Origin of the sequence: Sphingomonas sp. Leaf33 (genome assembly GCF_001421785.1) — a bacterium.
Lineage (GTDB): Bacteria > Pseudomonadota > Alphaproteobacteria > Sphingomonadales > Sphingomonadaceae > Sphingomonas.
Genome location: NZ_LMLB01000001.1, coordinates 1375025 through 1430710, shown reverse-complemented (window position 1 = coordinate 1430710; position 55686 = coordinate 1375025). Strand labels below are relative to the sequence as shown.

Sequence of the window (55686 nt, the reverse complement as noted above, 5' to 3'; positions counted from 1 at the left end):
CGCCGCCCGCCAACATGTTCGACTTCACCTTCCTGGCGCCCTGCCCGTCGAGCGGCATCATCATCCAGGGCGAAGCGGACGAGGTCGTGACCCCGATCGCGGTGCAGAAGCTGGTCGACAAGCTGCGCACGCAGAAGCACATCACCATCCACCACGACACGATCCCCGGCGCGAACCATTTCTTCGAGCATGAGATGGATCAGCTGATGGGCAGCGTGGATCGGTACCTCGACATGCGCCTCGATCCCAATTCGCCCATAAAATGAGCTTGGCGCAGCGGGTTAGCGCCAAGCTAATCCGCGTCGCGGCGCCAAGCACGGCCGGCGGTGCAGCGCACCGACCGACGGCATCGGCTTTGCCGATGCCCGCCCCAAGCCTGGCGGAAGAAGAGCGGCCCTTCGACACGCTCAGGGCGAGCGGGGTGGGGTCAACAAGCTCACCTTGCTCCGCATGAACCCATTCTGCCTTCGCAATCGGCGCCTACCGGACGTAGCGCCTCACAGCGTCCAGATGAGCACGTTCCCGACCAGCACCGCCGCACAGACGAGCATCAGCACGCCCTTCGTCCGGCTGTCGTCTCCGGCACGCACCAGGCGGATTCCGCCGAAGACCAGCGCGAAGACGGCGAGCATCGTGATGGTGGGGGCGAGTTTGGCGAGTGTCTCCATGGCGCCGTCCATCGCATCCTTGCGATTCACTCGCAACACTCGACCGCGGGGCGGCTTGTCTGCTATGGGCGCCCGCGCATTCCGACAGACCGATGATTTCGCGCGCGGGCACGCCCGCCGCCCCACATGAAGGACATGGATTCCAATGAGCGATTCGATCGCTGCCCCGACCGTGCTTGAACCGACCGCCGCCCTGACCGTCGAGACGGTGACCAAGGTCCATCACTGGAACGAGCATCTGTTCAGCTTCGCGATCACGCGGCCCGCAAGCTTCCGCTTCCGGTCGGGCGAATTCGTGATGATCGGCCTGCAGGGCGACAACCGCCCTTTGCTGCGCGCCTATTCGGTGGCGTCGCCGTCTTGGGACGAGGAACTGGACTTCCTATCGATCAAGGTCGCCGACGGCCCGCTTACGTCGCGCCTGCAACAGGTGCAGGTCGGTGATCAGATCTACCTCGGCCGCAAGCCGACCGGCACGCTGGTCACCGACGCGCTGACGCCGGGCAAGCGATTGTTCCTGCTGGCGACCGGCACGGGCCTCGCCCCGTTCCTCAGCCTGATCCGCGATCCGGACGTGTACGAGATGTTCGAACAGATCGTCGTCGTCCATTCGGTGCGGCGCGTGAGCGACCTTGCCTACCGCGACGTGCTCGAGTCGAAGCTGACAGGCGATCCGCTGGTCGAGGAGCAGGCCCAGGCGCAGCTCTATTATGTGCCGACCGTGACGCGCGAGGACTTTTCCGTCCAGAAGCGCATCGGCACGATGATCGAGGACGGGTCGCTGTTCGACGGTATCCCGGGCGAGGCGAAGCTCGATCCGGCGACCGACCGCGTGATGCTGTGCGGGAGCATGGCGATGATCCGCGACACCGCCGCGATGCTCGACGGGTTGGGCTTCACCGAGGGGTCGAATGCGAACCCGGGGGACTATGTGATCGAGCGGGCGTTCGTGGGGTGACGTGGGCGGCCGGTTTTTAGCCCTAACCACCGTCATCCCCGCGAAGGTAGGGATCAATAGTCGCTGGTCAATCGGCTCTATCGACAGGTCAGCCAGAATGTATCCCCGCCTTCGCGGGGATGACGACTGATAGCGATCGTGAGCCTTCCGTGCGCCCGCGCAGGCGGGAGCCTAGAGCCGCAAAGGATGTCGCTCGAAAACCCTGGGCTCCCGCCTCCGCGGGAGCACCGGCCAGCCTAGTCCGTCCCGCTCAGCACCGCCGCATAGGCCGCCGGGTCGGCATTCCCGCCCGACACCAGCACCAGCATGTTCTCCCGCGGCTCGACCCTGCCCGCCAGCAGCGCGGCAATGGCCACCGCGCCGCCCGGTTCGACGACCAGCCGCAGCTTCGCCGCCGCCCAGCGCTGCGCTGTGCGGATTTCGGCTTCGGTAACCGCCACGCCGGTCGCGCCGCGGCGGGACAGCACGTCGAAGGTCAGCGGCGACACCCGCCTCGTCTGAAGCGAATCGCACGACGTGAACGGCGCGTCGGCGGGCACTTCCTCGATCCAGCCCGCCTCCAGGCTGCGGCGCATGTCGTCCCAGCCCTCGGGTTCGACGACGGTGATCGTCGCTTCGGGCAGGGCAAGCGCGAGGCCCGCCGACAGGCCGCCACCGCCGCATGGGCTGACGACATGCTCGACCGGGCCCCAGTCGATCTCGTCGAACTGATCCTCCGCCTCGATTCCGGCGCTGCCCTGCCCCTCGATCACCCAGGCGTCATCGAAACTGGGCACCAGCACCGCGCCGCGCGCGTGGGCCAGATGCGCGGCGATCTTTTCGCGGCTGTCGGTAAAACGGTTGCAGCCGACGACCTCGGCGCCGAGCGCCAGCGTCGAGTCGCGCTTCACCTTCGGCGCGTCGTCAGGCATCACGATGACCGCGGGCATGCCCAATTCGCGCGCAGCCCAGGCGACGCCCTGCGCATGATTGCCGGACGAAAAGGCGACGACGCCCCGTCGCCGCGACTCCTCGTCCACCGCGGTCAGCCGGTGCCAAGCGCCGCGAATCTTGAACGCCCCGATCGGTTGCAGCGACTCGGCCTTGAAGGCCAGTTCCACGCCCCGGATGTCGGCGCGCAGCAGCGGTGTCGGGGGCAGCAGCTCGGCCATCTTGGCCGCGGCATCGCGCACGCCGGCGCGGGTGGGTTGTCGCACGATCGTCACGCTTCATCCCTGCCGGAAAATGCCACGCAACGAAACACTTTACACAGCCGTTAGACGACCCTATTTGCCCGCCTCCGCTGCCCCATGGGACTTCCACCGCAAGGCAGTGTTTTCGTCACTGAAAGTCCGGGACCAGAAGTCCTGGCATTGGAGGTCCCTTGAGTTGCACCAGGAAAATCGCGCGCTGGGGCTAGCCGCCCCGACCCTCGTTCCGAACGCCAACGAGATTGCAAAGGGCAAGCCGGTCCAACCGGTCACGCTCGTGCGTCCGCATGCCGCTGCCCGTGCCGCCCGCTTCTTCGTCGAGAAGTTCCCGGGCCGGTCGATGTATGCGGTAAAGGCGAACCCTTCCCCCGACCTGCTCCAGATCCTGTGGGACAGCGGCATCACCCATTACGACGTCGCGTCGCTGGGTGAGGTGCGGCTGGTCGCCCGGACGCTGCCGGACGCGACCCTGTGCTTCATGCACCCGGTCAAGGCCGAGGAAGCGATCCATCAGGCCTATTTCGAGCACGGCGTCCGCGTCTTCTCGCTCGATTCGATGGAAGAGCTCGACAAGATCGTCGAGGCCACCTCGCGGGACGGCGTGGCTGCGGCCGATCTTACCCTGTGCGTCCGCATCCGCGTGTCGTCGGACCTGTCGAAGCTCAGCCTCGCGTCGAAGTTCGGTGTCATGCCGGACGAGGCGAAGGCGCTGCTGTTCGCTGCCCGCCAGGCGGCCGACGCGCTCGGCATCTGCTTCCACGTGGGCTCGCAGGCGATGTCGCCGGACGCCTATGCCCAGGCGATGGAGCGCGTCCGCGCGGCCATCGTCGAAGCGGCGGTGACGGTCGACGTGATCGACGTGGGCGGCGGCTTCCCCAGCGTCTACCCGGGCATGGAGCCGGTCGCGCTGGAGCGGTATTTCGAGACCATCCATCGCGCGTTCGAATCGCTGCCGATCAGCTATTCGGCCGAACTGTGGGCTGAACCCGGCCGTGCGCTGTGTGCCGAATACAGCTCGATCATCGTGCGCGTCGAAAAGCGCCGCGGCGACGAACTGTACATCAACGACGGCGCATATGGCGCGCTGTTCGACGCCGCGCACATCGGCTGGCGCTTCCCGGTCCGCCTGCTGCGCGAACCGGACAGCAACGCCCGAGACATGCCGTTCAGCTTCTATGGCCCGACCTGCGACGATCTGGACCACATGACCGGCCCGTTCCTGCTGCCGGCGGACATCCGCGCGGGCGACTATATCGAGGTCGGCATGCTCGGCGCGTACGGCTCGGCCATGCGCACCGCGTTCAACGGCTTCGGGTCGGACCAGACGGTGGCCGTGGCGGACGAGCCGATGGCGTCGCTGTATGTCGAGGTGGAGCGCACGGTCGCGTCGAACGTCGTCACGCTGTAACGCGCAATCGTCAGAACAATTCGGCGGCGAGGCTTGGAAACAAGCCTCGCCAGCCAAACGGGTTTCCGCGTCCCCTCATAACGACGCCGGCCAAGACTATGGGAGTTCCCATGACCGACACCCTGACCAAGACCGCGGCGGCCAACGCGCCGATCAACGACACCCGCAAGGCCGAACTGCTGTCGAAACAGGTCAAGCACATCGACATCACCAGCTTCGACGCGCGCCCGATCGTCGATGCGATGGCGGACATGAGCTTCACCAGCCGCGACTTGGGCCGCGCGACCAAGATCTACAACGACATGTTGGCCGACAAGGACTGCACGGTCTGTCTGGTCATCGCCGGATCGACCAGCGCGGGCGGCTGCATGGACCTCTATGCCGAACTCGTCCGCAACAACATGGTCGACCTGATCGTCGCCACCGGCGCGACCATCGTCGACATGGATTTCTTCGAAGGCCTTGGCCACAAGCACTACCAGGCGCTTGAAATTCCTGACGACGACACGCTGCGCTCGCTCTACATCGACCGTATCTACGACACGTATATCGACGAGGAAGCGCTCCAGAACGTCGACCACACGATCTTCGAGATCGCCGAGACGCTGGAAGCCAAGCCCTATTCGAGCCGCGCGTTCATCCGCGAGATGGGCAAGTACCTCGTCGAGCACGGCAAGAAGGACAACAGCCTCGTCAAGCTCGCCTACGAGCATGACGTGCCGATCTTCTGCCCGGCGTTCGTGGACTCGTCCGCGGGCTTCGGCCTGGTCAAGCATCAGGTCGATCGCGCCAAGGCGGGCCAGCCGTACATGGTGCTCGACGCGATCGCCGACTTCCGCGAGCTGACGGAAATCAAGATCCAGGCGGGCACCACCGGCCTGCTGATGATCGGCGGCGGTGTGCCGAAGAACTTCATCCAGGACACCGTCGTCTGCGCCGAGATCCTGGGCCACGAGGACGTCGAGGTGCACAAGTATGCGGTGCAGATCACCGTCGCCGACGTACGTGACGGGGCGTGTTCGTCCTCGACGCTGCAGGAAGCGGCGTCGTGGGGCAAGGTGAACACGGGCATCGAGCAGATGGTGTTCGCCGAAGCCGGCTCGGTCATGCCGCTGCTGGCGTCGGACGCCTACCACCGCGGGCACTGGAAGGACCGGGCGAAGCGGGGTTGGGCGAAGCTGTTCGCCTGAGCGGCACACGACTAGCGCAAGCTAGTCGTGAGACCGCGATAGGCCGGCCGGTGCGGGCCACGGCCCGCGTTCGACCCCGGCCTTCGCCGGGGCAGGCTCACGGAATTTACTCCCGTGACTGCCTCCGGTTGCACACGGCAACCAATTGATGCAGCCTCCCCCCGAACCATCCGGGGGGAGGCTTTTTGATGCATCAGGATATTCTGAAACCCGTCGTCGTCCTTATCGCCTGGACGCTGGTCATGTGGGCCTGGATGCTCGCCATCCGCCTGCCCGCGCTGAAGGCCGCGGGAATCGACATCGGCAAGCTGACCGGCAGCAAGACCGGGGACGCCGATCGCGTGCTGCCGCCAAAGGCGAACTGGCCGGCGCACAATTACAACCACCTGATGGAGCAACCGACGATCTTCTACGCGGTGGCGATCGTCATCGCGCTGACGGGCACCGGCAACGGTTTCAATGCGTGGCTCGCGTGGGGCTATGTGGCCTTGCGGATCGTCCATTCGCTCTTCCAGGCGACGGTCAACAAGGTCGGCGTACGCTTTTACCTGTTCGTCGCCTCGACGCTGTGCCTGATGGCGCTGACGCTCCATGCCGCTATGGCTGTCTTCCATGGCTAAGGACGTATTCGAGCGGCACAAGCAGCCGTGGACCGCAGCGGAGCTTCAAAAGCTCCACACGCTGGCGAAAAAAGGCATGGCGCTGAAAGCGATCGCCAAGGCGCTCACTCGCAGCGAGGAATCGGTGAAGGATCGCGCGAAGGCGGACGGGTTGTCGATCGCCAAGCTGCGCTGAGAAATCCTCCCCGGGACGGGGAGGTGGCACGCGCAGCGTGACGGAGGGGGCTCACCGCAAGCGAGACGATTTAGGCCCACCCCCTCCACCACCGCCTGCGGCGGCGGCCCCCTCCCCGTGCCGGGGAGGATTTAGGTGAACATCCGCCGCACGCTGCGGTCGAGCATCACCAGTTGCCACAAGGTCCGGCCATGCTCGGCGCGCCCGGCGCGGTGATCGTCGGCCAGCCGGTCGAGCGCCGTGCGGTCGAACCAAGCGCCCAGCACCGGCGACTTGCTCAATGCCGCCGCCTCGCCCGCAAGCTCGCGGCGGAACCACGCGCTGACCGGCGTCACGAAGCCCATCTTCGGCCGGTACAGCACGTCGTTGGGCAACCACGGCTCCAGCGCCTTCTTCATCAGCCACTTGCCCTGACCGCCCTGAATACGCATCCGCTCCGGCAGGGTCGCGGCGAATTCGAGCAGGCGGTGATCGAGCAGCGGCTCACGCGCTTCTAGGCTGACCGCCATCGACGTGCGGTCGACCTTGGTCAGGATGTCGCCGGGCAGCCAGTGATGGATGTCGGCATATTGCGCGGCGTCCAGGCCCGAGCGCGCCGGCGCACCCCGCATCGTCGCGATCATCGCATCCTCGCCGCGGTGGCCGCCCAGACTGCGGCGGAACGCATCGCCGTAGAGACGGTCGCGCGTTGCCGGCGTCGTCACTCCGACCGCGCGGGCGTACGCCGTGGCGCCGTCGTCCGCGAGCGCCAGCAGCGTGGACTTCGCCCGCAGCGGTCGCGGTGCCCAGTCGGCCTTCGGATAGAGCCGGCCGAGCGTGCCGAAGACCTTTTGGCGCAGGTGGCCGGGCAACAGGCCGCGGACACCCTCTTCCGCGGCGTGGAAGCGATAGCGGCGGTAGCCGGCGAACGCCTCGTCCGCGCCGTCGCCCGACAGCGCGACCGTTACGCTCTCGCGCGCCAGTTCGCACACCCGGTAGGTGGCGAGCGCGGAAGCATCGGCGAAGGGTTCGTCGAACGCCGCGACCAGCGTGTCGATCAGTGCGAAGTCATCCGCCGCGACGGTGCGCGTCCGGTGATCGGTGGCGAAGCGGTCGGCAACCGCGCGGGCGTAGGCGCTTTCGTCATGCCCGGCCTCATCGAAGCCGATCGACAGCGTCTTGACCGCGCGCGGGCTCGTTTCCGCCATCAGCGCGACGACGGCGGAGCTGTCGACCCCGCCCGATAGGAACGCCCCCAGCGGCACGTCGGCGACCATCCGGCTGCGTACCGACGCGCGCAGGCGGTCGATCATCTCGGCCTCGAGGTCCTTTACCGAGCCCTTGGCGCGCTGCGAAAAGTCGATGTCCCACCAGCGGCGCGGGACCGGGACCGGACGCCCACGTTCGAGCTGGAGCAGGCCGGCAGCGGGAAGTTTCTTCACGCCAGCGACGATGCAGGCATGGTCAGGGACATAGCCGAGCGCCATGAAGTCCTCGACCGCGCGAACATCGACCTCACGCCGGACAAGAGGATGCGCCAGCAAGCCCTTGAGTTCCGACGCGAACGCCACGGCACCATCGCTCAGTTCGACGTAATGGAGCGGCTTCACGCCCAACCGATCGCGGACCAAAGTCAGCGTGTTGGCGCCGGCATCATGGATGGCGAAGGCGAACATGCCGACCAGCCGGTCGAGCAGTCCCGTGCCCCACGCGCGCCAGCCGTGGAGCAGGACCTCGGTATCGCCCGACGTGACGAACCGCGCGCCCTTCGTCTCCAGCTCGGTCCGCAGTTCGGCGAAATTATAGACCTCGCCGTTGTACGTGATGGTAAGCGCGCCCGCCTGCATCGGCTGCGGCGATCCGGCGACATCGATGATCGACAGGCGCCGATGGCCGAGCCCGACGCCGCTGCCGGTCCATACCCCCGCCCCATCCGGCCCGCGGTGCGCCTGCGCGTCGGTCATCGCGACGATGCGTGCGGAATCGACCGGTTTCGGGGTGCCGGGGTAGAAAATCCCCGCGATGCCGCACATCCGCTCAGCGCCCCGACAGGATGGTGTCGGCGATCCTGGCCGGCGAGCCCGCGGCGGCCACGAAGGCGGCGATCGACCCACGCGCATCCGCACCGCGGCCCTTCACGGCCGACACGTGCAGCGCCACACCTGCCTGTCGTCCACCCAAGAGCTTCGCCTTCAGCGTCTGCATCTTCACCTGATTGTCGCTCGCGGTAACCATATCGCCGACGCGGTACCAAGTTCCGACCAGCCGTTCCACTGCACCAGATGTGGTAATCCGCTCGACCCGGCCGTTTTCGAGGGGCGCTTCGTCCATGACCTTTACCCAACGGTCGTTTTCGGCGAGCACGCCCTGGCCGAAGGCGACGAGTTCATGTCCCTCGCGCTGGCCGGCATAGACCGCCACCGCGACATCGACGACATGGCCGGTCGGATCGGCGTAGCGCGCATACAAACGGTGGTCGGCGGTGGGATAGCTCGGTTGCCACAGCGCGCGGCTGTCGATGCCGACGCGGCTCCAGCCGGGCACGTCGGGCAGGAAGAGTTGCGCAGGCAGCGCGTCGGTGCGCGAAATGACGACGGCGCCGATCAGGTAAGCCAGCGCGGCGATGGCGATGGCCATGCCGCCGACGATGCCGCCGTGCACAGAACGAAACGGGGTCGTGGCGATGCGGTCGATATCGACCCAGGCGGCATCAGGATCGCGGTCCAACCAGCGCCAACCGATCGCCAGTACGCCCGCCATGACGAGCGCGAAGAACACCCATCCATAGACGATATGGTCGAAGCCGGTTGCGGCCTCGACCGACGTCAGATGCGCGGCATAGATAGTCCCAAACGCACGCGCGCCGTTGGCCAGCACCGGCACGACCATCGCCATGGCGAAGAAGGCCGCCCGGCGCGCCCAGGAGACGTAGCAGACGTTGGCGACGAGTGCGCCGTACGCGATCATCGCGATGACGAACTTCGCGCCCGAGCACGCCTCCGCAACCTCGAACCAGCCGGTCGGCGTGGTGATGAGCACGCCATCGGTCGTCGCGGGCACGCCGAACAGGTGGAGCAGCGGGACCGCGATATCGCGGGTGACGACCTGGAGCGGCGCGTCGAGCGATTCGCCGAAGGGGACAAGAAAAAGCAGGTAGGCGAGCGGGAAGAGCAGCGCGCGGCCGACCTGCGGCCCAAGCAGCGCGGCGACGGCGCCCTGGAGCATCAGCACGAGACCGATGTGCCGGAACAGCGCGATCCCGGCGATGTCGCCCAGGAACCAGCCCCCCGCCCCGGCTCCGACAAGAGCGAGCGCGGGCCACCATGCGGCGGGGCTCAAACGGGCAACTTCGGCGCGACGCTGCCAGATCAGCCAGCCGACGACCGGCAGGACGAACAGGCAATGCCCGAAGGTCGTCGAATTCCAGTAGATCTGCGCGAGGTCGCCCACATCGCGGCTGAAGATGACGAGAAGCGCCGCCCAGACGCCGGCGAGGGTGGCCAGTGGAGTGCGCCAGCGGTCGGTAATAAAGGTCTCGTGCGGGATGGCGATGGTCATGCTGACCGAGCCTCACGAACGTCGACCACCTGCTCCCCATTCGCACTGAGCTTGTCGAAGTGCTGTCCTTGTTCGGCTCGCGCCGGGTTCAACAAGGGCAGGGCGTCGACAGGCTCAGCCCGAACGGGCTTGGGTAGGTCGATTAGCGCGTCCAACCCCGCCAGCCGCGCGTCCCAGCCGTAGCGCGCCTGAACCTGCCGCCGCGCCGCCTTACCTAATGCGGCGCCGGCCGCAGGATCGGCGATCAGCCCGGATATCTCGCGCGCAAACTCAGCAGCATCGCCGGCCGTGCGCAGCGTGCCGGCATGGTCGATCCCTTCCGCCGCGGCGTCGGACACGACCACCGGCCGCGCCATCGCCATCGCTTCGAGGACCTTGTTCTGGATGCCGCGCGCGATCCGCAAGGGCGCCACCGCGACGCTCGCCGCCGCCAGCCAGCCGCGGACGTCGGCGACTTCGGCGGTCACGATCACCCGCTCGCTGGCCAGCGCCTGCACTTCCGGCGTCGGCGCGCGGCCGACGATGGCGAAGGTGGCTTGTCGGATCGCCGGCAGGATGTCGCTCACGAACCAGCGCACCGCCTCGACGTTCGGGGCGTAGTCCATCTGTCCAGTGAAGACGATCAGCGGGGCGCCGGGATCGACGGACGTGAATTCGGCGGCGGGGTCGAACTTTACCGTGTCGATGCCGTTTTCGATCACGCGGATGTCGCCCCGGCCACCGATCGAGCGGAACAGCGCGGCTTCCGCGTCGCTGACGAACAGGCTGGCATCGACGTGCGCGGCCACCGCGCGATCGAACCGGCCGAGCAGCCGCTCCTCGCGCCGGAACAGCCAGCGCTGCGGAAAACCGGCACCGCGGGCATATTCGCCGAACTTCACCGAATCGACGTCGCAGAAATCCATGACCGTCCGCGCGGGCAGATCGACGGGCAGATATTGCGCCATCGCGCTGGAAAAGACGTAGACGGCGTCGATCGGATGCGTTGCCAGCACGTGATCGACCGCCGCCTGGAATTGCGCGTCGGCGAAGGCGGCTTCCGACACCGATCGCCCCGTTACCAAGGCCTCGACGGCGGCGCGCGGCTTCGACTTGGTGCGGGGCACGATGTGCTGGCTGGCGCAGAGATCGGGGGTTTCGAGGTCGCGCGGGTCGTCGGCGAAGGCGACCAGATGGACGTTCGTCCGCGCGCTCAGATATTTAAGCACGTTATACGCGCGGATCTTGTCCCCGCGGTCGGGCGGGAACGGCACGCGGTGGGCGAGGAACAGGATGTCCATCACCCCAACCCGCGCGACAGCCAGGGCCCGATCAGATTGGCGACCGGCAGCGGCAATTTCTTCCACATCGCGATCTTGCGCGCGTACTTCGGGTCGAGCGGATTGACGCTGCGCGGCGCCGCGCCGTCAGCGGTGCGGACGTGATAGGCGAGCGGTCGCCCCTCGAACCCCCAGTTGCGCTTGAACGCCGCGGCGCCTGTGCCGACCTTCGACCGGCCGAAATCGAACTGCGTGCACCCGCGCGCCCGCGCGTGGTTCATCAGCGCATAATACATCGCGTCGTTCGCGCGCAGGCCGCGCGCGGCTTCGGTGCCGCCGCCCCAGTAAGGATAGACCGTGCCGCGCCAGTAAAGGCTAAGCACGCTGGCGACGGGTACGCTCTCGTGGCGGACGGTCAGGATATCGGCCGCATCGCCGAACGCATCGAGCACGGCGGCGAACAGCGCTTTGGGGAAGACCGGCGTGCCGAGGTTACGGACCGATTCGGCATAGACGCGGTAGTGCGCGGCGCGATCATCATCGACGGCGACGACCAGGCCCTTGTCGAACGACTTGCGGACTTCGGCGCGCTGCTTGCGCGGGATCGCGGTCAGTTGCGCGGCATCGTCGGCCGCCAGATCGCGGACGAAGCCGAGATAGCTGTCGGTGTTGGTGTGGAAACCCTGGATAGCCAGACCGCCGCGCAGTTCGAGCGAGGTGGCGCCCTCGGCCTGCGCGATGCGCCAGGCATCCTCGGCCAGCACGCTCGCAGTGGAGTGGTCGTCGGCCAGCACGCCGCCATCGACGCCGAAACCGGCGGAGACGAGGGCGGTGCCGAACAGGCGGGACCTGACAAGCGTCAGCGGCAGGACGCCGGCAATCGCACCGTCCGCGCCTTCGGCGACCAGATAGCGGTCCTGCTGGCCACAGCCTTTGGCGACCGCGGCGCTCCATTCGGCGAGGTGGAACGGCGTGCCGTCGGGGTGCCCGGCAACATAGGCGGCGATGCGCGCGGCATCTCCCGCGGACGCGCGGCGGATCGCGACGGGCCTGGCGAGCAACGGCATCGTCACTGCAACCGCTCCGCTTCGCGCGCCACGACGTGATCGACGCGGCCCCAGTCGTGGCGGCGGATCAACTGGCGCAGCTTGCCCGCCATCGCGCCCAGGCGGGCGTAGTGCCGCAGCTTCGACTTTAGCGGCGCGTCCGCGACGCGCGGCTGGCCGGGATCGATCTCCCACGGGTGAAAATAGAAGATGCCCGGCCGCCCGGCGTCGGCGTTGAGCGCCGTCACCGCGCGGTCGGTCACGACATTCGGCAACAGGCGAAAGAAGCCGCCACCGGTTGTCACGCTGCGCCCGGCGACGCGCATGGTGGAGATCGGCAGCTCGATGAAATCGTTCCCCGCGACCGGCCGGTGCGCGACGGTGGGCGACTCCGTCCAGCCATAATGATCGTGCGCGATCGGCGCGACGCTGGAGGAGTAGGTGTACCCTTCCTCGGCCAGAATCTTGTGGGCCCAGGGACTGCGCGGATCGATCGAGAAGCTCGGCGCGCGGTATCCGATCACGCCGACGCCGCCGGCATCCTCCAGTGCCGCGCGCGATCGGCGCAGATCGGCGCGGAACTGCTCGGGCGTGAAGGTGAACACGCGGGCGTGATCGTAGCCGTGGCTGGCGAGCTCATGCCCTTCGCCCGCGATCCGCCGCATCAGCGCGCCGTGCCGCTCGGCGACCCAGCCGAGCGTGAAGAAGGTCGCCTTGACGCCTGCCTCACCGAACAGGTCGAGCACGCGCGCGGTATTGTCGGCAACCCGCGACTCCAGACCGTCCCAGTCGGCACGGTCGATCGTGGTTTCGAAGGCGCCGACCTGGAACCATTCCTCGACATCGACGGACAGGGCGTTTTGCATGGGGGTCAGCCTATCGGGGATATCTTACGAAGTCGTCAGTGTCGGGCGATGCTAAACCAACGCGTTCGGGCTGAGCTCGTCGAAGCCCTGCCCTACGCAGACGCAACGGCTCGCGGCACGAAGAAGGGCAGCCCTTCGACAGGCTCAGGGCGAACGGAGGGGGTAAGGCCTCGTACTGAAGCGCGAACGTTCGGCGTTAACCCGCCCGCCCGCGCACTTCGCCGCTGTCACCGCGGCCGGCTTCCATCCAGTCGACCATCAGCGTCAGCATCCGGCGCAGGGCCTCGTCCTGTTCCTCCATCCGCTTGTCGATCGCGGCCAGCCGGCGCGCGAGGTCGAGGTCGGCGACGGGCGCCGGTACCGCCTCAGGCTCCGATCCGGCAGCCGGCTCGGACGCCGGATTGGCGGCAAGCTCAGGCTCGGGCGAGCGGATCGGCCATTCCATGACGATCGCGTCCGGCATGGGCGTGGGTTCGGGGTCGTGCGCGGGCTCCGGCTCAGGTGTCGTATCGACGACGGGTTCGGCCGGGACATCCGGCGCGGCGTCGACCGGGGCCAGGATCGAGCGGCGACCGCGCAGCTTGACGGGATCGAACAGGCGCGGGGCGCTGCTGATCTCGACGGGACGCATCGCGATCGGTTCGTCGCGCACGGTCGCGGCAGGCGGCATCGGCGTGTCCTCGACCGGTTCCGGCGCGGTCCGCGCGACGGGTGTATCCTCGGCGATCGCCAAGGGTGCTTCGTCGACCGGCGCGAAGGTGTCGTCGGCGGCGATCGGCAGGGGCGTATCGTCGCCGGCCGTTGTCTCGACCTGGATCCGGCGCGGTGCCGGGGTAGGCTCTTCCTCGATCGTTTTCACAGAGATTTCCGGCTCGGGCGCGAGGGCAGGCTCGGGCACGAGGGCAGGCTCAGGCTTGAGTTCAGGCTCAGGCTCAGGCTCCAACTCAAGCTCGGCTACGGCATCGACCGGCGGCTCGAACTCGGGCTCGGGCGTCTCAATCCGAACGGGCGCGGGTGCCACCGCGCCCCGCATCCCATCGACCGCCAGGTCGTCGGTGACGGCGTGGACATGAGCAGCCGAGAAGGTATCGATCCCCTCCATCGCGCCGTAGAGCAGTACGCGGCTGACCAGGTTGTTGATCCGGCGCGGGATGCCGCCCGACCAGGCGTAGATCGTCGCCAGCGCATCCGTCCTGAACCGCGGCGTGCCGGTCCAGCCGCAGATGCTCAGGCGGTGGATCAGATAGCCTTCGAGTTCGTCGGCCTCCATCGGGCCCAGGTGATGCATCGCGATGACGCGCTGGCGCAGCTGGTCGAGGCCATCCGCGGCCAGCTTGTCGCGGAACTCGGGCTGACCGAGCAGGAATATCTGCAACATCGCATGGCCGCCGGCCTGGAAGTTGGAGAGCATCCGCAGCTCCTCCAGGCTGTCGACCGGCAGAGCCTGCGCTTCATCGACGATCAGCAGCGTGCGGCGCCCGCCGCGCGCCGTGGCGTGCAGGCCGCGCTCGATGCTCGCCAGCATCGCCGCCTTGGTCATGCCGTCGGCATCGACGCCGAGGCCTGCGCAGACCGTGCGCAGCAGGTCGTCGGCGACGATCTGGGTGGAGACGATCTTGATGACGTTCAGCCGGTCGGCGTCAATCGTGTCGGTCAGATGGCCGACCAGCGTGGTCTTGCCCGCGCCGATGTCGCCGGTGATGACGATGAAGCCCTCGCCCTGGCTCAGGCCGTAGCCGAGGTACGCCATCGCCTTCTTGTGCGTCGCGGTATCGAACCAAAAACGCGGGTCGGGCGTCAATTGGAAGGGGCGACCGGTCAGCCCGTAATGATCTTCGTACATCGTGGTCATGCCTCTCTTGGGGCGTGGAATCGGGATCAGCGCAGCGAGTAGCGCAGGCCGAGCAAGGCCTGACCGGACACGTCGGAGCCGATGTTGTCCTGGTCGAACGCATAGACGCCCAGCGACGCGATCGCGCCCAGCCGGCCGAAGGTGTAGGAATAGCTGGTGTTGGCGCCTGCCCCGAGCACGTTGGGCGCACCGCCCAAGCCGCTGTCGAAATAGGTGACATAGGCGTCCGCGGTCAGCGCGGATCGCGGACCGAACGATCGGCCGGCGTTCACCTGGGCGAAGTACATGTCGTCCTTCACCCCGCGCAGGACGGCCGCCGGGCCGCGGTTGGGGACCAGGAAGCTGCGGTTGGCGTAACCGGCCCCGACGCCCAACGACCACGGACCCGACACGGTCGACACGACGCCGACGATGCCGCGCGAGCGGAAGCTGGCGGTGGTCAGCGCACCCAGCAGCGGCGTCAGGCAATTGCCCGCCGCCTGCACGCCGGCCATGCCGCCCTGCCCCTGCCCGTCACCGAACACGCAGCCGCTATACTGGTCGCCGAACGGATCGGGCTGGCTGACGAAGCTGGTCGGCAGCGAGGACAATGTGTCGCTGAGGCCGCGACCGACGCTGTCGATGCTGTCGTACACGCCGATGTTGATGCCGGTGCGCTGCGACACGGCCCAGCTGAACGATCCGGTATAGCTCACGGTGTCGTAGCGGCGGCCGACGCGGCCTTGGAGCGTGGTGCGCTCGCTCGGCCGCCAGATCACGCCGGCATCCCAGAACAGGCCGTCGGTCTCGTATGCCAGCCGGCGCGGCGATGTCTCGTCGGTGACGAAGCGGCCGTTGTTATCGATGACCGGTGCGCCGGTCACGGTATCGACGCGGGCATCGCGCGCGCTGATGCGGATGTTCTCATACCCCACGCCCGCGGTCAGCGCGACGGTCGGCGTGACCGGCAGCACGGCATCGACGCGACCGAACTTGCCGTCGTAGCGCTGGTCGAGCTGGCTGATGTCCTCGCGCTCCCACGCGCCGCTCAGCGTCAGGCCGATCGGCAGGTAGGTGCCCGCGCGCGTCCCGATCGACGCCGTCGCCATGTGGTTGGTCGACGAATCGTAATTGTCGAGCACCGCCTGGCCGGGCGCGGCGAAGTCGAACCCGGGCGCCTCGACCTTAGTATAGCCGAAGCGATAGGCGGCATTGATCGTCGTCTGGTCGAGATGCGTGACCAGCGTCGGCCCGGCATAGGCCGAATAGAGCTGGCTGATGTTGCGCGAATTGCCGGCAAAGCCCGGTGCGGCACCGCGGATGTCGTCGCGGGCCCGGGCGGCGAGCGCGCCGCCTTCGATGCTGAGCGCCGGCGACAGCTGAACCGACGCGCGCGCCAGGCCCGAGTGGACGTTGCCCTGCGTGACCGGATCCTGCCAGTCGATGCGGTGGTCGTAGCGGTAGCTGACCTGCACCGCCACGCGCTGCGTCTGGACCGACGCGTCGATCCCGGCCGACAGCTGGGTATAGGTCAGCACGTCACCCGGCCCGTCCAGATCTGCGGTCAGGACCTGCGCGACCTCGACATAGGGCGTGATCTGGCGACTGGCGCGCTGCGCGGCGGCGGGAGTGGCGAGGGTCGCGGCGGTCACCGCGCTCGTCAGCAAAAGGGTACGAAGGCGGATCATTCCGCAGCCTCCTGGCCATAATAGCCGAAGCGCCGTCCGCCGGGCTGGAAGACGACCGAATTGAGCACGAGGCCGATGTGGTCGCACGCGCCGAGCAGCGTCACCGCTTCGCGCAGGTCGCTTTCGCTGGTCCGGTCTGCGCGAACGACCAGCATCGTCTGGCCGACGTGCTGTGCGAGCACGGCGGCGGGCGACGCGGCGAGCGCGGGGGGCGAGTCGAAGATGACAATGCGGTCCGGGTTGGCGATCGTCAGGGCGCGCAGCACCTCGGCCGCGCGCGCACTGGCGAGCAGTTCGGTGTCGTCGTTCGATCGTCTGCCTGCCCCCAGCAGCGTCAGGTTTGGCACGTCGGTGTCGACGATGCCGCTTTCCACATCGACGAACGGGTCGGCGATGGCGTCGAGCAGGCCGGGCGCCTCGCTCGTCACGCCCAGCGTGTCGAACACGTCGGGCTTGGCGAAATCGGCATCGACCAGCAGCACCTCGACATCGCGTTCGGCCGCGAGCGACAGCGCCAGGTTGATCGCGCAGAACGTCTTGCCTTCGTCGGGACGCGCCGAACAGATCAGGATCGATCGGGCGACCGCGTCATCGGTCAGGGTGCGCGCGGTGTTCAGCAGATTGCGCTTCACCAGCCGGAACTCCTCGGCCAGCGCGGTGATCGCGGTGCCGGGAACGATCAGCCCGTGCTGGCGCAGACGTGCGCGGTCGATCGCAACCGGCGTTCCGCGGCGGTGCCGCGCGCGCGGGATCGGCGCTGCGGCAGGCTCGCTTACCGCACCGAACGGCGTTGTCTCGGGCGCGACGCGAGGCGCCGGCGGCCCCTCGTAAGCAAGCGGCGGCGGCGCCAGGTCCCAAAGGTGGGCGGCGCGTTCGACCAGGCTGCCGGTCAGGCGGTGGGGAGTGGCGTCGTTCATGGGATCGGCCTCAGGCAATCATGCCGCGCTGGAAGAATTCGAGCCCGAGCAACAGCGCCCAGGCGGCGGCAAGGGCGCCCGCTCCACCCGCGAACAGACGCAGGCGACGGCGGCGCAGCGCGACCTGCGCGGCGGAAACGGTTTCCCCGATCGACCCCAGGATCGGCATTCCGCTGGCCTTTTCCAGCCGGCTGGCGGTCGCGAACGTCGTGCGCAGCTGCGACAGCGCCCACGCCGCGCCGATGCCGCCGCACAGGCCCAGGATCAGCACGCCGGTCAGGAACAGCGGGCGGTTGGGCGCGATCGGCGCGCGGGGAGACGTCGGCGGATCGACGACGTTGAACTTCACCGCGTCGGTCTGGGTTTGGACCTGATTGCGGAGCGAGGTCTGTTCGCGGTCGGCGAGCAACTGGTTATACTGATCCTTCAGCACCTGGTAATCGCGGTCGATCGCGGCCTGTTGCGCGGCGGCGCCGGGCGACTGGGCGACCTTTGCATCGAAGGTGTTGAGGTCGCGCGTGATCTGGTTGCGGCGCTCGGTCAGCGCTGCAACCTGCGCGGCCTTGTCGGCCTGCATCGACTTCAGCGACAGGTAGAGCGGGTTCGGGCTGCCGCCGTCGCCCGCCCCGGTCGGCTCGCCACGCGCTGCGGCGGTCGCGATGGCGAGCTGCGTGCGCAGCGCGATCATGTCCGGGTGATTGTCGGTCCAGCCGCGCCCACGCCCTTCTGCGATCTGGCCCTGAATGGCCTGCAACCGTGCGCGCGCCGGACCAGCGGCGCCGGCGGCACCGGCGATCGAGGGCGTCGTGCCGGCCATCTGGCCGTTGACCGCAGCCAGGCTCGACTGCGCGGCGGCCAGGTCGCTGTCGATCTGTGCCAGCTGAGTACGCGCCTGCGACATGCGATCGTCGAGCGTGCCGGTGCCGGGCAGCGAGCCCAGGAACTTGGTCTGGAAATCGGCGCGCTTCGCCTCCGCATCCTGCAACTGACGCTGGCGGGCGGCGAGCTGGTTGTCGAGGAAGGCAAGCGACTGCGACGTCTCGTCGCGATTGCTCGACAGATTGTCCTCGACGAAGATGTCGATCAGCTTCTGCACGATCTGGCGCGCAAGCTTGGCGTTCGCCGCGTCGGACGCACCGGCATTGGCGATCACGACCGAAATCTCGAACAGATTGTCCTGGGTCGAGGTGATCTTGATCGCCTTTTGCAGGCCCGCCACGCGGTCGGCGATGTCGCGGTCGCTCGACACGGTCTGCGCCATGTCGGTGCCGCGGACGACCTTTTGCAGATTGACCGCCGATGTCAGCGTCTGGCGGATACGATCGACCGCCTTGGTCTGCTCCGCCTGGGTGGCGCCGTTCTGCGTCGGCAGCACGTTGCGCAGCTGGACGAAGACGCGCGCGCGCGATTCATACTGGTTGGGGATCTGCGACACGACCAGCCAGCCGGCCAGGCAGATGCCCCACGCGACGGCCAGCGCCACCCAGCGGCGCGTCCACACCGCATGGAGCGCGGCACGCAGTTCGTCGAACAGGCCGCTGCCCATCAGAACATGCTCTGCGGGATGATGATGACATCGCCCGGCTCCAGCCGGACGTTGGCGCGCGAATCGCCGTTCTTCAGCAGGCTGCCGAGCTTGACCGCATATTCCTTCTGCTTGCCGGTCGCCTTGTCGAAGCGGACCAGGCGCGCACGGTTGCCGGCGGCGAACTGGTTCAGGCCACCGACCGCGATCATCGCGTCGAGCAGCGTCATGTTCGCGCGGTACGGGATCGACGCGGGCTTTTCGGTCGCGCCGACGACGCGGACCTGCTGGCTGAAGGTGCCGGCGAAATTCTTGACGATGACGCTGACGATCGGGTCCTTGATATATTCGCCCAGCGCCAGCTTCAGGTCGTCGGCCAGCATCGTCGGCGTCTTGCCGACCGCGGGCATGTCGGTCACCAGCGGCACGGTGATGCGGCCATCGGGGCGGACCTGCACGTCGGCGGTCAGTTCCGGGTTGCGCCAGACGAATATCTGCAACTGGTCGAGCGGGCCGATGACATATTCCTCGCCCGGCCCCTCCTTCGTCGCGACGAAGGCAGCCGGCGGCAGTTCGGGACGACCACCCGATCCGCCGCACGCGGTGAGCAGCAGCGACGCCGCGCCTGCCCCCAGAATGACCTTCATCGAACCACGCGAACGCATCTGACCCATCTCCGTCTGCGCGCGGGTTCGGATGTACGAACCCACGCAGGACAGGTGAGCTATGGGCGTGAGAGGTAAATTTAGGGTTAGGTCTAACCGTGTGTGACGCCTGCCAGCACCTCAACCGCATCGGGGTGCCCCAAGAAGCGCGCGGGGCTGGCGGTCGGGCCGTAGGCGCCGGCCAGAAAGACCGCGATCACGTCGCCGACGTTCGCACGCGGGAAGGCGATGCGGTCGGCCAGCCGGTCGAGCGGCGTGCAGAGCGGCCCGACGATCGACACCGTCTCGGACGCCTCCCCGCCGCGGGCAAGGCGCACGGGGTAGTTGCGGCGGACGACGGTGCCGAAATTCCCGGTTGCGGCGAGCTGGTGGTGCAGGCCGCCGTCGACGACCAGGAAGGTCTCGCCGCCGCTCTCCTTGCGATCGACGACACGGGTCAGATAGACGCCGCACTCCGCGACCAACCAGCGGCCGAGTTCGATGGCATAGGCCCAGCCGGGCTGGAGCACCTCGCCCAGCGCTGCGCCCACCGCGGCCACGTCGACGGGCGTATCGCCGCTGAAATAGGGCACGCCCAGGCCCCCGCCGAGATTGACCAGCGGCGGCTCCGCCCCGGCCCGGTCAGCCAGTTCGCGCGCCAGTTGCACGGTCGCGCGCTGCGTCTCGATGATCGCGGCGGTGTCGAGCGCCTGCGACCCGGCAAAGATGTGGAAGCCCCGCCAGTCCGCGCCAGCCGCGATCAGTCGTTGGACCAGCGCCGGCACACGGTCGGCGTCGACGCCGAACGGCGACGGGCGCCCGCCCATCTTCATGCCGCTGCCCTTCAGCTCGAAGCTGGGGTTCACCCGCACGGCGAGCTTCGGCATGATGCCGATCCCATCGGCGATAGCGAGCGCGCGGTTCGCCTCGCCCTCGCTCTCCAGATTGATCGTCGCACCGACGCGGATCGCGGCCTCGAGTTCAGAATCGCGCTTGCCCGGCCCGGCGAAGCTGATGTGCGCAGCGGGCTTCACCGCCAGCGCCGTCGCCAGTTCGCCTGCCGAGGCGACGTCCAGCCCGCCGACCAGCGGCGCGAGCACGCCAAGCAGCGGCGGATAGGGATTGGCCTTGATCGCATAATGGATCTCGACTGCCGCCGGCATCGCCGCGCGCAACGTCGCGACACGGTCGGCGATGATGGCGGCGTCATAGACGAACAGCGGCGTACCATGCCCGGCCGCCCAGTCCTCGGCGGCTCGGCCGGCGATGGTCAGCGCGCCGTCGCCCGTAAACCACGACGGTATCGGACCTGTCGGCTTCACGCGGCCTCCCCTTCCCGCACATCCCGCGCCAGCGCGGCGCGGTCGAGCTTGCCGTTGGCGTTGCGCGGCAAGTCACTACGCCAGTCATAGCGTATCGGCTGCATGAAGCCCGGCAGCTCGCGGCGCAAGCGGGAGCGCAAGTCCGCCTCTCGCGCGGAATCGCCCCGGACGACGACGACGATCGCCTGCCCCAGTCGCGCATCGGGCACGCCGATCGCGACCGCTTCGGCCGCTTCCCCGCCGGCGACCACCGCTTCCTCGACCTCGGTCGGGCTGATGCGGTTACCCGAGGACTTTATCATTTCGTCATCGCGCCCGACGAAGCGCAGCAGGCCTTGCGCGTCGGCGACCGCGGTATCGCCCGACCAGACCGCGGTGCCGCCATGCCGCGACCAGTCCGGCGCAGGTCGAAAGCGGGCGGCGGTACGCGCGGCATCCTGCCAATAGCCCCGCGCGACCAGCGGCCCGGCATGGACCAGCTCGCCGGCCTCGCCGGGTGCGGCCGGCGTGCCGTCGGGTCGAACGATCAGCACCTCGGCGAAGGGGATCGCGCGACCGATCGAATCGGGATGGGTATCGACCAGCGCAGGGTCGAGATAGGTCGAACGGAACGACTCGGTCAGGCCGTACATCGGGTAGAGATCGGCCGCCGGGAACCGCTCCCGCAGGCGACGCACCAGCCGCGGCGTCAGCGCGCCGCCCGAATTGGTCAGGCGCCGCAGTCGGCCCGCCGTCTCACCCCATTCCGCCTCCAGCAGCTGCACCCACAGCGGCGGTACGCCGGCGAGCGTGGTGATGTCATGCCGCTCGACCGCCTTCACCACGTCACGCGCCGTCAGGTAATCGAGCGGGATCACCCGGCCGCCGGACACCCAGGTCGAAAGCAGCTGGTTCTGGCCATAATCGAAACTGAGCGGCAGCACGCCCAGCACACAGTCGTCCAGGGTCAGCCGCAGATAATGCGCCACGCTGACCGCCCCCAGCCACAGGTTGGCGTGGCTGAGCATCACCCCCTTGGGCCGCCCGGTCGAGCCGGAGGTATAGAGGATCGCGACCAGCGCGTCGGGATCGGCGTCGCTTCGGGGCAGCGGGTCGCCCTGCCCGACCGCCTCGGCCACCACGACGCCATCCGGCACGTCGCCCGGCTCCAGCGTCGCGACCCGGCTCGGCTGGCTGATTAGCAGCGCGGCACCGCTGTCGGCCAGGATGTGCGCGACCTGCGCGCGCTTCAGCACCGGGTTGATCGGCACATGGACCAGCCCGGTGCGCGGTGCGGCAAGCGGCAGCAGGCAGGCCTCGCGCGTCTTGGGCAGCCAGCTGGCGACGCGTGCCCCCGGTGACAGGCCGAACCTGGCCAGCCAGCCCGCCAGCCGGGCGACGGCGTCCTCGGCCTGAGCATAGGTCAACGTGCCGGCGCGATCCTCCAGCGCGATGGCATCCGCAGCGCCTTGCAGGACATGATCGATGGGCCGGGGCGTGGGATCGGGCTGCGCCATGGCGGCACATGGCTACGCCCGCACGCACTTGGCAAGGCGTGTGACCCAAAGTAGGGCGCCGACAGGATTTTTCGCTTGGGGGACGTCAGCCTGTGCAACCCGATGGGGCACCCGAAATCGTCGAAACCGTCCGCGCGGTGCTACGCGACGTACTCGGCGTGAGCGAAGAGCGTGCCGCGGCGTTCCGCGAGGAGACGCCGCTGTTCGGCGCGCTGCCCGAACTCGATTCGATGGCAGTGGCGGGCGTGCTGACCGAGATGGAGGATCGCTTAGGCATCCTGATCGACGACGACGATATCGACGGCGAGACGCTGGAAACCTTCGGCAGCCTGACCGCCTTCGCCAAGCGCAAGGCGCTGGGGTGATCGGTTGGTACGACTGGGCGCACGGGCGCGAGGCGATGATCCGCCTCGGCCCCGACACCGGCCCGGTCGTCATCATCGCGCTGCCGCTGTTCGAGGAAGCGAACCGCACGCGGACGTTTGCCGTGACGATGATGCACGCGCTGGCCGAGCGCGGGGTGGCGAGCGTGCTGCCGGATTTCCCCGGCACCGGCGAGAGCCTCATAGCGCTGCAAGACAGCCGTCTGACGATGATGCGCGACGCGCATGAAGCGCTGACTCTATCGTTTGATGCCGCCGGTCGCCAGACCTATGCGGTCGGCCTGCGGAGTGGCGCCCTGCTCGACCCGCTCTCGCTTAATTTCGGACGATGGCATCTGGCACCCCAGTCAGGTGAGGACGTGCTACGCGAACTTGTCCGGATCAAGAATGCGGAAACATGTGGCACGGCACGCTACGACCGTTACACCATCATCGGTGAAGAGGACGGTCCCGTCCGAATTGGCGGCCAATCGGTGTCGTCCGACCTTCTCACCGATCTCTCCGGTGCGCTGGTTCTCGCCAACCATGGCCCGGCGCAGCGAACGGTTCGCCTCGAGACTGATCCAGCGCCGGCCGACCGCAAGGTGCCGGGCGCCCCGCTCTGGCGTCGTGCCGAACCGGGCAACGATCCCGTCCTTGCCGAAACATGTGCCGACGATATCGCTGCATGGCTGCAAACGTGCGCCGGCTGATCGCGATACCCTGCGCCAGCGAAACGCTGGTCGCGACGCTCGATGACGCGGCAGGCCGGACCGGGCTGCTGATCGTGTCCGGCGGGAACGAGATCCGCTGCGGTGCGCACCGGGGGATGGCGATGCTGGCGCAGGCGCTGGCCGGGCGCGGCGTGCCGGTCCTGCGCTACGATCGGCGCGGGATCGGGGATTCGACCGGGCTGAACGCCGGGTTCGAGGGTAGCACCGACGATATGGCGGCGGCGGTGGCGGCGCTGCGCGCGAACGGGGTGACCCGCGTCGTAGGCTTCGGCAATTGCGACGCGGCCAGCGCGCTGGCGCTGTTCCACGCCGACACCGGGATCGACGCGCTCGTACTGTCAAACCCATGGATCGGCGGCAGCGACGACGCCCTGCCCCAGGCCGCGGCGATCCGCGCGCGCTATGCCGAGCGGCTGCGGAGCCCTCGCGAATGGCTGCGGCTGCTGCGCGGCGGGGTGAACCTGCGCAAGCTGGCCGGGGGGCTGGCGAAGGCTGTGCGGTCCGAGGATACCGGGTTGCTGTCACGGATGGCGGCGTCGCTCCGTGCCTCGGGGGTGCCGGTGACGATCCTGCTCGCCGTCCGAGACAATACGGCGGTGGCGTTCGCGGACGCCTGGGCGACGCTGCCCGGACGCCCGGATGTGCGGCAGGAAGCACGCGATTCGGCCAGCCACAGCTATGCCGGCGAGGGTGATTTCACTTGGCTGCTTGAGCAGGTGCTGCGGGCGACCCATGCTCCCGCGCAGGCGGTAGCCCAGAGCCGCTCACGCACCACTCCGTAACCCTATGCTCCCGCCTGCGCGGGAGCACCGGCACGTTACTCCGCGGCTTCCTTGACCGCCTCGAACTCCGCCTCGGCCAGAAAGCGTTCGGCATCCAGCGCGGCCATGCAGCCCGTGCCCGCCGCAGTCACGGCTTGGCGATAGACCTTGTCCATCACGTCGCCGCACGCGAACACGCCGGCTACGCTGGTGCGGGTCGATCCCGTCTCGACCGCGATGTAGCTGTCGTCGTCGAGCGCCAGGTGGCCGCGGAACAGTTCGGTCGCCGGGTGGTGGCCGATCGCGACGAAACCGCCCTCGACCTCCAGCCGCGACAGCTCGCCGGTCACCGTGTCCTTCAGCTCGATCGCGACGAGGCCCTCCGGTGTGCCTTCGCCGACGAAACGCACGACTTCCTTGTTCCACAGGACCGAGATTTTCTCGTTCGCGTGCAGCCGCGCCTGGAGGATCTTTTCGGCGCGAAGCGTGTCGCGGCGGTGGATCAGCGTCACGTCGTCGCTGTGGTTGGTCAGGTATAGCGCTTCCTCGACCGCGGTGTTGCCGCCGCCGATCACCGCGACCTTCTTGCCGCGGTAGAAGAAGCCGTCGCAGGTCGCGCAGGCACTGACGCCCTTGCCCTTCAGCAACTCCTCGCTGTCGAGGCCGAGCCACTTGGCCTGCGCGCCGGTGGCGATCACCAGCACGTCGCCTTCGTACACGTCGCCGCCGTCGCCGGTCAGACGGAACGGGCGCCGGGTCAGATCGACCTCGACGATCGTATCCCACATCATCCGCGTGCCGACATGCTCGGCCTGCGCCTGCATTTCCTGCATCAGCCACGGGCCCTGGACGACCTCGCGGAAGCCCGGGTAGTTCTCGACATCGGTGGTGGTGGTCAGCTGGCCGCCGGGCTGGATACCCTGGACGACGATCGGCTCCATGCCGGCGCGCGCGCCGTAGATCGCGGCCGACAGGCCCGCCGGGCCCGAGCCGAGAATCAGCATCTTGGTGGTGTGCGTGGTCATGGTGCGCGATGTAGCGCGATTTATCGTCCGCGGAAGTCCGGTTTGCGCTTCGATAGAAAAGCCATGCCGCCTTCCATCGAATCCGCCGTCCCGCGCGCACGGCGCTGGTCCTGCGCCTCGCGTTCCAGCGCAGTATCAAGCGTCGATTCGAGTGCGGCCGCCACGCCGCGACGGATCAGGCCCAGCGCGACCGTCGGCCCCGCCGCCAGCCGCGTCGCCAGCGCCAACGCCTCCGCGTCCAGCGCATCGTCCGCCACGACGCGGTGGATCAGCCCCCAGTCGAGCGCCTTGGCCGCCGGTACGCGCTCGCCCAGCAGCATCATCTCCAGCGCGCGGGCGCGGCCGATCAGTCGCGGCAGCATCCAGCTCGCGCCGCCGTCAGGCACCAGCCCGATATTGACGAACGCCTGGAGGAAATAGGCGCTTTCGCTTGCGACGCAGATATCGGCGGCCAGCGCCAGGCTGCACCCGATCCCGGCCGCCGGCCCGCGGACCGCGCTGACGACCGGTACGTCCAGGTCGATGACGGCGCGGACCGTCGGGTTGTAGGACGTCGTCAGCGCCTCGTAGGTGGCGAGCCCCGGATCGGCCGCGTTCAGCGCGCCCCCGCCGACATCGGCGCCGGAGCAGAACCCCCGCCCCGCCCCGGTCAGCAGCACCGCGCGCGCGCCCTCCAGATCGGACAGCGCCTCGGCGATCGTCTCGAACATCGCCGGAGTCGCCGCATTCAGCCGGTCGGGCCGGTCGAGCGTCACCACCAGCACGTCGCCTTGCCGCTCCCGCCGGATCATCTCGTTGTCGGCCATCACCCTCTCCCAATCCTGTCGGCGATGCTTGTGGCGCGAAGCGGCTGCCCGCGACAAGAGCGTTCCCCACGAAAAAGGGGCGCCCCGGCGGGACGCCCCTTCATCAGGTCATGATCGGCAGCGCTTACTGCGCAGCGACGGCCGCCGACCCGGCGACGCCAGTGTCGAGATACTGGATCCAGAACGCCGCCATGTCCTTGCGCGGGCCAGGGGCCGTGATCGACTGGAACGCGGTGCGGGCCTGGTCCTTCTGGCCCGCCTGCGCATACGCGGCACCCGTGTGCAGCGCGAGTTCGGATGCGTCCACGCCGCCCTTCTGGCGGGCGATAGCGTACAACTCGAGCGCCTTGGTGGCGTTGCCCTGGCCGAGGTAGACGTCGCCCGTCGACAGCGCGAGCTTGCCGTTGGCTGCCGCCTTCGCCTTCGTTTCCAGCGCCGGCAGCGAGCCTTCGTTCTTGATCGCGGTGTTGGCGTCGGTCGACAGCCGGGCCGCCGACGTATCGGTCGCCGGAATCTTGCCGGTCGCCTTGCCCTCGTCCAGCACCGCCCTCGTCTCGGCCGGATAGCCCCCGATCAGCGTCAGGTCGGCATATTCCAGGTAATCGCCGCGATCGGCGAGCGACTTGGTCGCGCGCATCAGGCGGAACAGGTCGATCTGCTGGCTGCGGTCGAGCTTCGCGCCGCCGTCACGATAGATCAGCAGCGCCTCGCGCCAGTTCTTGGCGGTCGGATACGCCTTCAGCTTGCGCATCGACCACTGCGCGGTCGCGGCCGGGTCCTTGCGGTACACCTTGCCCAGCGCATAGTTGTAGAGGTCTTCGGACGGCTTCTTGCCGGCGGCGATCTCGTCGTTGATCGTCTTTTCGATCGCGGCCAGACCGCCGGCGGTGTTGCCGGTTTCGATATTCGCCGACGCGATGCGCAGTTGCAGCGCCTCGTTCTGGTAGCCCAGTTCCTGCGCCTTCGTCAGAAACGGCAGTGCTTCGGCATATTTCTTCTGCTGGAACGCAGCTTCACCGCGCAGGAAGTTGTACTGGCCAAGCTGTGCGGCCGGCGTGCGCGTGTTGGCGATCAGCTTGTCGAGGATCGGCGCCAGACGCTGGAGGTCGTTCGACGGTGCGGTCGCCTGCAACTGCATCGCCGCGACGAAATACTTCTCCTCGTCGGTGGTCGCCAGCGGCTCGGCGATCGCGGTCTGGGCGAGCGCGGTCGGATAGTCCTTGGCGGTCAGCGCGGTCTGCGCCGCGGCGAGCGGCTTGCGGATGGCGTCGGACAGCTTGGGGCCCTGTGCCTTGTCGTCCTTCTTCTTCTGCGCGGCCGCCGGAAGCGCGATGGCGGTCGATACCACGCCGGTCGACAGCACGGCCGCCAGCGCTAGCTTCGAGAATGACTTCATGATCCGGAATCTCCTGACAGGGCCCTTCTGGGAGGGGTCGGGCCGCTAGTATCTGCCCCCGCGCGGCTGGGCAAGCCGCGGCGTCGGGCCGGTCATGCCGCCGGGCGACTGAACGGATTTTGAACGAAGATGTGTCCCGTCCGGAACCAAGCGCACCAACCGGCGTACACCGCCAAAGACGCTGACACAGGGATGGATGCGATGCGGGGACCCGGGCCGGACGGAATAATGCGAATGGCCGGTATCGTCGGCATCGGCTTGGCACTCAGCGCGATGGTCGGCGTCGGCACCGCGAAATGGACGATGGCCGACACCAGCGGCTTCTATACCTCCCCGCACGACGGCCGCGTGCCGCTATATGCGCGCGAACGTCCGGTCGAGGCGGTGTCGTGGGACGAGCCGGTCGATACGGTCACCCCGGCCTACAGCGATTACGCGTCGGAGGCTTATGCGACCGCTGCCGGCTCGACCGCGACCAGCGTCGAGCCGGCATATCGCTCGGCCTCGGGCTCGTAGAGCCGGCTGATCTCGAAAGCGCGGCCGGTCAGCCTTGGCTCGCCCAGACCGGTGACCTTGTACGACCCCAGCTTTTCCTCTCGCGGCAACATCCCGTTGCGCGCGACGATGATCGCATCGACATACAGCTCGCCGTGCTTGGTGTAGGCGACGTGCGGCGCCAGCACGACCTTGTCGCGGTTGTAGGTCGCATTGACGCACAGCTGCCGGACGATCGCGGCGAACAGGGTCGGAACGGGGCCGGTGGGTTCTTCGGACATCACACCATCGCTGCTGAAAGCATCTGAAATGAACATATAGCTTGTATGCTGCGCTGCAACAAGATCGACATGTGAGCGCTAACTCACGATAGGTCCGCCGTACGCGTCCGCGCGGGAACGTGCCTGATTCCAATCCGTTGAGCCTCGATCAAAGCAACGGAGACTGCCATGCCATATATCAAGACGCGCGATGGGACCGACATTTACGTAAAAGATTGGGGTAATGGCCGCCCGGTGGTGTTGATCCACGGCTGGCCGCTGTCGTCCGATATGTGGGATGCCCACGCGATGGCGCTGGCCGATGCCGGCTTCCGCGCCATCGCTTACGACCGCCGTGGGTTCGGTCGGTCGGGACAGCCGTGGTCGGGCTACGACTATGACACGCTGGCCGACGATCTGGCCGATGTGCTGGAAGCGACCGGCGCGACCGAGAATGTGACGCTGGTCGGCTTCTCGATGGGCGGTGGCGAAGTTGCGCGGTACATGTCGCGCCATGGCGGCAAGGGCGTGATCGCAACCGCGCTGTTGGGATCCGTCGTGCCGTACATGCTGAAGACCGACGACAACCCGAACGGCGTGCCGGAGGAGAAGCTTCAGGAGATCGGCGAGGGCATCAAGAAGGATCGCGCGGACTTCTTCCGCAACACCTTCATGCCGCAGTTCTTCGGCGCGGGCACCTTTTCGAGCCCCGTCAGCGACGAAGTGATGCACACAGCGACCCGCATCGCGATGGACGCCAGCCTGAAGGCGACGCTGGCCTGCGCCGACTCGTTCGGCCACACCGACTTCCGCGGCGATCTGGCATCGTTCACCGTACCGACGCTGATCGTCCACGGTACCGCCGACAAGACCGTACCGATCGACGCGACGGCTCGCGAAGCGGCCAGGGGCATCGCCCATGCGCAGCTGGTCGAATATGATGGCGAACCGCACGGCTTCACCGAAACCGCGCGCGACCGCCTGACCGGGGATTTGCTAACATTCCTGGGCGATCCCGGACAGACCAGCTTCGTCGGGGCCAACAAAAGCTCCGAGCCGCTGACCGCCTGACGTCATTGCGCGGCGTCGGCCCAGCCCTCATAGCGGGGCATGGCCGACGCCGCAGCGCATCCCTTCACGATCCACAATTTCCGCGCCTATTGGCTGGCGCGCTTCGCGACTACGTTGGCGCAGACCGCGATGGTCATCGTCATCGGCTGGCAGGTGTACGACATCGCGCGGCGGACGATGTCGGTAAAGGAAGCCGCCTTCCAGCTCGGCCTGATCGGCGTCGCGCAGTTTTTGCCGCTTCTCATCCTATCGCTATTCGCCGGCTGGGTCGCCGACCGCGTCGATCGCCGCTGGATCGCGCGCGGGGCGGTTTCGCTGGAGGCGTTCTGCGCGCTGTCGCTGTGCTGGCTGACGTGGCACGGGCAGATTACGCTGCCATATCTGTTCGGCATCGCCGCCCTGCTGGGCGTCGCGCGCGCCTTTGCCGGCCCGGCGCTCTCCGCGCTCTCGCCCAACCTCGTCCCCAAGGCCGTGCTGCCGACCGCGATCGCGCTCAGTTCGATCGCGTGGCAAAGCGCGTCGATCCTGGGGCCGGCGATGGGCGGCTATCTCTACGCGGCAAAGCCCTGGCTGACCTATGCCGTCTCGGGCGGGCTGTTCTCGTTCGCGCTGCTGATGCTGCTGCTGATCGGCGCCGTGCCGCGCACGACGGTGAAGTTCACCGGCAACCCGTGGGCGCAGATGATCGACGGATTGCACTACGTCCGCCGCAACCGGCTGGTGCTCGGCGCGATCAGCCTGGACCTGTTCGCGGTCCTGCTAGGCGGGGCGACGGCGATGCTGCCGGTCTATGCCCGCGACATCCTGCAGGTGGGGGCCGAAGGCCTCGGCCATCTGCGCGCCGCGCCGTCGATCGGGGCGGTGACGGTCGCTCTGTGGTTCGGTGTGCGGCCGCTGAAGACCGGGGTCGGCGTGAAGATGCTGTCCGCGGTGGCGCTGTTCGGGCTGGCGACGGTGCTCTTCGGCCTGTCCGCGCCGTTGTTCCTGCCGGTCTTCGGGCCCGCCGCGATCGGCCATGATTTCGCGCCCGCCGTGCTCTTCGCGCTTGCCTGCCTGTTCGTCGTCGGCGCCGCCGACATGGTATCGGTCTATGTCCGCCAGTCGCTGATTCAGCTCTACACCCCCGACGAAATGCGCGGGCGGATCGGCGCGGTGTCGACACTGTTCATTTCGGGCTCGAACGAGCTGGGCGAGGCCGAATCGGGTTTCCTCGCCGCACTCGTCGGGCCGATCGTCGCGGTCGTCGGCGGCGGTATCGGCGCGATCGTCGTGACCGCGCTGTGGGCGCGCTGGTTCCCCGAACTGCGCCGCGCCCGCACCTTCGATCCGCCGGCCGAGCCCTTGATCCTCGAGCCCGACGTGCCAAATCCCAACCCCATCCCCGCGAAAGGACCGACGTCATGAAGGCCAATTCCGTACTCGAGACGATCGGCAACACGCCGCACATCCGCCTGGCCCGCCTGTTCCCCGACAGCGAGGTCTGGGTGAAGTCGGAACGCTCCAACCCCGGCGGATCGGTCAAGGACCGCATCGCGCTCGCCATGGTCGAGGCGGCGGAAGTATCGGGCCAGTTGCAGCCGGGCGGCACGATCGTCGAGCCGACCAGCGGCAATACCGGCGTGGGCTTGGCCATGGTCGCAGCGGTCAAGGGTTACAAGCTGGTCCTGGTGATGCCCGAGAGCATGAGCCTGGAGCGTCGCCGCCTGATGCTGGCCTATGGCGCGAAGTTCGACCTGACCCCGCGCGAGAAGGGGATGAAGGGCGCGATCGAGCGCGCGCTGGAGATCGTCGAGGCGACGCCCGGCGCCTGGATGCCGCAGCAGTTCGAGAATCCGGCGAACATCGACGTCCACGTCCGCACCACGTCGCAGGAGATCCTGAACGACTTCCGCGACGCGCCGATCGACGTCATCATCACCGGCGTCGGCACCGGCGGCCACATCACCGGCGTCGCCGAGACCTTGAAGAAGGAATGGCCGAACCTGCAGGTCTTCGCGGTCGAACCGGCGCTGTCGCCGGTCATCTCGGGCGGCCAGCCGGGGCCTCACCCCATCCAGGGCATCGGCGCAGGCTTCGTACCCGCCAACCTTCACACCCAGGCGATCGACGGCGCGATCCAGGTCGATGCGAACGCCGCCAAGGACATGGCGCGCCGGTCCGCCAAGGAAGAGGGCCTGCTGGTCGGCATCTCCTCGGGCGCGACGCTGGCGGCGATCGCCCAGAAACTTGCCGAACTGCCCAAGGATGCCCGCGTGCTCGGCTTCAACTACGACACCGGCGAGCGGTATCTGTCGGTCCCGGATTTCCTGCCCGAGGCTTGATCGATCGGGGCGTTCGCGGCAAAGGCGCCCGCGAACGCCCAAGTCCGGGGGGACGAATGCGAAATGCCTTGATCTGCGCCGCCACGATGCTGGGGCTGCTGTTGCTATGGCCCGTCGTCTTCGGCGGTGGTGCCGCGTCGAGCGCGATGGCCGGCACCGTGACCATTCCGATTCCGCCGCGCAGCTATCCCTCCTCGCTCGCCGCACTGCCCAGAGTAGCGCCGGCGACAGAAAGCTGTGCGGCGACGCGCCTGCGGGCGACAAAGGCATGCGTGCCCGGTGACGTCGCCTGCGATCACGCCGTCGCCGACGCGTTCGACGTCTGCGAGGCCAAGGGGATGTGGCCGTCCTAACGATGCGCCCAGCCCTGCCGCACCCTCCGCACGGCGGTACATTCGTACCCATTTCGCATCCGCTTTGATCCACGCTATAGGCGCGAGCCGCCCATGACTCCCGACATCCCCAACCCCACCGTCCCGCGCTGGATCGCCGTCGTCCTTGCGCTGCTGGCGATCGTCGCCATTGCCGCTCCGCTGGCCATCGTCACGACCGCGCCGAAGCTGCCGCCGGTGGCTCGTGCCGTCGCCACGCGCCCGCAGCGCGTCGTGCCGCCGACCGAACTGCCCACGGTCGAGCCCGCCGCCTTCATCGCGCTGGCGCCGACCGACGCGCGCGCATTCAACGCGACGGTCCCCTTCTCGACCGATCCCAACCCGGCCGCGCGCCCGTTCCGCCTGACCGGCAGCCCGGAAAGCCAGGCGCGCGCGCTGGACTGCCTGGCTGCCGCGGCGATCTACGAAGCCGGCGACGATACGACCGGGCAAAAGGCCGTCGTTCAGGTCGTCCTGAACCGCGTCCGCCACCCGGCCTTCCCGAAGACCGTCTGCGGCGTGGTCTTCCAGGGACAGGAACGGCGCACCGGCTGCCAGTTCACCTTCACCTGCGACGGCGCGATGCTGCGCGCGGTGATCCCGGCCGCGTGGGAACGCGCGCGCACCGTCGCGCGGATGGCATTGGTCGGCGCGGTCGATGCCCGCGTCGGCCACGCGACGCACTACCACACCGACTGGGTCGTGCCGTACTGGAGCAGCAGCCTCGACAAGATCGTCGCGGTCGACACCCACCTGTTCTTCCGCTGGAGCGGCTGGTGGGGCACGCCGGGCGCGTTCCGCGGCGGGTACACCGGGGTCGAGCCGGTCATCCCGCAACTCGCCCGCCTGTCGGAGGCGCACCGTAGTGCCGCCGAAGCGGCGGGGATGACGACCGCGCAGCTCGACCCGGCAATGCTGGGCGACACGCTGGCGCCCACGCCTGCGGGCGTTGCGCAGGACACGAACACCTTTCTCGTGACGCTCGGCGCCAAGCTGGCACCCGAGGATTTCCCGGCGCTCGCCGAAAATGCGTGCGGCGTGCGGCCCTATTGCAAGTTCATGGCATGGAGCACGAAAGCCGCCACCCCCGCCGCCCTGCCGATCACCCCGATCCAGCAGCGTGCGATGGCATTCAGCTATCTGCGCGACCGGGCCTTCGGGTTCGAAAAGGCGCTGTGGAACTGCGGCGAATTCAAGCGCGCGAAGCCGAACGAATGCATGAAGGCGCAGGTGTCGTTGACGCTCGCCCCGCCAGCCACGCCGCCCGCCGCCGACCCGCTCGCCACGCCCGCCGCTCGCCCGCCGCTCGCGGCGGTACCGGGCGCCGCTGTCGCGAAGCCGGCGATGCCCGACCCGCTGGCAGGCGTCCGGCGCAAGGGCGACACCCCCGCGTCGGGCACGGCACCGGCAACGGCAACGGCCGCCCCGCCGCCGGTTCGCGCAACGCTCCCGCGCACCGAGGCAGCGCGCGAACGCTGACCCGCCGGCGCGACCTCAGGCGGTCGTCGCTGTCACGGTAACGGCGGCGGACATCTCGTGCGTGATGTCGCATTTGGTGCCGTAGAGATGCGTCGTGCGCCCGTTCGTCGCGACGGTGTCCGCGACGACTCGCATCCACCGCATCGCGCCGTCCGGGCGGACGATCTCCGCCTCGAAGGTGAAGCTGCCGCGCGTGGCGATGGCGGTACTACGCAGGTGGTCGAGCAGGTCGCGTGACGGGGCGGCGTACATCTCGACGATCGCCCGCCGATCCAGCCGCTGGCCGCGCGCGATGCCGAACAGGTCGAAGACGCCGTGCTCCCACCGCAGCGAATCGTCGGACAGATCGCACCACCAGCGCGCCGGCAGACCGGGCAGCGCGGTCGCGGGCGGGACGTCGTCCCCCACCCGCTCGACCGGGGAAGACGTAATGATTCCAGGCGCGTAGATCAGCGTGTTCGTCATCGGTTCGGACTTTTACAGGAAATCGGTAAATTTTGCGATGCCGTCAGACGGGTGACGAAGCGCGCGCGCGCCGCTAAGGGCGCTTCCATGACCGAGATCACGCCCCAGATCGTCGCCGACCACGGCCTGTCCGAAGACGAATACGACCGCGTCCTGACGTGCATGGGGCGGACACCGAACCTGACCGAACTGGGCATCTTCTCGGTCATGTGGTCGGAGCATTGCAGCTACAAGTCGAGCCGCATCCACCTGAAGAAGCTGCCGACCACCGGCCCCCAGGTCATCTGCGGCCCCGGCGAGAACGCGGGTATCGTCGACATCGGCGACGGCCAGTGCGCGGTCTTCAAGATGGAGAGCCACAACCACCCGTCGTACATCGAACCCTATCAGGGCGCGGCGACCGGGGTCGGCGGCATCCTGCGCGACGTGTTCACGATGGGCGCGCGGCCGATCGCCAACATGAACGCACTGCGCTTCGGCCGGCCCGACCACCCAAAGATGAAGCACCTGATCTCGGGCGTCGTCCACGGCATCGGCGGCTACGGCAACTGCGTCGGCGTGCCGACCGTGGGTGGCGAGACGAACTTCCACGCCGCGTATGATGGCAACATCCTGGTCAACGCGATGACGGTCGGCGTCGCCCAGACCGACAAGGTGTTTTATTCGGCCGCCAGCGGTATCGGCAATCCGATCGTCTACGTCGGCTCCAAGACCGGCCGCGACGGCATCCACGGCGCGACGATGGCCAGCGCCGACTTCGGCGAGGATGCCGATGCCAAGCGCCCGACCGTGCAGGTCGGCGACCCCTTCACCGAAAAGCTGCTGATCGAGGCGTGCCTGGAGCTGATGGCGTCCGACGCGATCGTCGCGATCCAGGACATGGGCGCCGCCGGCCTCACCTCGTCGAGCGTCGAGATGGCGTCGAAGGGCGGCGTCGGCATCGAACTCGTCATGGACGACGTGCCCCAGCGCGAAACCGGCATGACGCCGTACGAAATGATGCTGTCGGAGAGCCAGGAGCGGATGCTCATGGTGCTCAAACCCGGCCGCGAGGACTTCGCGCAGGCCATCTTCCGCAAGTGGGAACTCGACTTCGCGGTCATCGGCCGCGTCACCGACACCGGCCGCATGGTGCTGAAGTGGCAGGGCGAGACCGTCGCCGACATCCCACTCGGGCCGCTCGCCGACGAAGCGCCAGCGTACGACCGCCCGCACGTCCCCACTCCGCCGCGTGCCGCCATCACCGACAGCCCGGAAAGCGACGATCTCGCCGCCGACCTGCTGACACTCGTCGGCTGCCCGGACCTCGCCTCGCGCCGCTGGATCTGGGAACAGTATGACCACATGGTCGGTGCCGACACCGTCCAGCGCCCCGGCGGCGACGCTGCGGTCGTGCGTGTCCACGGCACGCGCAAGGGCCTGGCGATCACCACCGACTGCACCCCGCGCTACTGCTTCGCCGACCCGGTGGAGGGCGGCAAGCAGGCGATCGCCGAGACGTGGCGCAACCTGACTGCGGTCGGCGCGACGCCGCTCGCCGCCACCGACTGCATGAACTTCGCCAACCCGCAGCGCCCGGAGATCATGGGCCAGTTCGTCGGCTGTATCGAAGGCATGGCCGAGGCGTGCCGCGCGCTCGACTACCCGATCGTCAGCGGCAACGTGTCGCTCTACAACGAGAGCAAGGCGACCGGCGGGGGCTCCGCCATCCTCCCCACGCCGGCGATCGGCGGCGTCGGGCTGCTGGCCGACTGGTCCAAATCGGCGACGATCGCGTTCAAGGGCACCGGCGACGTGCTGGTCCTGATCGGCGAGCCCCGCGGCGACCTCGGCCAGTCGCTGTGGCTGCGCGAAGTGAAGGGGCGCGAGGACGGCCCGCCGCCGCGCGTCGATCTCGCCGCCGAACGCCGCACCGGCGACTTCGTCCGTGACCAGATCACGCGCGGAGCGCTGACCGCCGTCCACGACGTGTCGGATGGCGGCATCGCCGTCGCGGTCGCGGAAATGGCGCTGGCGAGCGGCATCGGCGCAATGGTCTCGATGCCCACGCCGCGCGGGATCGCCGCGACCTATTTCGCCGAGGACCAGGGCCTGTATCTGGCGACCGTCGACGACGCGCACCTCAACGACTTCCTCCACGCCTCGACCGCGGCGGGCGTCGAGGTCGAGCGGATCGGCCGCACCATCGCCGGGCGGCTGGTGTTCGAAACGCGCGAGCACGACTATTGCGTAAAGCTCGACGACCTGCGCCGCACGCACGAGGCATTCTTCCCCGCGCTGATGGGCGACACCGCAACCGCGTGACGCTCTTATTGCGACGCAACCGCAATTAACTTGCGAATCATTCTCATGCGCGCTACTCCGGCGCTCAAGCGAGAGGGTTCGTCATGGTCGTATGCGTCTGCAATGCCATTCGGGAACGCGAGGTGCGCGAGGCTGCGCGGCTGGGCGCCGCCAGCGCGTGCCAGGCCTATGCGCTGTGCGGCAAGCAGGCGAAATGTGGCCAGTGCGTGCCGTTCGCCCGCGCGATCATCGACGCCGAACGTGCGGCTGCATAGTATTCGCATTTGCGAAGAAACCCCGGAAATCCGCCACTTTCAGCTATCCGCCGACGGGTTGAGCGGGTAAGCCCGGCCTGTCTTTTCCAATCGGGGTGCCGGCCATGAAGGGTGACGCGAAAGTCATCGAATTCCTCAACGAATCGCTCAGGAACGAGCTGACGGCGATCAACCAGTATTGGTTGCACTATCGCCTGCTCGACCATTGGGGCGTCCACAAGCTCGCCAAGTTCGAGCGGGACGAATCGATCGACGAGATGAAGCACGCCGACTGGCTGGCGGAGCGCATCCTGTTCCTCGACGGCCTGCCCAATTTCCAGCTGCTCGGCCGCCTGAAGATCGGCGAGACGGTGGAGGAGGTGCTGAAGGCCGACCTCGACATGGAGATCGAGGCCGTCGCCCAGCTGCGCAACGCGGTCGAATATTGCGAAAGCGTCCGCGACTACATCAGCCGCGACCTGTTCCGCCGCATTCTCGAAAGCGAGGAAGAGCATGTCGACACGCTGGAACGCCAGTTCGAGATGATCGAACGCATGGGCCTCCAGAACTACATCCAGCTGAACTCGGCGTCGGAATACGACACCCACGGCGAGAAGAAGTAAGGGCGGCCCCGCCGTCATCCCGGCACCGGTCGGGCTGACGCGCGGGAATCACCCCTCCCGTGCTCCCGCGCAGGCGGGAGCCCAGGGCGACAGCGCTCGTCGCTCACGGTACCACCCGACCAAGCGCCCGAACCACCGCACGGCTTGCCGGAACACGGCACTCGCCCCTTCTCTTTCGTGCTGAGCCTGTCGAAGCACCGCTTTCCGACACGCCCGCCGCACCCTCGCGACGCGACGACTGCCCCCGACAAAACCATTTTCCTACACGAACCCATCTGGTTATATAGCCACGCCATGCAAGACATGGCCCCGACACATCGCCCGGTGCGTGACTTCACGCCCGTCCCCCGCAAATACCGCTTCGACGGCTGGACCGCGGAGCGGCAGCGTGCCTTCATCGCCGCGCTGGCCGAGACCGGATCGGTCACTGCCGCCGCGCGCCGCATCAACATGAGCACCGAGGGTGCCTATTTCCTCCGCCGCCAGCCCGGCGCGGAAGGATTCGCCGCCGCCTGGGCCGAAGCCCTCGACCACGGCGTCCAGAACCTCGCCGACATCGCTATCGACCGCGCCCGTGACGGCACGCCGGTGCCGGTGTTCTGGAAGGGCGAGCAGGTCGGCGAGAAACGGCGCTACAACGACAAGCTGCTGATGTTCATCCTGCGCCACCACATGCCGGCGAAATACGGCACCCCGTCCGGCCCGCTGCGCCAAGGCACCAAACACCCCGAAACGATCGCGCGCGAAAAGAAGGAGGCGGAAAACGCCGAGCGTACCGCGCGCCAGAACGACGAGGCGGAGAACAAGCGCCTGTTCGGCCTGATGCTGAAGCAATATGAAGCCAAGGTCATCGTCGAGCGCCGCTACCGCCTGGAGGGCAGGTTCGTCGCCGCCGACCACGCGCTGCGCACGCTCGCCTTCCTCGAACTGGTCATGGTCGTCGGCGGCGAAAGCGCGGCCCTCATCGACCGCTGCACCGGCGTCGACGAACATGGCGAGTCCGTGTGCGAGCGCCCCTATGCCGATCCGATGAGCGATATCCTGGCCGAGATCCGGCAGAAGGTCTGGGACAAGCTCGGCGACCCACCCCGCCCGCCGGTCTGGCTACCGCGCAAGGACCCGGGGTACCACACCGATATCTACGGGAAGAGCGACCGGGCAAAGGCGCAACAGCGCGCGCACCAGATGATGGCGGAGGCGCAGGCGTTGTGGGAGGCGACGGCTACGGAGGAGAAATGGGCGGCGTGGTGTGGGGGTGAGTATACGCGACGTGAAATGCGCTAAGCTTTTTGATCGTGGATTGCGGCTAAAAGGATTGGTTACCGCTGCGACCGTCTCGGTCGATAATAAGTAAATGTGCCAAAACGGATCTTAATCTGCATTGAACTGTGTAATCTAATCTACCATGCGAACATCTGACAAAGATCAATTCTGATTTGGAGAGGTTGGCATGGCTAGATGCACCGCACCGACTAGAGGGCACCGTTCAGCCGCTGCCGCAGCCGATTGCCCAGCTTGCGGTGGACGATCGAGAGGTTACGGCGGTTACGGCGGATATGGAAGTTACGGCGGCTATAGCCCTACCCCGTCCCCTTCGTCATCGGGCGGTTCTGGGCGACGTAGCTCAAAGCCTCGCTGGTCACCGTCAGGCTCTGGAGCTTGGTACACGCCCGAAGAGGTTCGCGCGCTGACACCAGTTAGAGAAGAGGTCGAAAGCCTCGCCGTCTCGCAGCCGGACCTTCGGGACGTTTTTCTCTGTCACGCTTGGGATGATCGTCAGGCTTCAGCCAAAGACCTTCACGACCTTCTGGAAGCGCGCGGTGTTCGAGTTTGGTTTAGCGAGAAAGACCTTGGCCTTGGCGTGCCGATGATGCGGGCGATTGACAAGGGCTTGGTGAATTCCCGTGTGGGGATCGTGCTGGTGACTCCGGCAATGCTCCGCCGACTTCCAGCAGAAGGTGTCGCCGACAAAGAGCTTTCGGCGCTACTGCGACGGGAGCGCCTTGTTCCAGTCGTACACGGGACGACATACGAAGAACTTGAAAAGGTCAGTCTTCTGCTCGCATCGCGAGCTGGGTTGAGCACCGCGGAGGAATCGATGGCGGCGGTAGCAACCAAGATCGCGGAATTAGTCGCAGCTTAGTCACTGGGTGAATAAGCGTATAATTTTTGGGTTGCGGAGCAGTTCTTATTGGCGGTTTGTGGGCGCGAGACTGATATCCGACCCGACGCGGCAAAGCCGCGTCGTCGGTCGGCGTCGGTGACGCCGCCGGCCGGGCTGGCGATTGACCCTCGCCTAACTCGGCGATTGCTCACGCAATCCCCTCCTTAGCCTCGGACGCCAGCCTCAGGCGTCGTCGCCCATCCTCAGCGCCGCAATGAACGCCTCCTGCGGGATGCTCACAGAGCCGTACTCCCGCATCTTCGCCTTGCCCTTCTTCTGCTTGTCCAGCAGCTTGCGCTTGCGCGTCGCGTCGCCGCCGTAGCATTTCGCGGTCACGTCCTTGCGCAGCGCGCTGATCGTCTCGCGGGCGATCACCTTGCCGCCGATCGCGGCCTGGATCGGGATCTTGAACATGTGGCGCGGGATGAGTTCCTTCAGCCGTTCGACCATGCCGCGGCCGCGCGTTTCGGCGGTGGAGCGGTGGACGATCATGCTCAGCGCATCGACCGGCTCTTCGTTTACCAGGATGCCCATCTTGACCAGGTCGCCTTCGCGGTAGCCGATCTGTTCATAGTCGAAGCTGGCATAGCCCTTCGACAGCGACTTCAGCCGGTCGTAGAAATCGAACACGACTTCGTTGAGCGGCAGTTCGTAGGTCGCCTGAGCGCGGCCGCCGACATAGGTCAGGTTCTTCTGGATGCCGCGGCGGTCCTGGCACAGCTTCAGGATGCTGCCGAGATATTCGTCGGGAACATAGATGACCGCCTGGATCCACGGCTCGGCGATCGTCTCGATCTTGTTGGGCTCGGGCATGTCGGCGGGGTTGTGCAGGTCGATATGCCCGCCGCCGTGGGTCAACTCGATCTGATAGACCACCGACGGCGCGGTGGTGATCAGGTCGAGGTCGTATTCGCGCATCAGCCGTTCCTGGATGATCTCCAGGTGGAGCAGACCCAGGAAGCCGCAACGGAAGCCGAAGCCGAGGGCGGCCGATGTCTCCATCTCGAAGCTGAACGACGCGTCGTTCAGCCGCAACCGGCTGATGCTCTCGCGCAGCTTCTCGAAGTCCGCTGCGTCGACCGGGAACAGCCCGCAGAACACGACCGGCTGGACTTCCTTGAAGCCGTCGAGCGCCTGCGCGGCGGGACGCTTGGCATCGGTCAGCGTGTCGCCGACGCGGGCCTGCGCGACTTCCTTGATCTGCGCGGTGATGAAGCCGATTTCGCCCGGCCCCAGGTCGGGCAGGTTTTCCAGCTTCGGGCGGAACGCGCCGACGCGGTCGATCAGGTGCGTCGTGCCGGTCGCCATGAACTTGACCTGCTGGCCCTTCCGGATGGACCCGTCGATGACGCGGACCAGGATGACGACGCCCAGGTACGGGTCGTACCAGCTGTCGACCAGCATGGCCTTCAGCGGGGCGTCGGCGTCGCCCTTGGGCGCGGGGATACGCTCGACGATGGCGTCCAGGATTTCCTCGATCCCGATGCCCGACTTGGCCGACGACAGGACGGCGTTCGAGGCATCCAGGCCGATGATCTCCTCGATCTCGTGCTTGACCTTTTCGGGCTCGGCGCTGGGCAGGTCGATCTTGTTGATGACCGGGATGATCTCGTGGTTGTGCTCGATCGACTGGTAGACGTTGGCGAGCGTCTGCGCCTCGACGCCCTGCGCGGCATCGACGACCAGCAGCGCGCCTTCGCACGCGGCCAGGCTGCGCGACACTTCGTAGGCGAAGTCGACGTGGCCCGGCGTGTCCATCAGGTTCAGGATGTGGCCCTTCCATTCAAGCCGCACCGTCTGCGCCTTGATGGTGATCCCGCGCTCCTTCTCGATGTCCATGTTATCAAGGACTTGCGCCGACATCTCGCGCTCGCTGAGGCCGCCGGTGCGCTGGATCAGCCGGTCGGCAAGCGTCGACTTGCCATGGTCGATATGGGCAATGATGGAGAAGTTGCGGATCTTGTCGAGCGGAGTCATGCGCGTCGCCCTAGATCGCAGCGCCGCTCAGGGCAACGGGCGCGTCAGTGATCCGCCCGGCGGTTCAGGTCGTGGCCCAGCGCGAGCAGCCCGACGCCGATCATGGTGTAGAGCACTTCGTTGTCGCTGTGCGGCAGCGTGAGCGCCCCCGCCATCACGCCCAACCCCAGCGCACCGACCGCCGAGGGCATCATATAGCCATGCGACCAGATGCCCCGACCCAACGCGATCGCGCCCAGCGGAATGGCGAGCGCCAGCCCGATCTCGTGCACATGCGGATCGAGCAGCAAGCCGCCGGCCGCCGACGCCAGCGCGATCAGCACCGCCGTCGCCAGGCAATGTACCAGGCACAAGCCCGACAAGCCGATCGCGATGCGGTCCAGCCCGAGCGATGTCCAGGAAAGGCGAGTCGAGTGTCCCATCAATGCGTCCATCTAGGCGCATCCGCGGGACGTTACAATATTACATTGTCCGGTTCGGGTGATTTTCTTGTCCGCGGCGAAGGCCTGGGACAATTCGTCCACCTTGGCGGCCCCGCTGCCTTGGGCTAATCGCACAGCGATGTTGCGCCCCCCGCTCGATCCGCCCACCGCCCGCCCCGCCGCGCTCGTCCGCTGGCTGCATGTCGTCGCCGCGCTGATCGTGGCGATGGTCGTGGTCGGCGGGATCACGCGGCTGACCGAATCCGGCCTGTCGATCACCGAGTGGAAGCCGGTGACCGGCGCGATCCCGCCGCTGACCGATGCGCAATGGGCCGCCGAGTTCGCAAAGTACCAGCGCATCCCCGAATACCAGCAGTTGAACCAGGGCATGACGCTCGCGCAGTTCAAGGGCATCTTCTTCTGGGAGTATCTCCACCGCCTGCTTGGGCGCGTCATCGGCCTCGCCTTTGCGCTGCCCCTCGCATGGTTCTGGGTGAAGAAGGCGATACCGCGCGGCTATGGCTGGCCGCTGGTCGGGCTGCTGGCGCTGGGCGGGATGCAGGGCGCGGTCGGGTGGTGGATGGTGACTTCGGGTCTCGCCGAGCGCACTGACGTCAGCCATATCCGGCTGGCGGTCCACCTGAACCTGGCGCTGATCATCCTTTCGGCGATCATCTGGGTCGCGGGCAACCTGCGCGCACTCGTGCGGAACGTCGATGCGCAGCCGGCGCGGATGACCCGGGTCGGCGCGGTCGCGCTCGCGCTGCTGTTCGTGCAACTCGTGTACGGCGCGCTGATGGCGGGGCTGAACGCCGGGCTTGCCGCCAACGACTGGCCGCTGATGAACGGTCGCGTTTTTCCCGCGGCAGAGTTTTTCGCGCGACGCGTGCCCGATGCGCTGGTCAACGATCCGTATGTCGTCCACTTCATCCACCGCTGGTGGGCGTTCGTCGCTTTCGTCGGGCTGATGATCCTGGCGCGCGCCGCAAAGCGGGCGGGTGACCGGCGGGCGGCGGTGATGATCCATGCGACGGTCGGCATCCAGATCCTGCTCGGCATCGCGACCGTTGTGATGGGCGTGCCGATCTGGCTGGCGGCTCTCCACCAGTTCGTGGGGGCTCTGGTGCTGGTGAGCGCAGTGGGCGGCGCGCATGCGATCGGCCGCGCGACCGCATGATGGCTACGATCGCGCTGGTCCACGTCACCTTTGCGGATGCGGCGGAGGCCGAACGCATTGGCTCCACGATGATCGCCGAACGACTGGCTGCGTGCGTCGCGATCCACCCGCCCTGCCGATCGATCTATCGCTGGGCGGGCAAGGTCGAGCGCGGGCAGGAAGTGCCGGCGACGTTCAAGACCGCGGGCATGCGCGCCGAACGCCTGCGCGCGGCGATCCTCAGGCTGCACAGCTTCGAGCTGCCGGTGATCGAGACAGTTATCGCGGAGGTCGATGCGGCGGTCGAACGGTGGGTCGGCGAAGCGATCAGCTAGCCTCGGTATTTAGATACCCGTCAGCAAAACCGCACTTTGCTTGACTTAATTCGCGCATTCCAGCATTGGCCCACTCGTCCGCGCCGCTCCACGTCTGGGGCGGCGCGCTGCATTTGACGAGGGTCTGGCCCATGAAGGCGCTGATGAAGACCACCAAGTCGGTTAAGCCGCATGAGGTGGAGAAGAAGTGGCATCTGATCGATGCCGAAAATCTGGTGGTGGGCCGCGCTGCGGTCGTCATCGCAAACCTGCTGCGCGGAAAGCACAAGACGAGCTTCACCCCGCACGTCGATTGCGGTGACAATGTCATCGTCATCAACGCCGACAAGGTGCAGTTCACCGGCAAGAAGCGCACCGACAAGGTGTACTACAAGCACACCGGGTATCCGGGCGGCCTGAAGGAAGTGACCGCGGACAAGATCCTCGACGGCCGCTTCCCCGAGCGCGTGCTGGAAAAGGCCGTGGAGCGCATGATCCCGCGCGGGCCGCTGGGTCGTCAGCAGATGCGCAACCTGCGCATCTTCGCCGGCAGCGAGCACCCGCACGCCGCCCAGAACCCCGAAGTCCTCGACGTGGCCGCGCTGAGCCGCAAGAACAAGGTGGGCGCATAATGTCCGATAACCGCCAGTCCCTTTCCGATCTGGGCGCCATCGCATCGGGCGAGATGATCTCGACCGACACCGCCGGCACCGCGACCGACGCTACCGTCCAGCCGTCCGCGCCGACCATCCCGCTGCGCGAGCAGGAGCTCGACAAGCAGGGCCGCGCCTATGCGACCGGCCGTCGTAAGGACGCCGTCGCGCGCGTCTGGCTGAAGCCCGGCACCGGCAAGATCACGGTCAACGGCCGCGATCAGGAAGTGTATTTCGCACGCCCGACACTGCGTCTCGTCATCAACCAGGTGTTTGGCGTCGCCGGTCGCGAAGGCCAGTATGACGTCGTCGCCACCGTCAAGGGCGGCGGCCTGTCGGGCCAGGCCGGTGCGGTCAAGCACGGCATCGCCCAGGCGATCACCCGCTACGAGCCGGCGCTGCGTTCGCCGGTCAAGGCCGCGGGCTTCCTGACCCGCGATAGCCGTACGGTCGAGCGTAAGAAGTACGGCAAGGCGAAGGCGCGCCGCAGCTTCCAGTTCTCGAAGCGCTAAGCGGACGGCTCGGGATTGCGCAAGCAATCCCGGGACTCGTCACGTCGGGCGGCGGGATCAGCACCGCCGATCACGTCCGACGACGTGGCGTCCAAAGCTATCGAAAGGGCGATCCGGCAACGGGTCGCCCTTTTCGTATCTACCAACAGCCTACCGACCAAAACTTTGCCGCGCTTTGAGCATCCGCGCCCGCTGCTGCCTGAAACGCCCAGCGCATCAGCGTAAACAAGCGCTTACCCACGTTAACCGCTTTTTGCGCCGGCCGATTTCGGCTATGTGGCGGCTGGGGGCCGGCATGGGTGGATGCCGGTCGGGGACGTGATCCATGGCTGTGATGCACCGGCGGGCCGTGCGGCTCGCGGCTTCGTTGGTAACGCTCGCGGTGCTTTCGGCCTGCGGTGGCGGCGGCAGTTCGAGCGGTTCGGGTGGCGGGCTGGTCAGCGTCACGCCGGCGCCGACACCGACGACATCCACCCCGACCCCCACGCCGGTTTCGGCGCAGGACGCCGTCCGCCTCGCCCGCCAGGCGACGTTCGGCCCGACGACGGACGTTGTGAACCGCATCGTCGCGCTCGGCATCAACGGCTGGATCGACGAGCAGTTCGCCGCATCGGGCAGCAAATACGACGACATCGCGTCGACGACCGCGGTCGTGCAGAACTTCTGCACCGGCAGCACCGACACCGCCTGCAATCGCAAATACTTCAGCCGCGAGCCGGTCGCGATGCGCTTCTATGCCGATGCGATGGTCGCGCCCGACCAGTTGCGCCAGCGGGTGGCCTTTGCGCTCAGCCAGATCATGGTGGCGTCCGAAGCGGAGGTCAACGAGACGACCGGGATCGCGGCTTACCAGCAGATCCTGCTGGGCGGCGCGTTCGGCAACTACCGCGATCTGCTGATGAACGTCACGATGTCCAGCTTCATGGGCGATTACCTCGACATGGCGGACAGCAACCGCACCGCGCCATCGGAAAACTACGCGCGCGAGATGCTGCAATTGTTCAGCATGGGGCCCGACCAGCTCTACATGGACGGCACGCGCAAGCTGGACGCGACGGGTGCCGCGATCCCGACCTACGGTACCGACGACATCAAGGGCGTCGCAAAGGCGCTGACCGGCTGGACCTATCCGCGGTTGAACGGCGGCGCGGTGACCGACAGCAACGTCCGCGACTATTCGAAGCCGATGATCGAGATATCGGCGCGCTACGACACGACGGCCAAGACCTTTCTCGGCACCAGTGTTCCGGCCGGCGCATCGCAGTCCGACAGCGTGAAGGCGGCGGTGGACGCGGCGTTCAACAATGCCTCGACCGCGCCGTTCGTGTCGAAGGCGCTGATCCAGCAGCTCGTCACCTCCAACCCCTCCCCCGCCTATGTCGGGCGCGTGGCGGCGATCTTCGCCGACAACGGGGCGGGCGTACGCGGCGACATGAAAGCGGTGGTGCGTGCGATCCTGACTGATGGCGAGGCGCGCGGCGCCCCGCGGACCGGCGCGAGCGACGGCAAGGTCAAGGAGCCCGTGCTGCTGATGACCGCGCTGATGCGTGCGACCGGCATGACGACCGATGGCTACGCCTTCGTCACTCAGGATGCGGGGCTGGCGCAGCCGGTGTTCCGCTCGCCCAGCGTCTTCAACTTCTACCCGCCCGATTATCCGCTGCCCGGCAACACGTCGCTGAAAAGCGGGCCGTCGAAGCTGATGACGACGTCGAACATCACGCGCTTCCATAATTTCGTCTATAACTGGACGGTCACTGGCGATCAGGCGCGCAGCGAGTTCACGACCAATCCGGGCATTCCCGGCTGGGTCGGCAGCAAAACCGAATGGGGCGCGTGGGAGGCGATGGGCGCCGACACCGACGCCATGATAACCCGCATCGACCTGCTGATGATGGCCAACACCATGACCGATGCGCAGAAGACGGCGCTGCGGGCCGCGGCGGCAGCGATCACCAACGCCGACGCTGCGCTCCAAGCCCGGCGCCGCGCGCAGATGCTGCTATATATCGTGGGCACCAGCCCGCTGTTCCTGGTCGAACGTTGAGAAGGGCGGACCGATGAAGCTCACGCGTCGCGATTTCGCTACCTTCGTCGCCGGCAGCGGGGCGGCCGCAGCCCTCGGCCAGCTTGCGCGCACCGCGTCCGCCGCCCCCAACGGCAGCTACCGCGCGATGGTCGGCGTGTTCCTGTTCGGCGGGAACGATGGCTGGAACATGGTCGTGCCGACCGACAGCCGATACGCGGGCTATGCCGGATCGCGCGGCACCGTCGCGCTGGCGCAAGCCAGGCTGACCGCGCTCGATGGGTCGGCCTATGCGCTCCACCCGGCGATGGCGGCGCTCAACCCGGTGTGGGCGGAAGGTGCGATGAACGTCGTGCTCAACGCCGGCACGCTCTACGCCCCGCTGACCAAGGCGACCTACCAGAGCCGCAGCGACCTCCGGCCGACCAACCTGATGAGCCATTCGGATGAACAGGCACACTGGCAGGGCCTGCGTGCACGCAGCGACAATTTCGACGGCTTCATGGGGCGCCTGGCCGACCGCGCGAGCCAGCCGGCGATGCCGTCGCTGATCTCGCTAGGCGGCTCGAACCTGGCGGTCATCGGCCAGACCAGTTCGCCGCTGATCCTGCCGTCGACCGGCACGCTCAGCCGCACCGGCTTTACCGCGGGCGCGACGGCCAAGAACGCCGCGATCGACGCCTTTGCCAGCGCGGCGGGCATGGGCACGATCGCCGACGTCACCGCGAAACAGATCACCGCCGCCTACACCCAGGCGACTACCGCCAACACGATCCTGACCGCATCGAGCGGCGTCGACGCGTTCTTCGTCAACCCGACGACCGGCGCCGCGCTCACCAGCGACGTGTCGCGCCAGTTGCTGCGGGTCGCACGGATGATCGAGGCGCGCTCGGCACTCGGCCACGATCGCCAGACGTTCTTCGTGACCCAAGGCGGGTACGACAACCACTCCGCGCAGGTGAACGCCGACACCGCAACCGGTACCCACGCCAACCTGCTCGGCGACCTCGCAATGGCGCTTGCCGCCTTCTACAAGGCGATGAAGTCGATGGGGCTGGCGGAGAACGTCACCGCCTTCACGATGAGCGATTTCGGCCGCACGTTCAAAGGCAACGCCCAGATGGGCACCGACCATGCGTGGGGCAGCAATCACCTGGTCATCTCAGGGAACCTGCGGCCGAAGCTGGCGCACGGCATCTACCCCTCGACGGTGCTTGGGGGAAGCGACGACATCTCGTCCGAGGGGCGCTTCGTGCCGACGATCGCGCAGGAAGAATATCTGGGAGCGATCGCGCGGTGGCACGGCGTTGCGGACAGCGACCTCAGCTATGTCCTGCCCAACTGGTCGACGTGGACGGCGGGCGGCCGCGGGCCTCTCGGTCTTTTTGCCTAGTCGGGGCCGCAGCGCCCCGAAGTTTTTCTATCCTATCCAGCGAATGGGAATTCGATAAGACCATCTCCGACACTCGTACCCGAGTGGGGGGCGGACGCGCCGCGCGGCCGCCGTATGAAGGGGATTATCATGAAGACGCTCGCACTCGCTCCGCTCGCCATCGCCGCCACGCTCGCGCTGTCTGCCTGCGGCGGCAAGACGACCGAGAACACCACCGTCAGCAACGACATCGTGCTGAACGAGGAACTGCCGGTCAGCGAAAACCTGACCGCGACCGACACTTACAACGCGACCGATGCGGTGCTCGACAACGCCGCGGCCGACACGCTGAACGCCGCCGATGCGACCGGCAACGCGGTCGCCAACACGCTCTGACCCGATCGGCATTACCGACGTTTCGAGACCGCGCCGCCCCTGACAGGGCGGCGCGGTCTTCGCGTATCCGGCCCCCGCGTCGATGAAAGTCCCGCTATCGTGCCCGATAGCAGCGCTCGTTTCTCCTACTGAAGCGATAGGAATATATCGGTTTCAGCGCTCGGAAGCTCCCAAGATCTGGCGCCAACCTCCAGCGGCCTGGCGCTCCCCGCGTCAGGCCGCTTCTTTATGCTTCGTCGGGTAAGGCAGCGACGAACGCCCGGGTCACCGCCGCGACCGTGCCGCACGCCCGCTCCAGCCAGTCGGGCAGATGATTGGCATCCGCCTCTCCGCCAGCCAGGTCGGACAGGCTGCGAAAGGCGATGAACGGCACACGGTTGGCAAAGGCGACCTGTGCGATGGCAGTCGTTTCCATATCGACGACTGCGGCGCCGAACGTCGCGTGGAGGTAATCGCGGTAGGCGGCGTTATCGACGAACGCGGTCCCGCTCAGCCCTGCCCCGCCGACGCGCAGATCATGCCGGGCGTTCAGCGTGGCGGCGAGATCGAGAAGCGCAGAGTCGGCATCGAACCAGCGCCGCTCGCGCTCCGCCTCGGCGTCATGCCCGACGATCACGTCGCGCGGGATCATCATGCCATGGGGCGGCAGGTCGGTCGCCCCGGGCAGCGGCGGCAGCACCGGGCCGGCGGGTGTCGCGCGGCCCATCCCGACCTCCAGAAACTGCCCCCAGCGCGCCGGGGCCAGCACCCGCCCGACGCCGTTCGCCGGATCGAGCCCGCCGGCGACGCCCGACACGACGATCCGCGACACCGCGAACCGGTCGAGCAGCGCCTGCGTCGTCATCGCGGCGTTGACCATGCTGACGCCGGTCTGCGCCAGGATGACGTCACGCCCGGCGAACCGCCCGGCGAGCACCGTGCGCCCGTGCAGGCGATGTTCCTCGGCCACGGCAACGTGCGGCGCCATCGCCGCCCATTCGGGCGGGAAGGCGACCAGGACCAGCGTGCGCGGGGTCAGAAGACGGCCGCGACCAGCTGGCGGAAGGCGTCGGCGCGGTGGCTGATGTCGTTCTTCACCGCCTGGTCCATTTCGCCGAACGTCTCGCCGCGCCCGCCCGCGACGAAGACAGGATCATAGCCATGTCCCTTGTCGCCACGCGGCGGCCAGACGAGCGTGCCGTCGACGCGGCCCTCGAACCACTCGACGTGACCGTCGGGCCAGGCGAGCGCCAGCGCGCAGATGAAGTGCGCGTCGCGCGAGACATCGGCCCCCTTCTCCGCCAGCCGGTTTTCGACAAGCTGCATCGCGTACCCGAAATCCTTGGCCTCGCCGCCCCAGCGCGCGGAGAAGATGCCGGGCTCGCCTCCCAGCGCCTCGACGCACAGCCCGCTGTCGTCGCTGAGTGCCGGAAAACCCGACAGGTCGGCGGCCTGCAACGCCTTCAGTTCGGCATTGGCGACGAAGGTCGTGCCGGTTTCCTCGGGCTCCGGCAGGTCGAGCTCGCCCGCCGAAACGACGTCCATGCCGTACGGCGCCAGCAACTCGCGGATTTCGCGGACCTTGCCTTCGTTATGGCTGGCGATGACCAGCTTGCCCGGCGTCAGCTTGCGGATCGCCTGGGGTTCGGGGCCCTCGCCGCTCATCGTCCGGTGGCCCGAGAAACGGCAGCGTCCTGGGCGGCAAAGATCTGCGTGCAGCCGATGCGGGCGAGCCGCAGCAGGCGCAGCAGGCTTTCCTCGTCGTAGCACGCGCCTTCCGCGGTCGCCTGCGCTTCGGCGATCTTGCCGTCGTCGAGCAGGACGAAGTTGGCATCCGCCTCGGCATTCGAATCCTCGGGGTAATCAAGGTCGAGCACCGCCTGCCCCTGGTACATCCCGCAGCTGACCGCGGCGACCTTGTGCAGGATCGGGTCGGTGGTCAGCTTGCCCGACGCCATCAGCTTGTCGACCGCCAGGCGCAGCGCGACCCATGCGCCCGAGATCGCCGCGGTGCGCGTGCCGCCATCGGCCTGGATAACGTCGCAATCGAGCACGATCTGGCGTTCGCCGAGCAGCTTCAGATCGGTGACGGCCCGCAAGGATCGGCCGATCAGGCGCTGGATTTCCTGCGTCCGTCCCGACTGCTTGCCCTTCGCCGCTTCTCGCGCGCCGCGGGTGTGGGTCGCGCGCGGGAGCATCCCGTACTCGGCCGTCACCCAGCCCTCGCCCTTGCCGCGCAGGAACGGCGGCACCTTCTCCTCGATCGACGCCGTGACCAACACCTTGGTATCGCCGAACGCGATCAGCACCGATCCTTCGGCGTGGCGCGTGAAGTTCGGGGTGATGGTGATGGCGCGCATTTCGTCAGGCGCACGGCCGGAAGGTCGCATGGGAATACTCCGTGAATTTCGCATCCGCCCTAGACCGGGGCGGCGGGGGGCGCCAGATGCCCGTTGAGCCGTCTGCGCAGGGCCCCTACATTCGCTCGCGTGACACCCGCCTTCCCCGAACTCAGCGACCGCGCGCGTGACGTCTTCCGGATCGTCGTCCAGTCGTACCTCGATTCGGGCACGCCGGTGGGGTCGAAGACGATCGCGCAGGTATCGGGCCTGAACCTGTCTCCTGCCTCCATCCGCGGAGTCATGCAGGATCTGGAGGAAGCGGGATTGCTCGCCGCGCCACATACCTCGGCCGGACGGATGCCGACGCAGACGGGGCTGCGCCTGTTCGTCGACGGGATGATGCACGCGGTCGCCCCGTCCGAGCAGGAACGCGCCGCGATCCATGCCGGGGCACGCGCAGGCGGGCCGGTGGAGGAAGCGATCGCCGCAACGACGGCAGCGCTGTCCGGGCTGTCGGCTTGCGCGGGGCTGGTCCTGGTCCCCCGCCGTGAGCCGGTGCTGCGGCAATTCGGCTTCGTGCCGCTCGGCCCGCGTCGCGCACTTGCGGTGCTGGTCGGTGACGACGGGTCGGTCGAGAATCGCGTGATCGACCTGCCCGGCGATGTCCCGCCGTCGGCACTGGAGGCCGCGGCCAATTTTCTCAACGCCCGGGCGGCCGGCGCGACGCTGTCCGACATCCGTAAGCGGATCGACCGCGAGATCGCCGCCGAACGTGCGGCGCTCGACGGGGCGGCGCGCGCCCTGGTCGAGCGCGGCATCGCGGTCTTGAGCGAGGATGGTGCGCGCCGCCCTGTGCTGATCGTCCGTGGCCAGGCCAATCTGATCGATCCTGCCGCCGCCGCCGACCTCGACCGCGTGCGCGGCCTGCTCGACGAACTGGAGGGCAAGGAGGAGATCATGCGCCTGCTCGATTCGGCGCGCGACGGGCCCGCGGCGCGCATCTTCATCGGGTCGGAGAACAAGCTGTTCGCGCTGTCCGGATCATCCGTTATCGCCCAGCCGGTGCGGGCGATCGACGGACAGGTCGTCGGTGTCGTTGGCGTGATCGGCCCGACGCGGTTGAACTATGCGCGGGTCGTGCCCATGGTGGATTTCACGGCCGCCACGCTCGCGCGATTGCTGGCGTGACCCGGGATTTTAGCTAGAACGGATGCCATGAGCGAAGATACGAAGACCGAAGATACCGGCACGACCGCGGACCTGCGCGAGGACACCGCCGACGGCGCACCCGAAGTCGCCGATCACGACCGCGTCGCCGCGCTGGAGGCCGAACTGGCCGAAGCAAAGGCGGCCGTGCTCTATGCCCGCGCAGACGCACAGAACATGGTGCGCCGCGCGGAGAAAAGCGCGCAGGATTCGCGCGACTATGCCGTGACCGGCTTTGCCCGCGACCTGCTGTCGGTCGCCGACAATCTGTCGCGCGGGCTGGAAGCGATTCCTGCCGACCTGCGCGCGGACGAAAAGATGAAGGGTCTGGTGACCGGCCTGGAAGCAACCGGCCGCGAGCTGGAGAGCATCTTCAGCCGTCACGGGATCGCCAAGGTCGAGGCGATCGGCCAGAAGCTTGATCCCAACCGCCACCAGGCGATGTTCGAAGTTCCGTCCGCCGATGCCGAGCCCGGCACGGTCGTGCAGGAAATCCAGGCCGGCTATATGTTGAAGGATCGCCTGCTGCGCCCCGCGCTGGTGGGTGTCGCGAAGGCGGGGTAACGTAACATTCTCCCCGTGGGCGGGGAGGGAGACCAAGCACAGCTTGGTGGATGGGGTTCTCCATGGGCGAGATGCTATGTGGCACGCCCCCTCCACCGCCGCTTCGCGGCGGTCCCCTCCCCTTGCAGGGGAGGATTGTCTAAGACCCGTCCATGTCCCGTTTCGACCACGTACCCAACCGCCGCGCGCTGATCGATCGTCGCGCGATCGCCGACCGGCTCGCTGCGATCGAGGGCGACGATACCGCGGCCCTGCGGCGCGCGGGAACGCTGATCCTGAAACAGGTGCTCGATAGCGGTCGCGCGGAGATCGCGCGGCGGCTGACCGAGCATCCCTCGCGCGGGCTCGAGGCGGCCAACGCCGGCGCATACCTCACCGACCAGTTGCTGCGGCTGTTGTGGGACTTCACCGTCCAGCGGCTCTACCGCAATACCAACCCGACCGCTGCCGAGCGGATGACGCTGGTCGCGGTCGGCGGCTACGGCCGCGGCGAGATGGCGCCGCATTCGGACGTCGACATCGCCTTCCTGACCCCCTGGAAGCAGACCGGGTGGAGCGAGCAGGTCATCGAATCGATGCTCTACGCGCTCTGGGACATGGGCCTGAAGGTCGGCCATTCCTCGCGCTCGCTCGACGAGATGGTGCGCCAGGCCAAGGCCGACGTGACGATCCGCACCGCGATGCTGGAGGGGCGCTACGTCTGGGGCGACGAGACGTTGTATGCCGAATCGGAACGCCGGTTTCGGACCGAGGTCCAAGCTGACACGGCGCGCGCCTTCATCACCGAAAAGCTCGCCGAGCGCGACGCGCGCCACGTCAAGATGGGCGACAGCCGCTATGTCGTCGAACCCAATGTGAAGGAGGGCAAGGGCGGCCTGCGCGACCTCCACGCGCTGTTCTGGATCGGAAAATACGCGTACAACGTCGGCACCGCGCCCGAACTGGTCGGGGCAGGCCTGCTGACCCGCGACGAGTTGCGCCGCTTCTATCGCGCCGAGAACTTCCTGTGGGCGGTGCGTTGCCACCTGCACATCATCGCCGGTCGCGCCGAGGACCGGCTGACCTTCGACTATCAACGCGAGATCGCCGATCGGATGCGCTTCACCGACCGGCCCGGCAAGTCGCGGGTCGAGCGATTCATGCAATTCTACTTCCTGCAGGCAAAGGCCGTCGGCGACCTGACCGGCGTGTTCGTCGCGCATATCGACGAGAAATTCGCCGCGCGCGGCCGCCGCTTCGGGCTGCCGACAATCCGGCGACGGCCGTCGAAGCTGCACGGCTTCGTGCTCGACCGCGGCCGTTTGGCGCTGCCGTCCGACGATTTCTTTGCCAGCGATCCGGTGCGGCTGATCGAGATGTTCCAGTTGGCGGAGGCCAATGCGCTGGAGATCCACCCGCTCGCCATGCGGGCTGCGGCGCGCGATGCGCGGCTGGTCGACGGCGTCCGTAACGACCCGCGCGCCAATACGCTGTTCCTCGACCTGCTGACCGGCGGGCGCGACCCGGAAATGGTGCTGCGCTGGATGAACGAAGCGGGCGTGTTCGGCCGCTTCGTTCCCGACTTCGGGCGTGTCGTGGCGCAGATGCAGTTCGACATGTACCATCACTACACGGTCGACGAGCATACCATCCGCGCGATCGGCCTGCTCAGCCGGATCGAACATGGGCATCTGAAGGACGACCACCCTCTGGCGACCGCGATCTTCGGTCAGATCGTGTCGCGCCGCGCGCTGTACGTCGCGGTGCTGCTGCACGACATCGCCAAGGGCCGCGGTGGTGATCATTCGATCCTGGGCGCCGAAGTCGCCGAGCGGCTGTGCCCCCGCTTCGGGCTGACAGCGGCCGAAACCGAAACCGTGTCGTGGCTGGTCCGCTGGCACCTGCTGATGTCGTCTTTCGCGTTCAAGCGCGACCTCAGCGACTTCAAGACGATCCTCGATTTCGCGCAAGCCGTGCAGAGCCCACAGCGCCTGATCATGCTGCTGGTGCTGACCATCGTCGACATCCGTGCGGTGGGCCCCGGCATCTGGAACGGGTGGAAGCGCCAGTTGCTGACCGACCTGTTCGAGGGCGCGGAGGAAGTACTGCGCCTCGGCCACAAGCAGCGCGGGCGCGGCGAACGGATCGCGGCCAAGCAGGTCGAGCTGGGCACGGCACTCGGGTGGGACGGCGAGCGGTTCGCCGCGGTGGTCCGTCGCTTGCCCGAGGCGTATTGGGTGGCCGAACCCAGCGACGTGCTGGAGCACAACATCCGCCTGATCGAAGCGGCGGGCATGACCGATCTGGCGATCGACACGCGACCGCACCCCGCGCGCGGCGCAACGCTCGTCACCGTCTATGCCGCCGACCATCCGGGGCTGTTCTACCGCATCGCTGGCGCGATCCATGCCGCGGGCGGCAACATCATCGACGCGCGCATCCACACGACGCGCGACGGTATGGCGCTCGATAATTTCCTGGTCCAGGACCCGCTGGGGCGCCCGTTCGACGAGACGGGGCAGCTCGAACGCATCCGCACCGGCATCGCCGATGCGCTCGCCAACCGCGTAAAGCTGCGCGACCGGCTGAAGGCAAAGGCCCCGCCCCGCCCGCGCGCGGACGCCTTTGCCGTCCAGCCCAACGTGCTGATCGACAATGCCGCGTCGAACCGCTTCACTGTGATCGAGGTGAACGCGCGCGACCGCCCGGCGCTGCTTCATCATCTGGCCAACGCGCTGTTTCAATCGCGCGTCACGATCCACTCGGCGCACGTCGCGACCTATGGCGAGCGCGCGGTCGATACCTTCTACGTGACCGACCTGACCGGCGATAAGCTGGGCGGCACGCGGGTGAAGACGATCGAGAAGCGGCTGCTCGACGCCGCGATCGGCGAGGAGATGGCGGTGGCGGCGTGACGCCCGACCTCGACACGCAGCCATATCTTGCCGATGCGCGCGTCCGGCTGCGACCGATGGTAGAGGCGGATTTCGGCGCGCTGTTCGCGGTCGCCCGCGATCGGGAGATCTGGACGATCCACCCCGCGCACGATCGCTGGCAGGAACCGGTCTTTCGCCGCTTCTTTGCCGACGGGCTGGCGAGCGGCGGCGCGCTGGTGATCGAGGATGCCGTGAGCGGCGCAATCGTCGGGTCTTCGCGGTTCGATCCTGCGCGCGCCGCGCCGGGCGAGACGGAGATCGGCTGGACCTTCCTGGCGCGGAGCCACTGGGGCGGCGCGGTCAACCGATCGGTCAAGCGGCTGATGATCGGCCACGCGCTGGCCACGGTCGAGCGGGTGATCTTCCTGGTCGGCGAAGGCAACGCGCGGTCGCGGCGGGCGATGGAGAAGATCGGGGCGGTACTGACCGATCGTGTCCACGACGTGCCGCTACACGGCGGTGTCGCGCGGCATGTGATCTACGCGGTCGATCGCGATCGGTTTGCCGCTGGGCCGCTGAGCGGTTGAGTGCGCCCCCCCCTTCCCGTTCGTCCTGAGCTTGTCGAAGCACCGTTCTTTGGGCCGCGATATGTGATGACTGGAAGACGAGCTCTAGCCTGAAGCCACGACGTCAGACGGGGCC

At 67.6% G+C, this 55686-nt stretch carries 55 protein-coding genes (1 of these 55 running past the window's edge); 31 read left to right on the top strand and 24 right to left on the bottom strand.

Annotated features, from left to right (window positions below):
- Positions 1 to 266, top strand: the 3' end of a protein-coding gene (locus ASE86_RS07085; protein ID WP_056424006.1) for an alpha/beta hydrolase. Its footprint begins 391 nt before the window's first position; 266 of the gene's 657 nt are visible here — the last part of the coding sequence; its start codon lies off the left edge, out of view; its stop codon occupies positions 264 to 266.
- Positions 267 to 497: 231 nt separating this feature from the next.
- Here ASE86_RS07085 and ASE86_RS07080 read toward each other — a convergent pair whose 3' ends face one another.
- Positions 498 to 680 (bottom strand): hypothetical protein, encoded by a 183-nt coding sequence (locus ASE86_RS07080; protein WP_056426779.1) that lies wholly within the window; start codon positions 678 to 680, stop codon positions 498 to 500.
- A 133-nt stretch (positions 681 to 813) separates the two neighbouring features.
- On the opposite strand from ASE86_RS07080, the gene ASE86_RS07075 reads away from it, so the two are divergent.
- Positions 814 to 1626, top strand: coding sequence for a ferredoxin--NADP reductase (locus ASE86_RS07075; protein WP_056424004.1), 813 nt, complete (start codon positions 814 to 816; stop codon positions 1624 to 1626).
- A gap of 236 nt (positions 1627 to 1862) precedes the next feature.
- On the opposite strand, the gene ASE86_RS07070 is transcribed toward ASE86_RS07075, so the two are convergent.
- Entirely contained in the window at positions 1863 to 2831 is a 969-nt protein-coding gene (locus ASE86_RS07070) for a threonine/serine dehydratase (RefSeq protein WP_235524011.1), read from the bottom strand.
- A gap of 163 nt (positions 2832 to 2994) precedes the next feature.
- Between ASE86_RS07070 and ASE86_RS07065 the strand changes: the two genes are divergently transcribed.
- The 4 genes from ASE86_RS07065 (at position 2995) to ASE86_RS07050 (ending at position 6209) form a co-directional block, all read left to right on the top strand.
- Entirely contained in the window at positions 2995 to 4224 is a 1230-nt protein-coding gene (locus tag ASE86_RS07065; RefSeq protein WP_056424002.1) for a type III PLP-dependent enzyme, read from the top strand.
- A 110-nt stretch (positions 4225 to 4334) separates the two neighbouring features.
- Positions 4335 to 5414, top strand: coding sequence for a 1,9-bis(guanidino)-5-aza-nonane synthase (locus tag ASE86_RS07060; protein ID WP_056424001.1), 1080 nt, complete (start codon positions 4335 to 4337; stop codon positions 5412 to 5414).
- A 188-nt stretch (positions 5415 to 5602) separates the two neighbouring features.
- On the top strand, positions 5603 to 6034 hold the full coding sequence (locus ASE86_RS07055; protein WP_056423999.1) for an MAPEG family protein: 432 nt from the start codon (positions 5603 to 5605) through the stop codon (positions 6032 to 6034).
- On the top strand, positions 6027 to 6209 hold the full coding sequence (locus ASE86_RS07050; RefSeq protein ID WP_056423997.1) for a hypothetical protein: 183 nt from the start codon (positions 6027 to 6029) through the stop codon (positions 6207 to 6209). Before ASE86_RS07055 ends, ASE86_RS07050 begins: the two co-directional genes overlap by 8 nt.
- A gap of 131 nt (positions 6210 to 6340) precedes the next feature.
- On the opposite strand, the gene ASE86_RS07045 is transcribed toward ASE86_RS07050, so the two are convergent.
- From ASE86_RS07045 to ASE86_RS06990, 12 genes are all read right to left on the bottom strand, one after another.
- Positions 6341 to 8221 carry an XrtA/PEP-CTERM system amidotransferase gene (locus ASE86_RS07045; RefSeq protein ID WP_056423995.1) on the bottom strand — a complete coding sequence of 627 codons (1881 nt, stop codon included), beginning with the start codon at positions 8219 to 8221 and terminating at the stop codon, positions 6341 to 6343.
- A gap of 4 nt (positions 8222 to 8225) precedes the next feature.
- Positions 8226 to 9746: an exosortase A gene (gene xrtA / locus ASE86_RS07040; RefSeq protein WP_082441740.1), complete on the bottom strand. Its 1521-nt coding sequence runs from the start codon at positions 9744 to 9746 to the stop codon at positions 8226 to 8228.
- Positions 9743 to 11026 carry a TIGR03087 family PEP-CTERM/XrtA system glycosyltransferase gene (locus ASE86_RS07035; RefSeq protein ID WP_082441739.1) on the bottom strand — a complete coding sequence of 428 codons (1284 nt, stop codon included), beginning with the start codon at positions 11024 to 11026 and terminating at the stop codon, positions 9743 to 9745. Before ASE86_RS07035 ends, xrtA begins: the two co-directional genes overlap by 4 nt.
- Positions 11026 to 12072 (bottom strand): FemAB family XrtA/PEP-CTERM system-associated protein, encoded by a 1047-nt coding sequence (locus ASE86_RS07030; RefSeq protein WP_056423992.1) that lies wholly within the window; start codon positions 12070 to 12072, stop codon positions 11026 to 11028. Before ASE86_RS07030 ends, ASE86_RS07035 begins: the two co-directional genes overlap by 1 nt.
- 2 nt (positions 12073 to 12074) lie before the next feature.
- Positions 12075 to 12917: an XrtA system polysaccharide deacetylase gene (locus tag ASE86_RS07025; RefSeq protein ID WP_056423991.1), complete on the bottom strand. Its 843-nt coding sequence runs from the start codon at positions 12915 to 12917 to the stop codon at positions 12075 to 12077.
- 196 nt (positions 12918 to 13113) lie between these two features.
- On the bottom strand, positions 13114 to 14769 hold the full coding sequence (locus ASE86_RS16665; RefSeq protein WP_321162981.1) for an ExeA family protein: 1656 nt from the start codon (positions 14767 to 14769) through the stop codon (positions 13114 to 13116).
- A 26-nt stretch (positions 14770 to 14795) separates the two neighbouring features.
- Positions 14796 to 16436 (bottom strand): hypothetical protein, encoded by a 1641-nt coding sequence (locus ASE86_RS07015; RefSeq protein ID WP_056423988.1) that lies wholly within the window; start codon positions 16434 to 16436, stop codon positions 14796 to 14798.
- Positions 16433 to 17353, bottom strand: coding sequence for a hypothetical protein (locus ASE86_RS07010; RefSeq protein WP_056423986.1), 921 nt, complete (start codon positions 17351 to 17353; stop codon positions 16433 to 16435). Before ASE86_RS07010 ends, ASE86_RS07015 begins: the two co-directional genes overlap by 4 nt.
- A 10-nt stretch (positions 17354 to 17363) precedes the next feature.
- Complete coding sequence (locus ASE86_RS07005; protein WP_056423984.1) at positions 17364 to 18899, bottom strand: XrtA system polysaccharide chain length determinant; 1536 nt, start codon at positions 18897 to 18899, stop codon at positions 17364 to 17366.
- Positions 18899 to 19525, bottom strand: a complete 627-nt coding sequence (locus tag ASE86_RS07000) for an XrtA/PEP-CTERM system exopolysaccharide export protein (protein WP_414881276.1) — start codon at positions 19523 to 19525, stop codon at positions 18899 to 18901. Before ASE86_RS07000 ends, ASE86_RS07005 begins: the two co-directional genes overlap by 1 nt.
- Before the next feature lie 110 nt (positions 19526 to 19635).
- Complete coding sequence (locus tag ASE86_RS06995) at positions 19636 to 20844, bottom strand: pyridoxal-dependent decarboxylase, exosortase A system-associated (protein WP_056423981.1); 1209 nt, start codon at positions 20842 to 20844, stop codon at positions 19636 to 19638.
- Positions 20841 to 22340 carry an acyl-CoA ligase (AMP-forming), exosortase A system-associated gene (locus ASE86_RS06990; RefSeq protein WP_056423979.1) on the bottom strand — a complete coding sequence of 500 codons (1500 nt, stop codon included), beginning with the start codon at positions 22338 to 22340 and terminating at the stop codon, positions 20841 to 20843. The genes ASE86_RS06995 and ASE86_RS06990 overlap by 4 nt, the downstream gene beginning before the upstream one ends.
- Positions 22341 to 22432: 92 nt before the next feature.
- Here ASE86_RS06990 and ASE86_RS06985 point away from each other — a divergent pair, with 92 nt between their 5' ends.
- The 3 genes from ASE86_RS06985 to ASE86_RS06975 are packed head-to-tail and all read left to right on the top strand — an operon-like array spanning position 22433 to position 24218.
- On the top strand, positions 22433 to 22705 hold the full coding sequence (locus ASE86_RS06985) for a phosphopantetheine-binding protein (protein ID WP_056423977.1): 273 nt from the start codon (positions 22433 to 22435) through the stop codon (positions 22703 to 22705).
- A 35-nt stretch (positions 22706 to 22740) separates the two neighbouring features.
- Positions 22741 to 23415, top strand: a complete 675-nt coding sequence (locus ASE86_RS06980) for a hypothetical protein (protein WP_056426762.1) — start codon at positions 22741 to 22743, stop codon at positions 23413 to 23415.
- Complete coding sequence (locus tag ASE86_RS06975; protein ID WP_156347055.1) at positions 23391 to 24218, top strand: hydrolase 1, exosortase A system-associated; 828 nt, start codon at positions 23391 to 23393, stop codon at positions 24216 to 24218. The genes ASE86_RS06980 and ASE86_RS06975 overlap by 25 nt, the downstream gene beginning before the upstream one ends.
- Before the next feature lie 35 nt (positions 24219 to 24253).
- Here the strand turns inward: ASE86_RS06975 and trxB are convergent, their stop codons facing one another.
- The 3 genes from trxB to ASE86_RS06960 form a co-directional block, all read right to left on the bottom strand.
- A complete protein-coding gene (gene trxB, locus ASE86_RS06970; RefSeq protein WP_056423973.1) occupies positions 24254 to 25222 on the bottom strand; it encodes a thioredoxin-disulfide reductase in 969 nt (322 codons plus the stop codon).
- Between the two features lie 20 nt (positions 25223 to 25242).
- Entirely contained in the window at positions 25243 to 26028 is a 786-nt protein-coding gene (locus tag ASE86_RS06965) for an enoyl-CoA hydratase-related protein (protein ID WP_056423971.1), read from the bottom strand.
- A 124-nt stretch (positions 26029 to 26152) separates the two neighbouring features.
- A complete protein-coding gene (locus ASE86_RS06960; protein ID WP_056423970.1) occupies positions 26153 to 27424 on the bottom strand; it encodes a tetratricopeptide repeat protein in 1272 nt (423 codons plus the stop codon).
- A gap of 234 nt (positions 27425 to 27658) precedes the next feature.
- Between ASE86_RS06960 and ASE86_RS06955 the strand changes: the two genes are divergently transcribed.
- A complete protein-coding gene (locus ASE86_RS06955; protein ID WP_156347054.1) occupies positions 27659 to 27940 on the top strand; it encodes a hypothetical protein in 282 nt (93 codons plus the stop codon).
- Here the strand turns inward: ASE86_RS06955 and ASE86_RS06950 are convergent.
- Positions 27871 to 28200 (bottom strand): hypothetical protein, encoded by a 330-nt coding sequence (locus ASE86_RS06950; protein ID WP_056426759.1) that lies wholly within the window; start codon positions 28198 to 28200, stop codon positions 27871 to 27873. The two genes, ASE86_RS06955 and ASE86_RS06950, sit on opposite strands and share 70 nt — an antisense overlap.
- Positions 28201 to 28368: 168 nt before the next feature.
- Here ASE86_RS06950 and ASE86_RS06945 point away from each other — a divergent pair, with 168 nt between their 5' ends.
- The 5 genes from ASE86_RS06945 (at position 28369) to ASE86_RS06925 (ending at position 33421) form a co-directional block, all read left to right on the top strand.
- On the top strand, positions 28369 to 29250 hold the full coding sequence (locus tag ASE86_RS06945; RefSeq protein WP_056423965.1) for an alpha/beta fold hydrolase: 882 nt from the start codon (positions 28369 to 28371) through the stop codon (positions 29248 to 29250).
- Between the two features lie 39 nt (positions 29251 to 29289).
- On the top strand, positions 29290 to 30654 hold the full coding sequence (locus ASE86_RS06940) for an MFS transporter (protein WP_056423963.1): 1365 nt from the start codon (positions 29290 to 29292) through the stop codon (positions 30652 to 30654).
- Entirely contained in the window at positions 30651 to 31571 is a 921-nt protein-coding gene (gene cysK, locus ASE86_RS06935) for a cysteine synthase A (RefSeq protein WP_056423961.1), read from the top strand. The genes ASE86_RS06940 and cysK overlap by 4 nt, the downstream gene beginning before the upstream one ends.
- Positions 31572 to 31657: 86 nt before the next feature.
- Positions 31658 to 31924 carry a hypothetical protein gene (locus ASE86_RS06930; protein ID WP_056423959.1) on the top strand — a complete coding sequence of 89 codons (267 nt, stop codon included), beginning with the start codon at positions 31658 to 31660 and terminating at the stop codon, positions 31922 to 31924.
- A 93-nt stretch (positions 31925 to 32017) separates the two neighbouring features.
- Positions 32018 to 33421, top strand: a complete 1404-nt coding sequence (locus ASE86_RS06925; RefSeq protein WP_056423956.1) for a cell wall hydrolase — start codon at positions 32018 to 32020, stop codon at positions 33419 to 33421.
- A gap of 15 nt (positions 33422 to 33436) precedes the next feature.
- On the opposite strand, the gene ASE86_RS06920 is transcribed toward ASE86_RS06925, so the two are convergent.
- Complete coding sequence (locus tag ASE86_RS06920; RefSeq protein WP_056423955.1) at positions 33437 to 33886, bottom strand: hypothetical protein; 450 nt, start codon at positions 33884 to 33886, stop codon at positions 33437 to 33439.
- 87 nt (positions 33887 to 33973) lie between these two features.
- Between ASE86_RS06920 and purL the strand changes: the two genes are divergently transcribed.
- The 5 genes from purL (at position 33974) to ASE86_RS15660 (ending at position 39189) form a co-directional block, all read left to right on the top strand.
- Positions 33974 to 36190: a phosphoribosylformylglycinamidine synthase subunit PurL gene (purL, locus tag ASE86_RS06915; protein ID WP_056426756.1), complete on the top strand. Its 2217-nt coding sequence runs from the start codon at positions 33974 to 33976 to the stop codon at positions 36188 to 36190.
- Between the two features lie 83 nt (positions 36191 to 36273).
- A complete protein-coding gene (locus tag ASE86_RS06910) occupies positions 36274 to 36444 on the top strand; it encodes a bacterioferritin-associated ferredoxin (RefSeq protein ID WP_056423953.1) in 171 nt (56 codons plus the stop codon).
- Between the two features lie 104 nt (positions 36445 to 36548).
- Positions 36549 to 37046, top strand: a complete 498-nt coding sequence (gene bfr / locus ASE86_RS06905) for a bacterioferritin (RefSeq protein WP_056423951.1) — start codon at positions 36549 to 36551, stop codon at positions 37044 to 37046.
- 294 nt (positions 37047 to 37340) lie between these two features.
- Complete coding sequence (locus ASE86_RS06900; protein WP_056423948.1) at positions 37341 to 38330, top strand: helix-turn-helix domain-containing protein; 990 nt, start codon at positions 37341 to 37343, stop codon at positions 38328 to 38330.
- 166 nt (positions 38331 to 38496) lie between these two features.
- Positions 38497 to 39189 (top strand): toll/interleukin-1 receptor domain-containing protein, encoded by a 693-nt coding sequence (locus ASE86_RS15660; RefSeq protein ID WP_082441738.1) that lies wholly within the window; start codon positions 38497 to 38499, stop codon positions 39187 to 39189.
- 204 nt (positions 39190 to 39393) lie between these two features.
- On the opposite strand, the gene lepA is transcribed toward ASE86_RS15660, so the two are convergent.
- Complete coding sequence (lepA, locus tag ASE86_RS06895; RefSeq protein WP_056423947.1) at positions 39394 to 41187, bottom strand: translation elongation factor 4; 1794 nt, start codon at positions 41185 to 41187, stop codon at positions 39394 to 39396.
- Positions 41188 to 41231: 44 nt separating this feature from the next.
- Positions 41232 to 41609, bottom strand: coding sequence for a MerC domain-containing protein (locus ASE86_RS06890; protein WP_056426753.1), 378 nt, complete (start codon positions 41607 to 41609; stop codon positions 41232 to 41234).
- 139 nt (positions 41610 to 41748) lie between these two features.
- Here ASE86_RS06890 and ASE86_RS06885 point away from each other — a divergent pair, with 139 nt between their 5' ends.
- From ASE86_RS06885 to ASE86_RS06855, 7 genes are all read left to right on the top strand, one after another.
- Positions 41749 to 42786 carry a COX15/CtaA family protein gene (locus tag ASE86_RS06885; RefSeq protein ID WP_056423945.1) on the top strand — a complete coding sequence of 346 codons (1038 nt, stop codon included), beginning with the start codon at positions 41749 to 41751 and terminating at the stop codon, positions 42784 to 42786.
- Entirely contained in the window at positions 42783 to 43100 is a 318-nt protein-coding gene (gene cutA / locus ASE86_RS06880) for a divalent-cation tolerance protein CutA (protein ID WP_235524010.1), read from the top strand. The genes ASE86_RS06885 and cutA overlap by 4 nt, the downstream gene beginning before the upstream one ends.
- Before the next feature lie 131 nt (positions 43101 to 43231).
- On the top strand, positions 43232 to 43711 hold the full coding sequence (rplM, locus tag ASE86_RS06875) for a 50S ribosomal protein L13 (RefSeq protein WP_082441732.1): 480 nt from the start codon (positions 43232 to 43234) through the stop codon (positions 43709 to 43711).
- A gap of 53 nt (positions 43712 to 43764) precedes the next feature.
- Positions 43765 to 44244, top strand: a complete 480-nt coding sequence (gene rpsI / locus ASE86_RS06870) for a 30S ribosomal protein S9 (RefSeq protein WP_414881275.1) — start codon at positions 43765 to 43767, stop codon at positions 44242 to 44244.
- 325 nt (positions 44245 to 44569) lie between these two features.
- A complete protein-coding gene (locus ASE86_RS06865; RefSeq protein WP_082441728.1) occupies positions 44570 to 46291 on the top strand; it encodes a DUF1800 domain-containing protein in 1722 nt (573 codons plus the stop codon).
- Between the two features lie 13 nt (positions 46292 to 46304).
- The gene (locus ASE86_RS06860; protein WP_056423939.1) at positions 46305 to 47663 is read left to right on the top strand and encodes a DUF1501 domain-containing protein; all 1359 of its coding nucleotides are present in this window, start codon (positions 46305 to 46307) and stop codon (positions 47661 to 47663) included.
- Between the two features lie 129 nt (positions 47664 to 47792).
- Positions 47793 to 48038: a hypothetical protein gene (locus ASE86_RS06855; RefSeq protein WP_056423937.1), complete on the top strand. Its 246-nt coding sequence runs from the start codon at positions 47793 to 47795 to the stop codon at positions 48036 to 48038.
- Between the two features lie 226 nt (positions 48039 to 48264).
- Here the strand turns inward: ASE86_RS06855 and ASE86_RS06850 are convergent, their stop codons facing one another.
- The 3 genes from ASE86_RS06850 to rph are packed head-to-tail and all read right to left on the bottom strand — an operon-like array spanning position 48265 to position 50407.
- On the bottom strand, positions 48265 to 49035 hold the full coding sequence (locus tag ASE86_RS06850; RefSeq protein WP_268795321.1) for a 5'-methylthioadenosine/S-adenosylhomocysteine nucleosidase: 771 nt from the start codon (positions 49033 to 49035) through the stop codon (positions 48265 to 48267).
- A gap of 17 nt (positions 49036 to 49052) precedes the next feature.
- Complete coding sequence (rdgB, locus tag ASE86_RS06845) at positions 49053 to 49682, bottom strand: RdgB/HAM1 family non-canonical purine NTP pyrophosphatase (RefSeq protein WP_056423933.1); 630 nt, start codon at positions 49680 to 49682, stop codon at positions 49053 to 49055.
- A complete protein-coding gene (rph, locus tag ASE86_RS06840) occupies positions 49679 to 50407 on the bottom strand; it encodes a ribonuclease PH (RefSeq protein ID WP_056423932.1) in 729 nt (242 codons plus the stop codon). Before rph ends, rdgB begins: the two co-directional genes overlap by 4 nt.
- A gap of 99 nt (positions 50408 to 50506) precedes the next feature.
- On the opposite strand from rph, the gene hrcA reads away from it, so the two are divergent.
- The 4 genes from hrcA to ASE86_RS06820 all read left to right on the top strand — a co-directional run bounded on the left by hrcA (position 50507) and on the right by ASE86_RS06820 (position 55571).
- Entirely contained in the window at positions 50507 to 51547 is a 1041-nt protein-coding gene (gene hrcA, locus ASE86_RS06835; RefSeq protein WP_056423929.1) for a heat-inducible transcriptional repressor HrcA, read from the top strand.
- Positions 51548 to 51574: 27 nt separating this feature from the next.
- A complete protein-coding gene (gene grpE, locus ASE86_RS06830) occupies positions 51575 to 52129 on the top strand; it encodes a nucleotide exchange factor GrpE (protein WP_056423927.1) in 555 nt (184 codons plus the stop codon).
- Between the two features lie 152 nt (positions 52130 to 52281).
- On the top strand, positions 52282 to 55023 hold the full coding sequence (locus ASE86_RS06825) for a [protein-PII] uridylyltransferase (protein ID WP_056423925.1): 2742 nt from the start codon (positions 52282 to 52284) through the stop codon (positions 55021 to 55023).
- Positions 55020 to 55571 carry a GNAT family N-acetyltransferase gene (locus ASE86_RS06820; RefSeq protein WP_082441726.1) on the top strand — a complete coding sequence of 184 codons (552 nt, stop codon included), beginning with the start codon at positions 55020 to 55022 and terminating at the stop codon, positions 55569 to 55571. Before ASE86_RS06825 ends, ASE86_RS06820 begins: the two co-directional genes overlap by 4 nt.
- Positions 55572 to 55686 lie beyond the last annotated feature (115 nt).

Excerpts from the sequence above, each read along its gene's own strand:
- ASE86_RS07035 (WP_082441739.1), bottom strand. The coding sequence starts at position 11,026 with ATGGACATCCTGTTCCTCGCCCACCGCGTGCCGTTCCCGCCCGACCGC.
- ASE86_RS06990 (WP_056423979.1), bottom strand. The coding sequence starts at position 22,340 with ATGGCGCAGCCCGATCCCACGCCCCGGCCCATCGATCATGTCCTGCAA.
- ASE86_RS16665 (WP_321162981.1), bottom strand. The coding sequence starts at position 14,769 with ATGACCACGATGTACGAAGATCATTACGGGCTGACCGGTCGCCCCTTC.
- cysK (WP_056423961.1), top strand. The coding sequence starts at position 30,651 with ATGAAGGCCAATTCCGTACTCGAGACGATCGGCAACACGCCGCACATC.
- ASE86_RS07015 (WP_056423988.1), bottom strand. The coding sequence starts at position 16,436 with ATGATCCGCCTTCGTACCCTTTTGCTGACGAGCGCGGTGACCGCCGCG.
- ASE86_RS06910 (WP_056423953.1), top strand. The coding sequence starts at position 36,274 with ATGGTCGTATGCGTCTGCAATGCCATTCGGGAACGCGAGGTGCGCGAG.
- rplM (WP_082441732.1), top strand. The coding sequence starts at position 43,232 with ATGAAGGCGCTGATGAAGACCACCAAGTCGGTTAAGCCGCATGAGGTG.
- ASE86_RS15660 (WP_082441738.1), top strand. The coding sequence starts at position 38,497 with ATGGCTAGATGCACCGCACCGACTAGAGGGCACCGTTCAGCCGCTGCC.
- ASE86_RS06965 (WP_056423971.1), bottom strand. The coding sequence starts at position 26,028 with ATGGCCGACAACGAGATGATCCGGCGGGAGCGGCAAGGCGACGTGCTG.
- ASE86_RS06825 (WP_056423925.1), top strand. The coding sequence starts at position 52,282 with ATGTCCCGTTTCGACCACGTACCCAACCGCCGCGCGCTGATCGATCGT.
- ASE86_RS07075 (WP_056424004.1), top strand. The coding sequence starts at position 814 with ATGAGCGATTCGATCGCTGCCCCGACCGTGCTTGAACCGACCGCCGCC.
- ASE86_RS06980 (WP_056426762.1), top strand. The coding sequence starts at position 22,741 with ATGATCCGCCTCGGCCCCGACACCGGCCCGGTCGTCATCATCGCGCTG.
- ASE86_RS06925 (WP_056423956.1), top strand. The coding sequence starts at position 32,018 with ATGACTCCCGACATCCCCAACCCCACCGTCCCGCGCTGGATCGCCGTC.
- purL (WP_056426756.1), top strand. The coding sequence starts at position 33,974 with ATGACCGAGATCACGCCCCAGATCGTCGCCGACCACGGCCTGTCCGAA.
- ASE86_RS07080 (WP_056426779.1), bottom strand. The coding sequence starts at position 680 with ATGGACGGCGCCATGGAGACACTCGCCAAACTCGCCCCCACCATCACG.
- ASE86_RS07010 (WP_056423986.1), bottom strand. The coding sequence starts at position 17,353 with ATGAACGACGCCACTCCCCACCGCCTGACCGGCAGCCTGGTCGAACGC.
- ASE86_RS06945 (WP_056423965.1), top strand. The coding sequence starts at position 28,369 with ATGCCATATATCAAGACGCGCGATGGGACCGACATTTACGTAAAAGAT.
- ASE86_RS06940 (WP_056423963.1), top strand. The coding sequence starts at position 29,290 with ATGGCCGACGCCGCAGCGCATCCCTTCACGATCCACAATTTCCGCGCC.
- ASE86_RS06975 (WP_156347055.1), top strand. The coding sequence starts at position 23,391 with ATGGCTGCAAACGTGCGCCGGCTGATCGCGATACCCTGCGCCAGCGAA.
- ASE86_RS07060 (WP_056424001.1), top strand. The coding sequence starts at position 4,335 with ATGACCGACACCCTGACCAAGACCGCGGCGGCCAACGCGCCGATCAAC.
- ASE86_RS06950 (WP_056426759.1), bottom strand. The coding sequence starts at position 28,200 with ATGTCCGAAGAACCCACCGGCCCCGTTCCGACCCTGTTCGCCGCGATC.
- cutA (WP_235524010.1), top strand. The coding sequence starts at position 42,783 with ATGATGGCTACGATCGCGCTGGTCCACGTCACCTTTGCGGATGCGGCG.
- ASE86_RS07000 (WP_414881276.1), bottom strand. The coding sequence starts at position 19,525 with ATGAAGGTCATTCTGGGGGCAGGCGCGGCGTCGCTGCTGCTCACCGCG.
- rdgB (WP_056423933.1), bottom strand. The coding sequence starts at position 49,682 with ATGAGCGGCGAGGGCCCCGAACCCCAGGCGATCCGCAAGCTGACGCCG.
- ASE86_RS06900 (WP_056423948.1), top strand. The coding sequence starts at position 37,341 with ATGCAAGACATGGCCCCGACACATCGCCCGGTGCGTGACTTCACGCCC.
- bfr (WP_056423951.1), top strand. The coding sequence starts at position 36,549 with ATGAAGGGTGACGCGAAAGTCATCGAATTCCTCAACGAATCGCTCAGG.
- ASE86_RS07045 (WP_056423995.1), bottom strand. The coding sequence starts at position 8,221 with ATGTGCGGCATCGCGGGGATTTTCTACCCCGGCACCCCGAAACCGGTC.
- ASE86_RS06920 (WP_056423955.1), bottom strand. The coding sequence starts at position 33,886 with ATGACGAACACGCTGATCTACGCGCCTGGAATCATTACGTCTTCCCCG.
- ASE86_RS07005 (WP_056423984.1), bottom strand. The coding sequence starts at position 18,899 with ATGGGCAGCGGCCTGTTCGACGAACTGCGTGCCGCGCTCCATGCGGTG.
- trxB (WP_056423973.1), bottom strand. The coding sequence starts at position 25,222 with ATGACCACGCACACCACCAAGATGCTGATTCTCGGCTCGGGCCCGGCG.
- rpsI (WP_414881275.1), top strand. The coding sequence starts at position 43,765 with ATGATCTCGACCGACACCGCCGGCACCGCGACCGACGCTACCGTCCAG.
- lepA (WP_056423947.1), bottom strand. The coding sequence starts at position 41,187 with ATGACTCCGCTCGACAAGATCCGCAACTTCTCCATCATTGCCCATATC.
- ASE86_RS06955 (WP_156347054.1), top strand. The coding sequence starts at position 27,659 with ATGGCCGGTATCGTCGGCATCGGCTTGGCACTCAGCGCGATGGTCGGC.
- ASE86_RS07030 (WP_056423992.1), bottom strand. The coding sequence starts at position 12,072 with ATGCCGTTGCTCGCCAGGCCCGTCGCGATCCGCCGCGCGTCCGCGGGA.
- ASE86_RS07050 (WP_056423997.1), top strand. The coding sequence starts at position 6,027 with ATGGCTAAGGACGTATTCGAGCGGCACAAGCAGCCGTGGACCGCAGCG.
- ASE86_RS07025 (WP_056423991.1), bottom strand. The coding sequence starts at position 12,917 with ATGCAAAACGCCCTGTCCGTCGATGTCGAGGAATGGTTCCAGGTCGGC.
- ASE86_RS06860 (WP_056423939.1), top strand. The coding sequence starts at position 46,305 with ATGAAGCTCACGCGTCGCGATTTCGCTACCTTCGTCGCCGGCAGCGGG.
- ASE86_RS06865 (WP_082441728.1), top strand. The coding sequence starts at position 44,570 with ATGGCTGTGATGCACCGGCGGGCCGTGCGGCTCGCGGCTTCGTTGGTA.
- rph (WP_056423932.1), bottom strand. The coding sequence starts at position 50,407 with ATGCGACCTTCCGGCCGTGCGCCTGACGAAATGCGCGCCATCACCATC.
- xrtA (WP_082441740.1), bottom strand. The coding sequence starts at position 9,746 with ATGACCATCGCCATCCCGCACGAGACCTTTATTACCGACCGCTGGCGC.
- ASE86_RS06885 (WP_056423945.1), top strand. The coding sequence starts at position 41,749 with ATGTTGCGCCCCCCGCTCGATCCGCCCACCGCCCGCCCCGCCGCGCTC.
- ASE86_RS06890 (WP_056426753.1), bottom strand. The coding sequence starts at position 41,609 with ATGGGACACTCGACTCGCCTTTCCTGGACATCGCTCGGGCTGGACCGC.
- ASE86_RS06930 (WP_056423959.1), top strand. The coding sequence starts at position 31,658 with ATGCTGGGGCTGCTGTTGCTATGGCCCGTCGTCTTCGGCGGTGGTGCC.
- ASE86_RS06855 (WP_056423937.1), top strand. The coding sequence starts at position 47,793 with ATGAAGACGCTCGCACTCGCTCCGCTCGCCATCGCCGCCACGCTCGCG.
- grpE (WP_056423927.1), top strand. The coding sequence starts at position 51,575 with ATGAGCGAAGATACGAAGACCGAAGATACCGGCACGACCGCGGACCTG.
- ASE86_RS07055 (WP_056423999.1), top strand. The coding sequence starts at position 5,603 with ATGCATCAGGATATTCTGAAACCCGTCGTCGTCCTTATCGCCTGGACG.
- ASE86_RS06960 (WP_056423970.1), bottom strand. The coding sequence starts at position 27,424 with ATGAAGTCATTCTCGAAGCTAGCGCTGGCGGCCGTGCTGTCGACCGGC.